40 protein-coding genes, 1 tRNA gene and 2 pseudogenes are annotated in these 47814 nt (G+C 77.4%); 28 read left to right on the top strand and 15 right to left on the bottom strand.

Annotated features, from left to right (window positions below):
• The 4 genes from MN205_RS13430 to MN205_RS21270 all read left to right on the top strand — a co-directional run.
• Positions 1–444 (top strand): type II secretion system F family protein (locus MN205_RS13430; RefSeq protein ID WP_242128091.1); only part of this gene is annotated, 444 nt, incomplete at its 5' end.
• Between the two features lie 185 nt (positions 445–629).
• Positions 630–974, top strand: a complete 345-nt coding sequence (locus MN205_RS21955; RefSeq protein ID WP_242128089.1) for a DUF4244 domain-containing protein — start codon at positions 630–632, stop codon at positions 972–974.
• Between the two features lie 35 nt (positions 975–1009).
• The gene (locus tag MN205_RS21275) at positions 1010–1387 is read left to right on the top strand and encodes a TadE family type IV pilus minor pilin (RefSeq protein WP_242128087.1); all 378 of its coding nucleotides are present in this window, start codon (positions 1010–1012) and stop codon (positions 1385–1387) included.
• On the top strand, positions 1384–1845 hold the full coding sequence (locus MN205_RS21270; RefSeq protein ID WP_242128084.1) for an Rv3654c family TadE-like protein: 462 nt from the start codon (positions 1384–1386) through the stop codon (positions 1843–1845). The genes MN205_RS21275 and MN205_RS21270 overlap by 4 nt, the downstream gene beginning before the upstream one ends.
• A 24-nt stretch (positions 1846–1869) precedes the next feature.
• Here MN205_RS21270 and MN205_RS13410 read toward each other — a convergent pair whose 3' ends face one another.
• Positions 1870–4260, bottom strand: coding sequence for a DEAD/DEAH box helicase (locus MN205_RS13410; protein WP_242128082.1), 2391 nt, complete (start codon positions 4258–4260; stop codon positions 1870–1872).
• A gap of 142 nt (positions 4261–4402) precedes the next feature.
• On the opposite strand from MN205_RS13410, the gene MN205_RS13405 reads away from it, so the two are divergent.
• The 9 genes from MN205_RS13405 to MN205_RS13365 all read left to right on the top strand — a co-directional run bounded on the left by MN205_RS13405 (position 4403) and on the right by MN205_RS13365 (position 17440).
• The gene (locus MN205_RS13405) at positions 4403–4771 is read left to right on the top strand and encodes an STAS domain-containing protein (protein ID WP_242128081.1); all 369 of its coding nucleotides are present in this window, start codon (positions 4403–4405) and stop codon (positions 4769–4771) included.
• 7 nt (positions 4772–4778) lie between these two features.
• A complete protein-coding gene (locus tag MN205_RS13400) occupies positions 4779–5201 on the top strand; it encodes an ATP-binding protein (RefSeq protein ID WP_242128079.1) in 423 nt (140 codons plus the stop codon).
• Positions 5202–5294: 93 nt separating this feature from the next.
• Positions 5295–7631 carry a sodium-translocating pyrophosphatase gene (locus tag MN205_RS13395; RefSeq protein ID WP_242128077.1) on the top strand — a complete coding sequence of 779 codons (2337 nt, stop codon included), beginning with the start codon at positions 5295–5297 and terminating at the stop codon, positions 7629–7631.
• A 19-nt stretch (positions 7632–7650) separates the two neighbouring features.
• Positions 7651–9162 carry a methyltransferase gene (locus MN205_RS13390; protein WP_242128075.1) on the top strand — a complete coding sequence of 504 codons (1512 nt, stop codon included), beginning with the start codon at positions 7651–7653 and terminating at the stop codon, positions 9160–9162.
• Positions 9163–9348: 186 nt separating this feature from the next.
• Positions 9349–12213 carry a type I DNA topoisomerase gene (gene topA / locus MN205_RS13385; RefSeq protein ID WP_242128073.1) on the top strand — a complete coding sequence of 955 codons (2865 nt, stop codon included), beginning with the start codon at positions 9349–9351 and terminating at the stop codon, positions 12211–12213.
• A 90-nt stretch (positions 12214–12303) separates the two neighbouring features.
• Positions 12304–14559 (top strand): dTMP kinase, encoded by a 2256-nt coding sequence (gene tmk, locus MN205_RS13380; RefSeq protein ID WP_242128072.1) that lies wholly within the window; start codon positions 12304–12306, stop codon positions 14557–14559.
• Positions 14556–15734 carry a DNA polymerase III subunit delta' gene (locus MN205_RS13375; RefSeq protein ID WP_242128070.1) on the top strand — a complete coding sequence of 393 codons (1179 nt, stop codon included), beginning with the start codon at positions 14556–14558 and terminating at the stop codon, positions 15732–15734. Before tmk ends, MN205_RS13375 begins: the two co-directional genes overlap by 4 nt.
• Positions 15735–15769: 35 nt before the next feature.
• Entirely contained in the window at positions 15770–17302 is a 1533-nt protein-coding gene (locus tag MN205_RS13370; protein ID WP_242128378.1) for an alpha/beta hydrolase, read from the top strand.
• Between the two features lie 64 nt (positions 17303–17366).
• Positions 17367–17440 (top strand) — tRNA-Thr (locus MN205_RS13365).
• 51 nt (positions 17441–17491) lie between these two features.
• Here the strand turns inward: MN205_RS13365 and MN205_RS13360 are convergent.
• The 9 genes from MN205_RS13360 to MN205_RS13320 all read right to left on the bottom strand — a co-directional run bounded on the left by MN205_RS13360 (position 17492) and on the right by MN205_RS13320 (position 27416).
• Entirely contained in the window at positions 17492–18145 is a 654-nt protein-coding gene (locus MN205_RS13360) for a TIGR03086 family metal-binding protein (RefSeq protein ID WP_242128068.1), read from the bottom strand.
• Positions 18146–18234: 89 nt separating this feature from the next.
• Positions 18235–19284 (bottom strand): sugar kinase, encoded by a 1050-nt coding sequence (locus tag MN205_RS13355; protein WP_374115940.1) that lies wholly within the window; start codon positions 19282–19284, stop codon positions 18235–18237.
• An 80-nt stretch (positions 19285–19364) separates the two neighbouring features.
• Positions 19365–20021, bottom strand: a complete 657-nt coding sequence (gene eda, locus MN205_RS13350) for a bifunctional 4-hydroxy-2-oxoglutarate aldolase/2-dehydro-3-deoxy-phosphogluconate aldolase (RefSeq protein ID WP_242128065.1) — start codon at positions 20019–20021, stop codon at positions 19365–19367.
• Between the two features lie 23 nt (positions 20022–20044).
• Positions 20045–21046 (bottom strand): C-terminal binding protein, encoded by a 1002-nt coding sequence (locus MN205_RS13345; RefSeq protein ID WP_242128063.1) that lies wholly within the window; start codon positions 21044–21046, stop codon positions 20045–20047.
• A gap of 91 nt (positions 21047–21137) precedes the next feature.
• On the bottom strand, positions 21138–21575 hold the full coding sequence (locus tag MN205_RS13340; protein WP_242128061.1) for a PGPGW domain-containing protein: 438 nt from the start codon (positions 21573–21575) through the stop codon (positions 21138–21140).
• Positions 21576–21652: 77 nt separating this feature from the next.
• A complete protein-coding gene (locus MN205_RS21265) occupies positions 21653–24358 on the bottom strand; it encodes an EAL domain-containing protein (protein ID WP_308220281.1) in 2706 nt (901 codons plus the stop codon).
• Between the two features lie 213 nt (positions 24359–24571).
• The gene (locus MN205_RS13330; protein ID WP_242128059.1) at positions 24572–25918 is read right to left on the bottom strand and encodes a DUF2254 domain-containing protein; all 1347 of its coding nucleotides are present in this window, start codon (positions 25916–25918) and stop codon (positions 24572–24574) included.
• Positions 25919–26008: 90 nt separating this feature from the next.
• On the bottom strand, positions 26009–27022 hold the full coding sequence (locus MN205_RS13325) for a zinc-binding dehydrogenase (RefSeq protein ID WP_242128057.1): 1014 nt from the start codon (positions 27020–27022) through the stop codon (positions 26009–26011).
• Between the two features lie 40 nt (positions 27023–27062).
• Positions 27063–27416: a hypothetical protein gene (locus tag MN205_RS13320; RefSeq protein ID WP_242128056.1), complete on the bottom strand. Its 354-nt coding sequence runs from the start codon at positions 27414–27416 to the stop codon at positions 27063–27065.
• A 308-nt stretch (positions 27417–27724) separates the two neighbouring features.
• Between MN205_RS13320 and MN205_RS13315 the strand changes: the two genes are divergently transcribed.
• The 3 genes and pseudogenes from MN205_RS13315 to MN205_RS13305 all read left to right on the top strand — a co-directional run bounded on the left by MN205_RS13315 (position 27725) and on the right by MN205_RS13305 (position 30900).
• Positions 27725–29056: a bifunctional o-acetylhomoserine/o-acetylserine sulfhydrylase gene (locus tag MN205_RS13315; RefSeq protein WP_242128054.1), complete on the top strand. Its 1332-nt coding sequence runs from the start codon at positions 27725–27727 to the stop codon at positions 29054–29056.
• Positions 29057–29180: 124 nt separating this feature from the next.
• A pseudogene (locus tag MN205_RS13310) lies at positions 29181–30360 on the top strand (homoserine O-acetyltransferase).
• Between the two features lie 72 nt (positions 30361–30432).
• The gene (locus MN205_RS13305) at positions 30433–30900 is read left to right on the top strand and encodes a hypothetical protein (RefSeq protein WP_242128050.1); all 468 of its coding nucleotides are present in this window, start codon (positions 30433–30435) and stop codon (positions 30898–30900) included.
• Between the two features lie 131 nt (positions 30901–31031).
• On the opposite strand, the gene MN205_RS13300 is transcribed toward MN205_RS13305, so the two are convergent.
• Positions 31032–32792 (bottom strand): bifunctional diguanylate cyclase/phosphodiesterase, encoded by a 1761-nt coding sequence (locus MN205_RS13300; protein WP_242128048.1) that lies wholly within the window; start codon positions 32790–32792, stop codon positions 31032–31034.
• Positions 32793–32875: 83 nt separating this feature from the next.
• Between MN205_RS13300 and MN205_RS13295 the strand changes: the two genes are divergently transcribed.
• The gene (locus tag MN205_RS13295) at positions 32876–33748 is read left to right on the top strand and encodes an SMP-30/gluconolactonase/LRE family protein (RefSeq protein ID WP_242128046.1); all 873 of its coding nucleotides are present in this window, start codon (positions 32876–32878) and stop codon (positions 33746–33748) included.
• Between the two features lie 53 nt (positions 33749–33801).
• On the opposite strand, the gene MN205_RS13290 is transcribed toward MN205_RS13295, so the two are convergent.
• Positions 33802–34239 (bottom strand): MerR family transcriptional regulator, encoded by a 438-nt coding sequence (locus MN205_RS13290; RefSeq protein ID WP_374115939.1) that lies wholly within the window; start codon positions 34237–34239, stop codon positions 33802–33804.
• Positions 34240–34483: 244 nt separating this feature from the next.
• On the opposite strand from MN205_RS13290, the gene MN205_RS21950 reads away from it, so the two are divergent.
• Positions 34484–35680: a C40 family peptidase gene (locus tag MN205_RS21950; RefSeq protein ID WP_308220280.1), complete on the top strand. Its 1197-nt coding sequence runs from the start codon at positions 34484–34486 to the stop codon at positions 35678–35680.
• A 36-nt stretch (positions 35681–35716) separates the two neighbouring features.
• Here the strand turns inward: MN205_RS21950 and MN205_RS13280 are convergent, their stop codons facing one another.
• Positions 35717–36226: an inorganic diphosphatase gene (locus tag MN205_RS13280; protein WP_242128371.1), complete on the bottom strand. Its 510-nt coding sequence runs from the start codon at positions 36224–36226 to the stop codon at positions 35717–35719.
• Positions 36227–36409: 183 nt separating this feature from the next.
• On the opposite strand from MN205_RS13280, the gene dacB reads away from it, so the two are divergent.
• The 10 genes from dacB (at position 36410) to MN205_RS13230 (ending at position 46000) form a co-directional block, all read left to right on the top strand.
• Positions 36410–37843 (top strand): D-alanyl-D-alanine carboxypeptidase/D-alanyl-D-alanine-endopeptidase, encoded by a 1434-nt coding sequence (dacB, locus tag MN205_RS13275; protein WP_242128042.1) that lies wholly within the window; start codon positions 36410–36412, stop codon positions 37841–37843.
• Positions 37844–37918: 75 nt separating this feature from the next.
• Positions 37919–39082 (top strand): zinc-dependent metalloprotease, encoded by a 1164-nt coding sequence (locus tag MN205_RS13270; RefSeq protein ID WP_242128040.1) that lies wholly within the window; start codon positions 37919–37921, stop codon positions 39080–39082.
• Positions 39083–39095: 13 nt separating this feature from the next.
• Positions 39096–40100 (top strand): tRNA lysidine(34) synthetase TilS, encoded by a 1005-nt coding sequence (gene tilS / locus MN205_RS13265; protein WP_242128038.1) that lies wholly within the window; start codon positions 39096–39098, stop codon positions 40098–40100.
• Positions 40101–40170: 70 nt separating this feature from the next.
• Positions 40171–40722, top strand: coding sequence for a hypoxanthine phosphoribosyltransferase (hpt, locus tag MN205_RS13260; protein ID WP_242128036.1), 552 nt, complete (start codon positions 40171–40173; stop codon positions 40720–40722).
• A 414-nt stretch (positions 40723–41136) separates the two neighbouring features.
• A complete protein-coding gene (gene ftsH, locus MN205_RS13255; RefSeq protein WP_242128034.1) occupies positions 41137–43104 on the top strand; it encodes an ATP-dependent zinc metalloprotease FtsH in 1968 nt (655 codons plus the stop codon).
• Entirely contained in the window at positions 43101–43715 is a 615-nt protein-coding gene (gene folE / locus MN205_RS13250; protein ID WP_242128032.1) for a GTP cyclohydrolase I FolE, read from the top strand. Before ftsH ends, folE begins: the two co-directional genes overlap by 4 nt.
• 5 nt (positions 43716–43720) lie before the next feature.
• The gene (gene folP, locus MN205_RS13245; RefSeq protein WP_374115938.1) at positions 43721–44608 is read left to right on the top strand and encodes a dihydropteroate synthase; all 888 of its coding nucleotides are present in this window, start codon (positions 43721–43723) and stop codon (positions 44606–44608) included.
• Entirely contained in the window at positions 44605–45018 is a 414-nt protein-coding gene (gene folB, locus MN205_RS13240; RefSeq protein ID WP_242128027.1) for a dihydroneopterin aldolase, read from the top strand. The genes folP and folB overlap by 4 nt, the downstream gene beginning before the upstream one ends.
• Positions 45015–45524 (top strand): 2-amino-4-hydroxy-6-hydroxymethyldihydropteridine diphosphokinase, encoded by a 510-nt coding sequence (folK, locus tag MN205_RS13235; RefSeq protein WP_242128026.1) that lies wholly within the window; start codon positions 45015–45017, stop codon positions 45522–45524. Before folB ends, folK begins: the two co-directional genes overlap by 4 nt.
• Positions 45521–46000 (top strand): DUF3180 domain-containing protein, encoded by a 480-nt coding sequence (locus MN205_RS13230; RefSeq protein WP_242128024.1) that lies wholly within the window; start codon positions 45521–45523, stop codon positions 45998–46000. Before folK ends, MN205_RS13230 begins: the two co-directional genes overlap by 4 nt.
• On the opposite strand, the gene MN205_RS21945 is transcribed toward MN205_RS13230, so the two are convergent.
• On the bottom strand, positions 45937–47454 hold the full coding sequence (locus tag MN205_RS21945; RefSeq protein WP_308220279.1) for a GGDEF domain-containing protein: 1518 nt from the start codon (positions 47452–47454) through the stop codon (positions 45937–45939). The genes MN205_RS13230 and MN205_RS21945 overlap by 64 nt on opposite strands.
• 69 nt (positions 47455–47523) lie before the next feature.
• Positions 47524–47814 (bottom strand): annotated as a pseudogene (locus tag MN205_RS13220) (methyl-accepting chemotaxis protein); the annotation flags it as partial.

Raw genomic sequence — 47814 nt, 5'->3', positions numbered from 1 at the left:
CCGCCGAGCCCGCCCGCCCCCGACCTCCCCCTGCTGCTGGAGCTGACCGCGGCCGCCGTCACCGCCGGGCTGCCACCCGGCCGCGCGCTGCACCGGGCCGTGGAGGCCCTCCCCGGGCCCGTCCCGGCGGACCTGGCGCGGGTGTGCGCCCAACTGGCCGCGGGCACCGACCCGGAGCACGCCTGGGAGGGCGCCGGCCAGCGGTGGGAACCCCTGGCCGAGCCGCTGCTGCTGTCGGCGCGCACCGGCGCCTCCGCCGCCTCCCTGCTGGTCTCGGCGGCCGCGCAGCAGCGGGCCGAGCGGCGTCGCGCCGCGGCGGAGGCCGCCGCCCGGCTGGGTTCCCGGCTCGTGCTGCCCCTGGGGCTGTGCACGCTGCCGTCGTTCCTGCTCCTGGGCGTGGTCCCCGTCGTCCTGACCCTGGCGCGCGACGTCCTGACGGGGTGACGCCCCGCCGGGACGCGGCCCGCGCGGCGCCGTCCGCGCGCTCCACAACCCCGCGCCCGCCGGCCTCCTCCACAACCGCCCCGGCGGCCCGGTCGCCACCGGGAGCCGGGCCCGCAGGGTGGTCCCGGGCCGGCGGGGAGCCGGTCCGCAGCGGCCGGCCGGAGCGCCGGCGGGAGGAGGACGTGGTGGACGAGCGGGTGGACGAGCGGGTGGACGAGCGGGCGCGGCCAGCGACCCCGGGCGGCGGGACGAGCGCGCGGGCGCCGGGGGAGGTGCCACCCGCCGGGCGCGACCCCGAGCGCGACCCCGGCCGCGACCCCGAGCGCGACCCCGGCCGCGACCCCGGCCGCGACCCCGGCCGCGACCCCGGCCGCGACCCCGGCTGCGACGCGGGGATGGCCACGGCCGAGTACGCGATGGCGACGCTCGCGGCGTGCGGGTTCGCCGGGCTGCTCGTCGCCGTCCTGCGCAGCGACGAGGTGCGCGGGCTGCTGCTCGGGGTCGTGCGCCAGGCCTTGGCGCTCGGGTGAGGGCCGGGCGGCGCCCGGGGCGGGAGGAGGGGGCCGTGGTCGCCGAGCTCGCCGTCGCCCTGCCGGCCGTCGTCCTCGTCCTCGCCCTCGTCCTGGGGGCGGCGCGGGCCGTCCTGGCCCAGGTGTCCTGCGTGGACGCCGCCCGGGCCGGGGCGCGCGCGGCCGCCCGCGGCGAGGACGCGGCCGTCGTGCGGGCCACCGCGGCGGCCGCGGCCCCGGCGCGGGCCGCGGTCTCGGTGCTCGCGCGGGGCGACGGGACGGTCGCGGTCGAGGTGCGCTCGGTGCAGCACCTCGCCGGGCCGCTCGGCGGCGAGGTGCTGGTGCGCTCGACGGCCACCGCCGCCGTCGAGGGCGCCGCCGTCGAGGGCGCCGCCGAAGGCTCCGCCGTCGAGCGCGCCGCGGCCGTCCCGTGACCCCGCCCCGGGCCGCGGGCGAGGGGGAGCGCACCGGTGGGCGGGGCGGTGGAGGGGGCGCGGACCGGGACACGGGCAGCGGCGGGGTGCTGCTGCTCGGCGTCGTCGCCGTGGTCCTGGCCCTCGCGGTGGCCGTCGTCGGCCTGGGCGCGGCCGTGGCGGCCCGGCACCGCGCGCAGTCGGCCGCCGATCTGGCGGCGCTCGCGGGTGCGGACGTCGTCCTCGGCCGCGCACCGGGGGAGGCGTGCGAGCGGGCGGCGCGGGTGCTGCGCGCGCACGGCGCCACCGGCGGGTGCGCCGTGGCCGCCGACGGCTCGGTGCGCGTCGACGCCCGCGTGCCGGTCGGCGGCCCGGTGGCCGGCCTGCTGGGCGGTGCCCCGGCGCGGGCGGCGGCCCGCGCCGGCAGCGCCGCCGTCCACGCCGGCACGCCCCGCGCGGCGGTGGACGGGCCGTCGTGAGCCGCGGGCCGGTGGGCCGACCGGTCAGCCGGGTGCGGTGGTCCCCGTGGCGGCCGGCCGCCCGGCGGCCAGCGCGGCCACCACGACGTCCAGCAGGGCGAGCGCACCCGCCTTGTCCAGCGGCTCGTTGCCGTTGCCGCACTTGGGCGACTGCACGCACGCGGGGCAGCCGGCCGCGCAGCGGCAGGCCCGCACGGCGTCGCGGGTGGCGGTCAGCCAGCGCGCCAGCAGCAGGTGGCCGCGGTCGCTGAACCCGGCGCCGCCGGGCACCGCGTCGTGCACGAACACGGTGGGGCGGCCGGTGTCCGGGTGCAGCGCCGTGGACAGCCCGCCCAGGTCCCAGCGGTCGCACGTCGCCAGCAGCGGCAGCAACCCGATCGCGGCGTGCTCGGCGGCGTGCAGGGCACCCGGGAGCCGCTGCGCGGCGCCGACGGCGTCCACGGCGGTGTCCGCGTCCAGCGACCACCACACCGCGCGGGTGCGCAGCCGCCGCTCGGGCAGGTCCAGCGGCTCCTCCCCGAGCACCTGGCCGGTGCCGGCGCGGCGGCGCAGGAACCCCGTGACCCGGCTGGTGACCTCCACGACCCCGCGGGCCGTCCCCAGCGGCCCGTGCACGGCGTCCTCCTCCACCGCCAGCACCCGCACGTCGCCGCGGCTGCGGGCGTGCGTGGTGTGGTCGGGGGCGGCCGCGTGCACGAGCGCGACCTGCCCGTCCAGGTCCAGCTCGTCGACGACGTACGTGCGGCCCTGGTGCACGTGCACGGCCCCGCGGTGCACCGAGGAGTCCGCCGCCGACGCCTCGACCGTGCCCAGCACGCGCCCCGTGGCGGTCTCCACGACGCGCACGGTGCCGCCGGCGCCGCGCAGGTCCGTCAGCTCGCTCGCGCGGTGCGGGCGAGCCGGGAACCAGCCCCGCGCGCGCCGGCGCAGCAGCCCGCGCGCCACCAGCAGGTCCAGCACCCCGCCGGCCGCCGGGCCGAACAGCTCCAGGTCCGCCTCGGTCAGCGGCAGCTCCTGCGCCGCGGCCACCAGGTGCGGGGCCAGCACGTACGCGTTGGAGGGGTCCAGCACGGTCGCCTCCACGTCCACGCCGAACAGGGCCTCCGGGTGGTGGACGAGGTAGGTGTCCAGCGGGTCGTCCCGGGCCACGAACACGCCCAGGGCCGGCCGGTCGCGCCGCCCCGCGCGGCCGAGCTGCTGCCGGAACGAGGCGCGGGTGCCGGGCCAGCCGGCGATGAGCACCGCGTCCAGGCCCGCCACGTCCACGCCCAGCTCCAGGGCGCGGGTGCTCGCCAGGCCCAGCACGCGCCCCGAGCGCAGCCCCTCCTCCAGCTCGCGGCGCTCCTCCGGCAGGTAGCCGCCGCGGTACGCCAGCACCGACGCCGCCAGGGGCGGGGCGTCCTGGAGCAGACGGCGGCGCGCCCCCGCGGCCACGGACTCCGCGCCGGCGCGGCTGCGCACGAACGCCAGGGTCCGCACGCCCCGCGCGACCAGACCCGCCAGCAGGTCGGCGGTCTCCGCGGTGGCGGCGCGCCGCTCGTCGTCGGCGCCCTCCTCGGCGCCCTCGCGCACCGGCGGCTCCCACAGCGCCACCGACACCCGCGGGCGCGCCGAGGTGTCCTCCGCGACGGCCTCCACCTCCACGCCCGTCAGGCGCCGCGCCGTCGTGGCAGGTTCGGCGACGGTCGCCGAGGCCAGCACGAACACCGGCTCGGCCCCGTAGCGGGCGGCCAGCCGCCGCAGCCGGCGCAGCACCGCCGCGGAGTGCGCGCCGAACACCCCCCGGTAGGTGTGGCACTCGTCGACCACGACGAAGCGCAGCCGGCGCAGGAACGGCGCCCAGTGCTCGTGGCCGGGCAGCACCGAGGCGTGCAGGGTGTCCACGTTCGTCAGCACCAGGGAGGCGTTGCGGCGCACCCAGCGGCGCACCTCCGGCGGGGTGTCGCCGTCGTAGGTGGCGCTGACGGGGCGGTCCAGCCCCAGGGCGCGCAGGCGCGCCTCCTGGTCCGCGGCCAGCGCCTTCGTCGGCGACAGGTACAGGGCGGTGGCACCGCGCGGCGAGCCGTCGCCGGCCGGCCGGCGCAGCTCCGTCAGCAGCGGCAGCTGGAAGGCGAGCGACTTGCCCGAGGCGGTGCCCGCCGCGAGCACCGTGGAGCGGCCCGCGCGCACCGCCTCCGCCGTGCGCACCTGGTGCCGCCAGGGCCGCCCGCCGGTGCCGCGCTCCAGCGCCGCGACGACCTCCGGGTCCGCCCACGCCGGCCAGTCCGCCCGCTCGCCCGCCCGTGCCGGCAGCACCTCCACGTGCCGCAGCCGGCCCGTGCGCTCGCCGTCCGCCAGCAGCTCCGCCCACGCCGGGAGCTCCTGCCCACCCGGTGCCCCTCGCGGGCCCTCCCGACGCGCCGCCGCCCCCCGCACCGCACCAGTGTCGCCCCGCCGGTCCGGCCCGGCCGCCGCGGGTCGCCCCCGCTGAACGCGCTCATCACGCACCGCGATGGTTCAATGCTTCAGGGCGTGTCGCCCGGCACGTTCGACGCCAGCAGCAGCGAGGAGGGGTCCTGTGGACCTGTCGGTGACCAGCCGTGAGGAGAGCGGCCGGACCGTCGTCGAGGTGTCCGGTGAGATCGACGTCTACACCGCACCGACCTTGCGCGAGCGCCTCAACGAACTCGTCGGCGCCGGCCACCACCACCTGGTGGTGGACATGGAGGGCGTGGAGTTCCTGGACTCCACCGGCCTCGGCGTCCTGGTCGGCGGCCTGAAGCGGGTCCGCTCGCACGACGGCTCCCTGCACCTGGTCTGCCAGCGCGAGAAGATCCTGAAGGTCTTCCGCATCACGGGCCTGACGAAGGTCTTCCCGATCCACGACACCGTCGCCGAGGCCATCGCCGCGTCGGCCGCGGCCGACGAGGCCAACGCGACGTCCTGAGGCGCCCGTGCCCACCGTCGACCTGCGCTTCACCCCCCTGCCCGAGCACGTCCGCACCGCCCGGTTGGTGGCGGTGTCGGTGGCTCGGCGGGCGGGGTTCGGCGAGGACCAGCTGGACGAGATCCGCATCGCCATCGGTGAGGCGTGCGCCCGCGCGGTCAGCGCCACCGAGGCCGCCGCGGGCCGCGCCGGCCTCGTCGACATGCGCTTGAGCGACGACGAGGACCGCCTCGACGTGACGGTCCTGCGCTGCGACGAGGACGGCGCGCCGCTGGCGGAGACGCCGCCGACGGCGACCACCGAGGACCCGCTGTCGCTGGCGCTCATGACGGGCGCCGCGGGCAGCAGCGCCCCCGTCACGGCACCGGGCGGGGTGCGCCTGATCTGGGTGCGCGAGGCGGCCACCGCCGGGGCGGACCAGCAGGTCTGAGCCCCGGCGGGCGGTGCCTCGGGCGATTCCGTGGCACTGCCGGTGGTCCCGGTCCTACGCTGCGTGCAGATCACCGCACGTCGAGGAGGACGCATGGGCACGTCCGAGGGTCTCTCCACCACCGCGCAGGGCGTCGTCGCCGCCGTCGCCGTCGTCTCCCTGGCCGCGCTCGCCACCGCCTGGGTGTTCCGGCGGCAGGTGCTCGCCGCCGGCGAGGGCACCGAGCGGATGCGTTCCATCGCCGCCGCCGTGCAGACCGGCGCCGGCGCCTACCTGCGCCGGCAGTTCCGCACCCTGGCGTGGTTCGCCGTCGCCGTGGTCCTGCTCCTGCTGGCGCTGCCCGCGGACGGCTGGGACCTGCGGGCGGCCCGCAGCGTCGCCTTCCTCGCGGGCGCGGTGTTCTCCGCGGCGATCGGCTACCTCGGCATGTCGCTGGCGGTGCGCGCGAACGTGCGCGTGGCGGCCGCGGCCCGCGAGGGCGCCGGCGGGCGCGAGGCCGGCATGCGCCTGGCCTTCCGCACCGGCGGCGTCGTCGGGATGACGACCGTGGGCCTGGGCCTGCTGGGCGCCTCGGTGGCGGTGCTGGTGTACGAGGACGACGCCCCCACGGTGCTGGAGGGCTTCGGGTTCGGCGCGGCGCTGCTGGCGATGTTCATGCGCGTGGGCGGCGGCATCTTCACCAAGGCCGCCGACGTCGGTGCCGACCTGGTCGGGAAGATCGAGCAGGGCATCCCCGAGGACGACCCGCGCAACCCCGCCACCATCGCCGACAACGTCGGCGACAACGTCGGCGACTGCGCGGGCATGGCGGCGGACCTGTTCGAGTCGTACGCGGTGACGATCGTCGCCGCGGTCATCCTGGGCAGCACCGCGATCGGCGAGGAGGGCCTGGTCCTGCCGCTGCTGGTGCCGGCCATCGGCGCGATCACCGCGGCCCTGGGCGTGCTGCTGGTGCGGGCCAAGCCGGGGGTCAGCGGCCTGACGAGCATCCAGAACGGCTTCTACCTCTCGGCCGCGGTGGCGCTGGTGGGCACGGCGATCGCCTCCTTCGCGTACCTGCCGGCCACGTTCGCCGGTTTCGCCGGCGCGGACGCGTCGGTGGCGGTGCTGGACGGCGACCCGCGGCTGGTGGCGCTCAGCGCCGTGTTCCTGGGGATCCTGCTGGCCGTCCTCATCCTGTGGATCACCGGCTACTACACGGGCACCGAGTCCCGCCCCACCCGCGACGTGGCGGGGGCGTCGCTGACCGGCGCCGCCACGGTGGTGCTCAGCGGCATCGGCCTGGGGCTGCAGTCGGCCGTCCACACGACCCTCGTCATCGCCGGCGCGGTGTACTTCGCGTTCCTGCTGGCCGGCGGGATCCTGCCGCTGGCGATGTTCCTCATCGCCCTGGCCGGGTGCGGGCTGCTGACGACCGTGGGGGTCATCGTGGCGATGGACACCTTCGGTCCGGTCAGCGACAACGCCCAGGGCATCGCGGAGATGAGCGGCGACGTCGACGAGGCCGGTGCCGCGGTCCTCACCGAGCTGGACGCGGTGGGCAACACCACCAAGGCCGTCACCAAGGGCATCGCGATCGCCACGGCCGTGCTGGCGGCGACCGCCCTGTTCGGCTCCTACCAGGAGGCGGTCAGCTCGCGCCTGGCGGAGGTGGTGACCGGCATCGACACGCCCTCGCAGTACCTGCAGCGCACCCTCGGCGACTTCTCGGTCTCCACGCCGACGACGCTGGTGGGGGTGCTGCTGGGCGCCGCGGTGGTGTTCCTGTTCTCCGGCCTGGCGGTGGACGCGGTGGGCCGCTCCGCCGGGGCGGTGGTGCTGGAGGTGCGCCGGCAGTTCGCCGAGCACCCCGGGATCATGGAGGGCACCGAGGAGCCCGACCACGGCCGGGTGGTGGACCTGTGCACCCGCGACGCGCTGCGGGAGCTGGCCACGCCGGGCCTGCTGGCGGCGTTCGCGCCCATCGCGGTCGGCTTCGGCCTGGGCGTGGCGCCGCTGGCCGGTTTCCTGGGCGGGGCGATCGCCGCGGGTGTGCTGATGGCGGTGTTCCTGTCGAACTCCGGCGGGTCGTGGGACAACGCGAAGAAGCTCGTCGAGGACGGTCACCACGGCGGCAAGGGTTCCGAGGCGCACGCCGCCACGGTCATCGGCGACACCGTGGGCGACCCCTTCAAGGACACCGCGGGCCCGGCGATCAACCCGCTCATCAAGGTGATGAACCTGGTGGCGCTGCTGGTGGCGCCTGCCGTGGTCTCCCTCAGCCTGGGGGAGGGGGCCGACCCGTGGCTGCGCTACGGCATCGCCGCGGCGGCCACCGTGATCATCGTGGTGGCGGTGCTGGTCAGCCGGAACCGCCGCGTCGACGCCGCCGCCCCCACCGGCGACGTGGGTGTGCGCGACGAGCAGGGCCTGGACCTGGAGAAGTCCTGACCGCTGGCACGATCGGGGCGTGAACCCCCTCGAACTGCTGTCCGGCCTGCGCGAGGACCTCGCCGGTGCCGGCTACACCGTCGACGGCGTGGGCGAGCTCGTCGGGGACGTCGCCTCGGCCGCCCTGGACCGCGAGCAGCCGCTGCCGGCGCTGCGCGCCACGGAGGGCTCGCGCGAGCCGGCGGCGGTGCTGCTGCGCTGCTGCACCCTGGGGCGCACCGTGACCCGCGCGGAGCTGGACGCGGCGCTGCCGCGCACCGGCACCGCCGGCGCGGTGGCCCTGGGGCTGGTGGCCGCGGCCGGTGAGCAGCCCGGCGACGAGGTGCGCCCGCTGGTGGACCTGCGCCCGTACGAGGTGGACGACGCGGCGGGCGCGGCGTCGTGGTGGCTGGTCAGCGACCTGGGTGAGCTGGCCACGGGCGAGGCGCTGCGCTCGGACCACGTCCTGGGCGTGGGCGGCGCGTCGCTGACGCTGGCGTCGGCGACGGTGCGCACGCCCGTGGACCGGGTGCTGGACGTCGGCACCGGCTGCGGGATCCAGGCGCTGCACGCCTCCCGGCACGCCCGCCGGGTGGTGGCCACCGACACCTCCGAGCGGGCGCTGGACCTGGCGGCCGTCAACGCCGCCCTGAACGGGGTGCGCCTGGACCTGCGGCAGGGGTCCCTGCTGGATCCGGTCGCCGAGGAGGAGCGCTTCGACCTGGTGGTGTCGAACCCGCCGTTCGTCATCACCCCGCGCCGGCCGGGCGTGCCGCAGTACGAGTACCGCGACGGCGGCATGCCGGGGGACTCGCTGGTGGCGCGGCTGGTGCGCGAGGTCGGTCCCGTCCTGGCGCCGGGCGGGGTGGCGCAGCTGCTGGGCAACTGGGAGCTGCGCGACGGCGAGCACTGGTCGCAGCGGCTGGAGGGGTGGCTGGCCGGCACCGGCCTGGACGCGTGGGTGGTGCAGCGGGAGGTGGCCGACCCGGCGCTGTACGCCGAGACGTGGATCCGCGACGGCGGGCAGAAGCCCGGGCCGGTCTTCGACGAGCTGTACGCGGCGTGGCTGGACGACTTCGCCGCCCGCGGCGTCACCGGCGTCGGCTTCGGCGTGGTGACGCTGCGCCGGCCGGCCCGCGAGGGGGTGCCGCTGCGCCGCTTCGAGGAGGTGCTGTCCACCCTGAGCGACCCGCTGGGCGGGGTGCTGGCCGCCGGCCTGGTCGCGCACGACCGCCTGGCGGAGCTGGACGACGAGGCGCTGGCCGGCACGGCGCTGCGCGTGGCGCCCGACGTCACCGACGAGCGGTACCACGCCCCCGGGGACCCGGACCCGCGCGTGGTGCTGCTGCGCCAGGGCGGCGGGCTGCGCCGGGCGGTGCAGGCCGACGGGGACCTGGCGGGCCTGGTCGGCGCGTGCGACGGGGAGCTGACGGTGGGGCAGATCACCGCGGGCCTGGCGGTGCTGCTGGAGGAGGACGCCGCCGCGCTGCGCGCCCGCCTGCTGCCGCGGGTGCGCCGCCTCGTGCAGGACGGCCTGCTCCTGCTGCCCTGACCCGCCGGGCGCCGGGGTGTCCACAGGGGCGGCGCCGCGCCGGTTGCACACCGCTGCGCCGCCCGTGACACATTGAAGGTGCCCCGCGTGCGACAGTGCGGGGCGGGCGCGCACCGGCCGGGAGCCGAGCGGACGCGCCACGGCGGTCACCGACCGCGACGTGATCGACGTGGAGAGGCAGGACCAGTGGCGGGGAAGTCGAAGGCGGCGGGGACCGGTGACGGGCTGCGCCGTCTGGTGATCGTGGAGTCGGCCAGCAAGATCGACAAGATCTCGACGTACCTCGGCCCCGGCTACCAGGTGGAGGCCAGCTACGGCCACATCCGGGACCTGCCCCAGCCCTCCCAGCTGCCCGAGGACGTCAAGAAGGGCTCCTTCGGCAAGTTCGCCGTCGACGTCGACCACGGCTTCGAGCCGTACTACGTCGTCGACGACGACAAGAAGAAGAAGGTCAACGAGCTCAAGCGCGCCCTGAAGGAGGCCGACGAGCTCATCCTCGCCACCGACCGCGACCGCGAGGGCGAGGCCATCGCCTGGCACCTGGTGCAGGCCCTGGAGCCGCGCGTGCCGTACCGGCGGATGGTCTTCGGCGAGATCACCCGCGAGGCGATCCAGCAGGCCTCGCAGGACCTGCGCGACATCGACGACCGGCTCGTCGACGCGCAGGAGACCCGCCGCATCCTGGACCGCATCTACGGCTACGAGCTGTCCCCGGTGCTGTGGCGCAAGATCCGCCCGAAGCTGTCGGCGGGCCGCGTGCAGTCCGTCGCCACGCGCCTGTGCGTCGAGCGCGAGCGCGAGCGCATGGCCTTCCGCGCCGCCGGGTACGCCGACGTCACCGGCCGGTTCACCCCCGGGGGTGAGGAGAGCGCGTTCGGTGCGCGCCTGGTCGCCCTCGACGGCCGCCGCGTCGCCGCCGGCCGCGACTTCGACGACTCCGGGCAGCTCAAGCCCGCCGCGGTGCGCGACGGCGTGGCCCACCTCGACGTCGCCGCCGCCGAGTCCCTGGCGCGCGCGCTGGACGACGCCGCGTTCGCGGTGCGCAGCGTCGAGGAGAAGCCGTACAGCCGCCGCCCCGCGGCGCCGTTCATCACCTCCTCGCTGCAGCAGGAGGCCTCCCGCAAGCTGCGCCTGAACGCGCGGCAGGCGATGCGCGTGGCGCAGGGCCTGTACGAGCGCGGCTACATCACCTACATGCGTACCGACTCCATCCAGCTGTCGGCGCAGGCGCTGAACGCGGCGCGCAGCCAGGCGCGGGAGCTGTACGGGCCGGAGTACGTCCCCGACTCCCCGCGCGTGTACGCCTCGAAGACGAAGAACGCGCAGGAGGCGCACGAGGCGATCCGCCCCGCCGGGGAGGTCTTCCGCACCCCCGCGCAGGTCTCCGGTGAGCTGCGCGGCGACGACTTCCGCCTGTACGACCTCATCTGGAAGCGCACCGTCGCCTCGCAGATGCACGACGCGCGCGGCACCACCGCCACGGTGCGCCTGGGCGCCACCTCCGCGGACGGGCGCGACGCCGAGTTCTCCGCCTCCGGCACGATCATCACGTTCCGCGGGTTCCTCGCCGCCTACGAGGAGGGCCGCGACGAGACCCGCGAGACCGAGGCCGACGCCACCGACCGCCGGCTGCCGCCGGTGCAGGCGGGCCAGCCGCTGACGGGCGGCGACCTCGCCGCCGACGGGCACGTGACGTCGCCGCCGCCGCGCTACACCGAGGCCAGCTTGGTGAAGACGCTGGAGGAGAAGGAGATCGGGCGCCCCTCCACGTTCGCCTCGATCATCTCCACGATCGTCGACCGCGGGTACGTGCGCTACAAGGGTTCCGCGCTGGTGCCCACCTGGCTGGCGTTCGCGGTCACGCGGTTGCTGGAGGAGCACTTCCCCCAGCTGGTGGACTACGACTTCACCGCCTCCATGGAGAACGACCTCGACGCGATCAGCCGCGGCGAGGCCGAGCGGGTGGACTGGCTCACGCGCTTCTACTTCGGCGCCGACGGCCCCGGCGACCCGGGCGTCGACGCACCCGGCGGTGACGGCGCCCCCGGCGGGGCCGACGGCGCCGCCGCACCCGCCCGGGAGGGCATCAAGGGCCTGGCCGACGACCTCGGCAAGATCGACGCCCGCGAGATCTCCACCGTTCCCATCGGTGAGGGCGTCGTGCTGCGGGTGGGGCGCTACGGCCCCTACCTGGAGGGCCCGGACCTCGAGACCGGCGAGCTGCTCAAGGCGTCCGTGCCCGAGGAGATCGCCCCCGACGAGATGACCGTGGAGAGGGCGCGCGAGCTGCTCACCTCCCAGGCCGACGGCGACCGGGTGCTGGGCCAGGACCCGGCGACCGGGCGCACCGTCGTGGCGCGCACCGGCCGGTACGGGCCCTACGTCACCGAGCTGATCGAGGACGACGCGCCCGCGCCGGCCGCGGCGGAGGGCGCCGAGGGTGCTCCGAAGAAGCGCGCCGCGAAGAAGACCGCCAAGGCCAAGCCGCGCACCAGCTCGCTGTTCAAGGACATGTCCGTGGAGACGGTCACCCTCGAGCAGGCCCTGGAGCTGCTGTCCCTGCCGCGCGTGGTGGGCACCGACCCGGAGAGCGGGGACGAGATCACCGCGCAGAACGGCCGGTACGGGCCGTACCTGAAGAAGGGCACCGACTCCCGGTCGCTGGCGTCCGAGGACCAGCTGCTGACGATCACGCTGGAGGAGGCGCTGGCGATCTACGCCCAGCCCAAGACGCGGCGCGGGCAGACGGTCAAGCCGCCGCTGAAGGAGCTGGGCGTGGACCCGGAGTCCGGGCAGCCGATGGTCGTCAAGGACGGCCGCTTCGGCCCGTACGTGACCGACGGGACGACGAACGCCACCCTGCGCAAGGACGACGACCCGGAGACGATCACGCCCGAGCGCGGCGCCGAGCTGCTGGCGGAGAAGCGCGCCAAGGGCCCGGCTCCGAAGAAGAAGGCGGCCGCGAAGAAGACGGCGGCCAAGAAGACGGCCACCAAGCGGACCGCCGCGAAGAAGACCGCGGCGAAGACGTCGGCGGCCACCGCCGAGTGACGCCGCGCGCCGCGCGCACCCCGCCCGGCCGGCCGGGACACCCCCGGCCGGTGGGCGGGGGGCGTCCGGCCCGGCCTCTACCCTGACCGCGTGAGCGATACCGCGGCGGCCCCCGACCACGACGTGCGGGCGCTGCTGCGCGGCAACGCCGACTTCCGCCGCATGTGGCTGTCGCTGATGCTCTCCAGCTTCGGCGACTGGCTGGGCATGCTCGCCAAGCTGGGCACGGCCGCGGGCCTGTCGCAGCTGGCGGGCAGCACCGCCACCCAGACCAGCGTGGCCGTGTCCACGGTGCTGGTGCTGCAGCTGGCGCCGGCGGCGCTGCTGGGCCCGCTGGCCGGGGCGCTGGCCGACCGCCTGGACCGGCGCCTGACGATGGTCGTGGGCGACGTGCTGCGCTTCGCGCTGTTCGCCTCCATCCCGATCGTGAACGACCTGACGTGGCTGTACGTGGCGACGCTGCTCATCGAGCTGGTCACGCTCTTCTGGGGCCCGGCGAAGGACGCCACCGTGCCCAACCTGGTGCCGCCGCGGCAGCTCGAGGCCGCCAACCAGGTCAGCCTCGTCGCCACCTACGGCAGCGCCCCCGTCGCCGGGGTGGCGTTCATCGTGCTGACCCTGCTGACGGGCGTGCTGGACAACGTGCTGCCGTTCCTGGCCGGCACCCAGTCGTCGCTGGCGATGTACGTCAACGCCCTGACCTTCCTGGTGGCCGCGGCCGTCATCTGGCGCCTGGACATCCCGCCGCGCGAGCGGGCCCCGCGCACCCGCGGCCTGGCGCCGACGCTGTGGCGCGACGTCGTGGAGGGCTGGCGGTTCGTGGCCGGCTCGCCGCTGCTGCGCGGCCTGGTCGGCGGGATGCTCGTCGCGTTCGCCGCCGGCGGGTTCGTGATCAGCCTGGCCCGCGCCTTCGTCATCGGCCTGGCGGCCGGCGACCCCGGCTTCGGGGTGGTCGTCATGGCGGTCTTCGCCGGTGTCGCCCTGGGGGTGTGGCAGGGGCCGCGCTGGCTGTCCGGCCTCTCGCGCCGGCGCACCTTCGGGGTGGCGCTGACGGCGGCCGGGGTGTCGCTGGTGCTGGTGGCCCTCAGCGGCAACATCGTGCTGGCCGCCCTGTTCGTGGCGGCCCTCGGGCTCTTCACCGGGCTGGCGTACGTGTCGGCCTACACGCTGCTGGGCCTGGAGGTCGACGACGACGTGCGCGGGCGCACGTTCGCCTTCGTCGGTGCCAGCACCCGCGTCGTCATCGTGCTGGTGATGCTCGTTGCGCCCTGGGTGGCTCAGCTGCTGGGGGACCGCACGATCGTCGCGACGCCCTCCTGGTCCAAGGCCGTCACCGGTTCGGCGCTGGCCCTGGCGGCGGCGGGGACGATCACCGCCGCCGCCGGTGTGGTCGCCTACCGGCTGGTGGACGACCGCCGCGGGGTGAGCCTGCGCGCCGACGTCGTGCAGGCGTGGCGCCGTCGCGGTGAGGGCCCCGACGGGAGCGCGCTGCCGGTGGCCTCCCGCGCCGGCCGGGTCGGGACGGGCCTGTTCGTGGCGCTGGAGGGCGGCGACGGCTCCGGCAAGTCCACCCAGTCGCGGCTGCTGGCGCAGTGGCTGCGCGAGCGGGGCCACGAGGTCGTCACCACCCGCGAGCCCGGCGGCACCTCGACCGGCGCCGCGCTGCGCGAGGTGCTGCTGACCCCGCGCGGGGACGGCGCCGCGCTGGACCCGCGCGCGGAGGCGCTGCTGTTCGCCGCCGACCGCGCCCAGCACGTCGCCGAGGTGGTGCTGCCGGCGCTGCGCCGCGGTGCCGTCGTCATCACCGACCGCTACGTGGACTCCTCGCTGGCGTACCAGGGCGCCGGGCGGCAGCTGCCGCAGCGGGAGGTGGAGCAGTTGTCCGCGTGGGCCACCGGCGAGCTGCTGCCGGACCTGACCGTCGTGCTGGACGTCGACCCGGTCACGGCGGCGCACCGTCGCGGTCGCGACCCGCAGCGCGCCGGTGAGGACCGGGTGGAGGCGGAGTCGCAGGCGTTCCACGCGCGGGTGCGCGAGCAGTTCCTGCGGCTGGCGGCGCGCGACCCGCGCCGCTACCTGGTGCTCGACGGTGTCGCCGCCGCCGAGGTGGTGCAGGAGCGGGTGCGCGAGGCGCTGGCCGGGCGCCTGCCCGCGGCGGCCGGCGGGGACGGCGGGGACGGCGTGGACGCTGGCGCCGTGCCGCGCGAGGGCCGCCGCGGCCGGCACGCGCTGCGCCGCGGCGCGACGCGCGCCGGTGGGCCGGCGGGCGAGTCGTCCGGTGAGCCCTCGGGGTCGTCGGGCGAGCCTGCGGACGAGGCGGCGGGTGAGCAGGTGCCGGCCTCGTGAGCGTGTGGGACGAGGTCGTCGGCCAGGGGCCGGCGGTGCGGGTGCTGGCCCGCGCCGCGGCCGCGGCGCGCGGCGGCCCGGGCGCCGCCGGCATGACGCACGCGTGGCTGCTGACCGGCCCGCCCGGGTCGGGCCGCTCGGTGGCGGCGCGGGCCTTCGCCGCGGCCCTGGCCTGCGAGGACCCCGCCGAGGTCGGGTGCGGGCGCTGCGCCGGCTGCCGCACCGCCACCGCCGGCTCGCACGCCGACGTCACCGTCTTCGCCACCGAGCACATGCAGATCCGCCGCGAGGACGTCGAGCCGCTCATCCAGACCGCGCAGCGCCGCCCGTCGGTGGCGCGCTGGCGGGTGGTCGTGGTCGAGGACGCCGACCGCCTGAACCCCACCTCCGGCAACACGCTGCTGAAGACGATCGAGGAGCCGCCGCCGGCGACGGTGTGGCTGCTGTGCGCGCCCGCCGTCGACGACGTGCTGCCCACCATCCGCTCCCGCACCCGGCACGTGCCGTTGCGGGTGCCGCCCGCCGACGCGGTCGCCGAGCTGCTGGTGCGCCGCGACGGCGTCGACCCCGCCATGGCGGCGTTCGCGGCGCGCGCCGCGCAGAGCCACGTCGGCCTGGCCCGGCGCCTGGCCCGCGACGAGGGCGCCCGCGCCCGCCGGCGGGAGGTGCTGCGCCTGCCGCAGCGCATCGCCGGCGTCGGCGACGCGGTCCTGGCCGCCGGGGACCTGGTCGACATCGCCGCGGAGGAGGCCGGCGCCTCGGCCGCGCAGCGCGACGCCGCCGAACGCGCGGAGCTGCTGCGGGCGCTGGGCGCGGAGAGCGCCTCCGCGCTGCCGCCGGCGGTGCGGGCGCAGGTGCGCCAGCTGGAGGACGACCAGAAGCGCCGCGCCCGCCGCCACCAGACCGACGTGCTGGACCGGGCGCTGGTGGACCTGCTGGGCCTGCTGCGCGACGTCCTCGTCGTGCAGCTCGGCGCGCCGGTGGAGCCGGTGAACCCCGACCTGGCCGCGGAGGTGCGGTCGATGGCGGCCGCGTCCACGCCCGAGGAGACGCTGCGGCGCACCGACGCGGTGGCGCTGGCCCGCCGGCGCCTGGGCCAGAACGTCGCACCGCTGCTGGCGGTGGAGGCCCTGGCGCTGGACCTGCGCCCGCGCGGCGCGGGCGCGGTGGGGTGAGCCCACGGCCGCGGTGGTGGCACGCTGTGACGACCATGCGACGTCCCGCCCCCGTCCTCGTGACCGCCGCGACCGCGCTGCTGCTGGGCGGGTGCTCCCTGCTGCCCGGTGGGGAGCCGGGCGCCGAGCCGGTCGGCACCGCCTCACCGGTGGCCTCCGAAGCCGCCGCGGACCCGGCGCTGGCGGCCTTCTACGACCAGCGCCTGGAGTGGGCGGACTGCGGCGGAGGCTTCGAGTGCACCCGCCTGACGGTGCCGGTGGACTACGCCGACCCCACCGGGGCGACCGCGTCGCTGGCGCTGGTGCGCTCGCGCACGAGCGCCACCGGTGAGGACCGGCTCGGCTCCCTCGTGCTGAACCCGGGCGGTCCCGGGGCCTCCGGCGTGGAGTACGCGCGCGCGGCTGGCAGCGTCCTCACCGACGAGGTGCGCGAGCACTTCGACGTCGTCGGCTTCGACCCGCGCGGCGTCGGCGGCTCCGACCCGCTGCGGTGCCTGCCGGACGAGGAGGTCGACGAGTTCCTGGCGGCCGACCCCACCCCCGACGACGCCGCGGAGGTGCGCCGCCTGCAGGAGCTGACGGCCGAGCTGGGTGAGGGGTGCGTCACCTCCGGCCCGCTGGCCGCCCACGTCGACACCCGCACCGCCGCGAAGGACCTGGACGTGCTGCGCGCCGCGCTGGGCGACGACAAGCTCACCTACCTGGGCAAGTCGTACGGCACGTACCTCGGCGCCCTGTACGCCGAGCAGTTCCCGCAGCGGGTGGGGCGCCTCGTGCTGGACGGGGCGATCGACCCGTCGCTGACGGGGGAGGAGGTCAACGCCGGGCAGGCCGCCGGGTTCGAGGTGGCGCTGCGCTCCTACGTCGAGGACTGCCTCGCGGGGGACGACTGCCCGCTGTCGGGGGGCACGGAGGCGGCGCTGGGGCAGGTGCGCGCGCTGCTGGCGGACCTGGACGCCGAACCGCTGCCGACGTCGTCGGGCCGCGAGCTGACGCAGGGCCTGGCGTACTACGCGCTGGCGTACCCGCTGTACGCGCCGTCGCTGTGGCCGCGGCTGACGGAGGCGCTGACGGCGGCCTCCGCCGGGGACGGCACGGCGATGCTGGCGCTGGCCGACGCGTACGCCGCCCGCAGCGCCGACGGCCGCTACGCGAACAACTCCAGCACCGTCATCCACGCCGTGAACTGCCTGGACCGCACCGACGAGCAGACGCCGGAGCAGGTGCGCGCCTCGGTGCCGGAGTTCGAGGCGGCCTCGCCGACGTTCGGCGCGTTCCTGGCGTGGGGCGGGCTGGCGTGCGCGGAGTGGCCGGTGCCCGCGGTGGGCCCGGCCGAGGCGGTGGACGCCGCCGGTGCCGGCCCGATCCTCGTGGTGGGCACCACCCGTGACCCGGCGACCCCGTACGAGTGGGCGCAGGGCCTGGCCGGGCAGCTGGACTCGGGCCGGCTGCTGACGTACGACGGTGACGGGCACACCGCCTACCGCACCGGCAGTGCCTGCGTGGACGAGGCCGTGGACGCGTACCTGCTGGCGGGGGAGCTGCCCGAGGAGGGCGCGCGCTGCTGACCGGTGCGGTCGAGCGCACCCGTGACGTCCTGTAAGCTCTTGGACCGTGCCCAGCCGGGCACGTGCCGCCTTAGCTCAGTCGGCCAGAGCGACGCACTCGTAATGCGTAGGTCCGGGGTTCGATTCCCCGAGGCGGCTCACACGGAGCCCCGCAGGTCACCGACCTGCGGGGCTCTTCGCATCCCGGGCTCACGCGGCCGGGGGCCGCCACGCCGGGTCGCGCCCGGCCAGCCCCAGCACGAGGTCGAACTCCGGGGCGCCCGCGGGCACCGGCACCGGCGGCCCGAACAGCCCGGCGCGGGCGGCCGGGTCCGCCGGGACCGACTCCACGAAGGCCCGCACCGCCGCCAGGTCCACCGGGTCCACCCCGTAGGGCTGCCCGGTCGCCACCGCGAGGTCCCAGCCGTGCAGGACGAGCTCGTCGAGAGCGACGAGCCCCGCCTCGCCGGCTCCCAGGTCCACCCCGCCGGCGCGCGTGGCCCCGCGCCACGCCGACGGCGCCGCCCACGCGTCGGCGAGGACGCGCAGGCGGTCGGGGACCTGCGCGCGCCAGCCCTCCGGCAGCCCGGTGGGCCCGCCCCCGGGCGGGGTGTCCGTCAGCGGGCCGAGGTCCTTGCGGGCCGCGGCCGTGAAGGCCGGGGCCAGGCCGCCCACGTGCTCCAGCAGGTCGGCCACGGTCAGGCCGGCGCACGGCGTCGGCGCGTCCAGCAGCTCCTCGGGCACGGCGGCCACCACGCGCGCGGTGCGCTCGGCGGCCGGGTGCAGGTCGACGGGGTGCAGGTCGACGGGGTGCGGGTCGACGGGGTGCGGGTCGACGGGGGTGGTGCTCGCGTCCTCGGTCACGGTGCTCTCCTCCCGGTGGCGGCTCACGGGGGTGACTCGCGCGAGCGCCCGGACTCACCGCACCGGCCGGCGACCCGCCCGCCCGGTGCTCAGCGGTCCACGCCGGAGCGCCCGCCGGCGGCCAGCGCCAGCACCTCCGCCTCGGTGGCCATCGTCGCGTCGCCGGGCGTCGTCATCGCCAGGGCGCCGTGCGCGGCGCCGTACTCCAGCGCCGTGGCGAGGTCCTCCCCGCGCAGCAGGCCGTGCACGAGGCCGGAGGCGAAGGAGTCGCCGCCGCCGATGCGGTCGAGCACCTCGACGTCCTCGCGGAACACCGAGCGCAGCAGCCCCGTCGCGGGCGACCACGCCACTCCGCCCCAGTCGTTGCGGGTGGCGCTGCGCACGGTGCGGCGCGTGGTGGCCACGACCGCCAGCCGCGGGAACTCGCCGGCCAGCCGCTCGAACTTGCCGGTCAGCTCCGCGGGTCCCAGCTCGTGCGGGCCGTCGCCGGCGGAGGCGGCCTCGAACCCCAGCACGGCGGCCAGGTGCCCCTCGTGGCCGAGGAGGACGTCGACCTCGCGGACGATCTCGCGGTTCGCCGCCCACGCGGCCTCCAGCTCGGCGGGGCGCTCGCGCAGGGCGCGCCACAGGCTCGGCCGGTAGTTCAGGTCGTAGCTGACGACGGTGCCGTGCCGGCGGGCGGCGCGCACGAACTCCAGGGCGGTGGCGCGCGCGGACTCGCTGAGCGCGGCGAAGACGCCCCCGGTGTGCAGCCAGCGCACCCCCAGCTCGCCGAAGAGGTGCTCGGCGTCCACGTCACCGGGGCGCAGCTGCGAGGCGGCGGTGTGCCCGCGGTCGGAGACGCCGACGGCGCCGCGCAGCCCGAACCCGCGCTCGGTGAAGTTCAGCCCGTTGCGCGCCTCGCGGCCGACGCCGTCGAAGGGCACCCAGCGCACCAGGGAGGTGTCCACCCCGCCGGTGAGGACGAGGTCCTCGACCAGCCGGCCCACCTCGTTGTCCACCAGCGCGGTCGCGATCGCCGTGCGGTGCCCGAAGGTGCGGCGCAGCCCGCGCACCACGTTGTACTCCCCGCCGCCCTCCCACACGCGGAAGGAGCGCGCGGTGCGGATGCGGCCCTCGCCCGGGTCCAGGCGCAGCATCACCTCGCCGAGCGCGACCGCGTCGAAGCGGCACTCGCCCGCCGCGCGCAGCCGCAGCCCCGCGCTCGCCGGCCCGGCGCTCACGCGGCGGCCACCCGGGCGACGGCGTCCGCGGTCAGCCGGGTGACGGCGGCGAAGTCGCCGGCGGCGATCCGGTCGCGCGGCACCATCCAGGAACCGCCCACGGCCGCCACCGCGGGCAGCGCGAGGTAGCGGGCGAGGTCGTCCGGCCCGATCCCGCCGGTGGGCACGAAGCGCACCCCGGGGAACGGGGCGCCGAGCGCGGCGATCGCCGCCGGCCCGCCGGAGGTGGCGGCGGGGAAGAACTTCAGCACCTCCAGACCGAGCTCGAGCGCGGCCTGGACCTCGGTGGCCGTCACCGCCCCGGGCAGGACGGCGACGCCGTGCTCGCGGCAGCGCTCGACGACGGCGCGGCTGAGGCCGGGGGAGACGACGAAGCGGGCGCCCGCCGCGACGGCCTCGTCGACCTGCCGGGCCGTCAGCACCGTGCCGGCGCCGACGAGGACCCCGCCGCGGTCGGTCATCGCGCGCACGGCGTCGGCCGCGGCGGGGGTGCGGAAGGTGACCTCGGCGACGGGCAGCCCGCCGGCGGCGAGGGCGTCGGCGAGCGGGGCGGCGTGCGCGGCGTCGTCGAGGACGACGACGGGCACCAGGCGGGCGGTGGTGGCGGCGGCGATCGGGTCGCCGGCGCCGGCCGCGGCGGGGGTGGTGTCCACGGGGGGTTCCTCCTGGGGCGGGGTCAGCGGGCGGGCCGGTCGCCGTCGACGGGGAAGGCGCTGTTGCGCCCGGGGGCGCCGAGGACCTGCGGGTTCAGCACGTCCCGGGGGCGGCGGCCGGCGAGGACGTCGACGACGTTGGCGGCGGTGCGCCGCTTCAGCTCCGCGTAGGACTCCTCGGTGTACCAGGCGAGGTGCGGGGTGAGCACGACCTGGTCCATCCCCAGCAGCGGGTGCCCGGCCGGCAGCGGCTCGGGGTCGGTGACGTCCAGGCCGGCGCCGGCGAGGCGGCCCCGCTGCAGCGCCTCGACGAGCGCGTCGGTGTCGACGAGCCCGCCGCGGCTGGTGTTGACCAGGACGGCGTCCGGGCGCACCCGTGCCAGCCGTTCGCGGCCGATGAGCCCGCGGGTGCCGTCGGTCAGCGGCGCGTGCAGCGAGACGACGTGCGAGCGCTCCAGCAGCTCGTCCAGGCCGACGAGGGGGACGTCGTCGGGGCCGGCGCAGCCGGGGTCGTGCCCGATCACCTCGAACCCCAGGGCCGCGGCCTTGCGGGCGGTGGCGGTGCCGATGCGGCCGGTGCCGACGACGCCGAACGTCCGCCCGCGCAGGGCGTGGACGGGACGCACCGCGGCCAGGTCCGGCCGCCCGGCCCGCACCGAGCGGTCCATCCGGACGAGCCCGCGCGACGCGGCGAGGGCGAGCGCGAGGGCGTGGTCGCTGACGGCGTCGACCCCGTAGTCGGGGACGTTGCACACGGCGATGCCGCGGGCCGTGGCCGCCTCGACGTCGACGGAGTCCACGCCCACGCCGTAGCGGCCGACGGCGCGCAGCCCGGGCAGCGCGTCCATGACGTCGGCGGTGATCCGCGCGTACTGCACGAGGACCCCCTCCGCGCCGGCGGCGTTCTCGACGACCTCGGCCTGCGAACGGGACCGCGCGAGCACCAGGTCGATGCCGGCGGCGGTGGCGACGGCCTCCTCGGGCTCGAACGAGTCGTGGTCGCACTCGGTGATGACGATCTTCATCGGGGTTCCTCCGGGGAGCGGTGTCGAGCGGGGTCGGTGGCGCCGGGGCGGGGGACTGCCGAGCGGGCTCGGCGCGGCGGGCCGCGGCCCCTCAGCGCCCCCGGCGGGTGCGCGCCCGGTACCCGGCCCGCGCGCGGCGCCCCCGCCCGGTGTGCGCCCAGGCGACCACCGCGCCCAGGAACACGCCGCTGAGCACCAGGAACGCCCCGGACCATGCCCCCAGCAGCGGCAGGCCCACCCCCACCAGGCCGAGCACCCCCAGCACGACGAGCACCACCGCGCACACCACCGACAGCACCGCCCGCGAACGGCGCTCGCCGACCTCGTCCACGCCCCGCCACGCCTCCCGCTGCGCGCGGCGCAGCGGCCGGCGCGCCCACGCGTACTGGGTCGCCAGCACCGCCAGGCCCGCCGCGACGAGGACGAACCCGGGGCCGGGCAGGACCAGCAGCACCACCCCGGCCAGCGTCAGCGCCCCGCCGCCGACGGTGACGGCGGTCTTCTTCACGGCCTGCGCCGATCGCGCCACGGCACCTCCCGGTGCGTCCACTGCCCTCGCGTCCGCCCCGATGCTCGGCCAGGCGGGACGGGTCCGCACCCGGGCGTTCAGCCGCGCGGGACCGGCAGCGGCACGGCGGCCCCCGCGAGGGCGGCCCCGGCCGGCTCCACCGGTGCCGGCAGCCGCGGTGTCGCCAGGTGCTCCGGCGGCACCGCCCGGCCGAACAGGTGGCCCTGGGCCGCGTCGCACCGCGTCGCCACCAGCTGCGCCAGCTGGTGCGGTTCCTCCACGCCCTCGGCGACCACACCGAGGCCGAAGGAGTGCGCGGCGCTGACCACCAGGCGCACCAGCGCCGCGTGCCCGGCGTCGATGGACGCCACCAGGCTGCGGTCGATCTTCAGCACGTCCACCGGCAGGCGGGAGAGCTGCCCGATCGACGTGTAGCCGGTGCCGAAGTCGTCGATGGCGACGCGCACCCCCGCCCCGCGCAGCGCCCGCAGGTGCTCCAGGGCCAGCGGCTCGTCCACCAGCACCGTCTCGGTGATCTCCACGGTGAGCCGGGCCGGGTCCAGGCGGGCGGCGGCCAGCGCCTCCACCACGTCGTCCAGCAGCCGCGGCGAGGCCAGGTGCCGCCCGGAGACGTTCACCGCCACGGCCAGCCCGGCGCGCTCGCCGCCCTCGGCGTCCCAGCGCAGCAGCTGCGCGGCCGCCTCGCGCAGCGCCCAGCGCCCCAGGTCGCACACCAGGTCGCTGCGCTCGGCCACCGGCACGAACGCGTCCGGGCGCACCAGGCCGTGCCCGGGGCGGCGCCAGCGCACCAGCGCCTCCGCGCTGCGGGTGCGGCCGGACGCCAGGTCCAGGACCGGCTGGTAGTGCAGCACCAGCTCCCCGCGCTCCAGGCCGGTGCGCAGGGCCTCCTCCGTGGCGCTGCGCGCGCTCAGCTCCGCGCGCACCCGCTCGTCGAAGACCTCCACGACGCCGCGGCCGGCGGCCTTGGCCCGGTACGCCGCCGCGTCCGCGTCGTGCAGGAGCTGCTCCGGGCCGGTGCCCGGCCCGCTCAGCGCCACGCCCACGCTGGCGCCCACCGCCACCTCCCGCCCGCGCAGCCGCACCGGTTCGCTCACCACCTGCACCAGCCGTTGCGCCGGCTCGCGCAGGCCCTCCAGGCCCGTCGCGGCGTCCGGGGCCACCACCACCGGCACCAGGACGAGGAACTCGTCACCGCCGAGGCGGCACACCACGTCCCCGGTGCGCACGGCTCCGCCCATGCGGGCCGCGACCACGCGCAGCAGCTCGTCGCCGGCGGCGTGCCCGAGGGAGTCGTTGACGTGCTTGAAGCGGTCCAGGTCGACGAACATCAGGCCCGTGCGGTGTCCCTCGCGCTCCGCGTCGCGCAGCGCCCGCTCCAGCAGCACCTGCGCCCGCGCCCGGTTCGGCAGCTGCGTCAGCGCGTCGTGGGACGCCTGGTGCACGAGGTCGGCGCGCAGCCGCTCGCGCTCCTGGATGGCCGTGATCAGCTGGGAGACCGAGGCGTGCACCACCTCGCCCAGCGGCCCCTCCAGGGGCCGCCGGGCCACCTCCGAGTCGAGGTCGCCGTCGGCGACGGCCTGCGCCTGGTCGCGAAGGCGGCGCAGCCCCTCCACGGCGGCCGCCAGGCCGCGCGCGACGGTGCGCACCTCCTCGGGGCCGGACTCCTGCACGTCCACCAGCTCACCGGCGCCCACGGTCCGGGCCTGCGCCGCCAGCCGGTCCAGGGGGCGGGTCAGGGACAGCCGCACCACGAGCGTGCCGACCAGGCTGACCGCGAGCAGCCCGGCCGCCAGGGCCACCAGCGCCCTCAGCTCCGAGCGGACGCGCCGCGACCGGGCCGTCGCCGCGTCCACGGTCAGGGCCGCCGCCGTGTCGAAGGTGGCGCGCAGCCCCGCCTCCCGGCGCGCGTTGGCCTCCAGCAGCGCCGGCAGGCGGTCCGGCGGCGGCTCCTGGCCGGCCGTGGCGGCCGCGGCGGCGGTGGCGTCCACGGCGCGGGCCCGGCCCGCGACCGCCGCCGTCCACGCCGTCACCACGTCCGGGGAGGAGTTCGCCACGACCTCCGCGGCGGCGTGCCGGTAGCCGCCCCACACCTCCACGAAGCGGCCGCGCGCCGTGCCGGTGCCGGCGCCGTCGGTGAGCGCGGCGGTCAGCAGCAGGGGCAGCTCGGCGCTGGCCAGCGTCGTGGCGTGCGAGACGCGCAGCAGGTCGCCGACGGCCGCCGTGCCCGCCCCGTCCAGGCCCTGGGCGCGGGCGCGGCGCACGTGCGCGGCGACGTCGACGCCCAGCCGGTCGGACAGCGCGCCGTAGTCGGTGAACAGCGCCTCGGCCGTGCCGTCGTCCGCCGCGCGCCCCCGCAGCAGCCGCAGCGTCTCGGCGGTCCGCCGCGCCTGCGGTGCCGCGAGGGTGCCGCGGGCCGCGGCCAGCGCCCGGTCCACCTCGGCGCGCGCCCGCGCGAGCTGGCGCTCCACGTCGGCGACCTCCAGGTCCACCAGCTCCCGCGGGCCGGCCCCGCCGCCGCGCGCGCGCAGCACCAGCGCCGGCACGGACTCCTGCACCACCGCGACCCGCGCGGCGTCCAGCGCGACCGCCGCGCGGACCTGGGCGACGGCCTCGTCCACCGAGCGCAGCTGCGCGGTGCGGTCGCGCACCAGCCCCGCCACCAGCAGGGTCATCCCGAGCAGGGGGACGAGGACGAGGGCGAGCAGGCGGTGCTGCAGCGTGCCGCCGCGCCACCGACGGCTCGCCGCGGGTGCCGCGGGTGTCGCGGGTGTCACGGGTGTCACGGGGCGCACCTCGGCGCGGGGACCGCGTTCGTTGAGCGGCGCGGTGCCGGGACGACCCGGACGCCGCGCGCAGCCACCCGCTCGGCCCAGCGCGACGGCCCGGCCGGGGGGCTCAGGGGCACCCGTCCAGGGAAGGCCACGGTGGTCCAGCGGTCAAGCGGTTCGGTGCGACCCGTCCCGCCCCCCGCTCACCGGGACGCCCGGTGCGGTCCCTCAGCGGCCGGCCGCCAGCTCCCGCGCCAGCTCTGCCGCCCGCTCGTGCACCTGACGGCGGTCCTCGACGGTCCACGGCTGGTCCTCGACCACCTCCAGCACCTGCTGCACCTGGGCCAGCAGCGGCTCCACGCGCCCGGCCGGGACGCGCTCGCCCAGGAAGGCGAGCACCTCCAGCAGGCGCAGGGTCACCGAGACGTGCGAGGCGCCGGCGCGGCGCAGCTGGCTGAAGGCGGCGTCGACGTGGCCGGCCCAGTCGGGGCGCTCCAGCAGCAGGAGCAGCCGGCCGTCGCGGGTGGTGCGCACCGGTGGCTCCAGGTCGCGGTCGGCGAGGGTGCCCAGCGCGTCCCCCAGGTGCAGCAGGACGTGCTCCGCGGTGGTGGGGTCGTTCGTCGACGGCGACAGCGCGCGCAGCCCCACGTCCACCAGCTGCTGCACCACGAACAGCGGGTCGTGCGGGGGGGTGCGCTCGTCGGCGAGCAGCACGGAGCAGCGCACGTCCTCCACGACCCCCGGCTCCGGGGGCGGGGCGACCGCGGCGATCACCGACCCGCGGGCCACGAAGCTGCCCACGCCGGCGCGCACGTGCACCAGCAGCGGGTCGTCGGCGTCGGCGTGCTCGCCGGTGCTCAGCAGCCGGTCGGCGTCGAAGCCGCGCACGAACCCGCCGCGCCGGGCGCGCACGAGGGTGTGCGGGCGCTCGGCCACCTCCCGCCGCAGCGCGGCGGCCCGATCCGGGTGGTCGTCCGGCGCGGCGGCCCGCTGCCCGACCTCGCTGGGGTGGTCGCCCTCCAGCTGTGCCAGGAGGTCGTCGCGCAGCCGGGAGATCACCACCGACACCTGCAGCGCGAGGGACACCTGGTGGATGAAGAAGACGAGCAGGCCCATGCAGGTCAGCGCCAGCAGGACCCCGGTGGTCACGGCCAGACCCGGCACGAACACCGGGCCCTGCTCGCCGCTGCGCACCGTGCGCAGCACCAGCAGCGAGTAGACGAAGGTGCCGGTGTAGGCGCCGATGACCAGCTGGTTGGTGAGGCTGGAGGTGAAGCCGCGCAGGATGCGGGGGGAGAACTGCGAGGACGCCTGCTGCAGCGCGATCATCGTCAGCGAGAAGGCGATCGACACGACCGTCAGCAGGGAGCCGGCGATCGCCGACAGCAGCGTGCGGGCGGCGTCGGCCGAGCCGCTGAAGAGCCACGAGCCGGCGGCGCCGGTGGTGTCGCCGTAGGTGCTGTCGATCCACACCAGCACCTCGGCGAGCGCCGCCTCGAACAGGACGATCAGCCCCGGCAGGAACCACAGCCGCGACCGGGCGTCCTCCCACTTGTTCACCACCCACGTGCGCACGGCGCGATCCTGTCGGCTCGCGGCCGCCGGCGCTCGCCGGCGGCCGCGTCAGGTGTGCCGCGTCAGGTGTGCCGCGTCAGGTGTGCCGAGTCAGGGGTGCAGCAGCACCTTCAGCGCCCCGGAGGAGCGGTCCCCGAGGACGTCCAGCGCCTTCGCGGCGTCCTCGACGGCGAACTCGTGCGTGATGAGCGGGGTCGGGTCCAGCACGCCGGCGGCGAAGGCGCGCACCGCATACGCCCAGGCGCGGGTGGGGGCGCCGAAGACGGTGAGCACGTGCACGTTGCGCGAGACCAGCTCCAGGGAGGAGAGGTCGTCGGCGTCGGCGGCGGGGATGCCGGTGAGCACGACGCGGCCGCCGCGGCGGGCCAGGCGCACGGAGGTGCGGGCGACGCCGGGGGCGCCGGCGGCCTCGATCACGGCGTCGAAGGTGCCCTCCAGCGCCTCGGCGCCCTCGGTGGTGGCGTAGTGCGCGGCGCCGCAGCGGCGCGAGAGCTCCTCGCGGCTGTCGTTGCGGTGCACGACGGTGACCTCGCAGCCGGCGCCGCGCAGGAGCTGCACGGCCAGCAGGCCGAGGGTGCCGGCGCCGACGACGGCCACCTTCGAACCGGCGGAGACGTCGGCGAGCAGCACGGCCTCGGCCACGCAGGCGGCCGGCTCGATGCCGGCGGCGGCGCGCAGGTCGGCGCCCTCCGGGAGCAGGTGCAGGTAGCGGGCGGGGATCGTCAGGTACTCGGCCCAGCCGCCGGGCAGGGTGAAGCCGGTCTCCTCGTACTCCTGCTCCCAGCCCTCGGTGTCTCCGGCGACGGAGGCGGGGGTGCCCTCGGCGGTGCGGATGCCCTGCCCGACGACGCCGCGGCCGACGAGGCCGTCGGGCACGCCGGCGCCGACGGCCTCGACGGTGCCGGACCACTCGTGGCCGGGCACGACGGGGTAGCGCACGAACTCGGCGGGGCGGGTGCCGGCGAACACCTCGCGGTCGGAGCCGCAGATGCCGCAGTGGGCGACCTTCACCAGGGCCTCACCGGGGCCGGGGGGCGCCACCTCGACGTCGACGACCTCGAGCTGACCGGGGGAGACGATGCGCACGGCGCGGGAGACAGCCATGGGCAGAACCTAGTGCCCGTTCCCGCGGGGCCGTGCGGCGCTACCGGCCGGTGCCCTCGGCGCGCTCGATGACCTCGCCGAGGGCGGCGACGAGGCGGCGGGCCTCGGTCAGCGACATCTGCGTGGTGTCGCCGATGAAGACGCGGGGGCCGAAGCGGCGCAGGACGGTCTGGCCGCTCTCGGCGTAGGCGAGGTCGGTGCACTCCAGGCGCACGGGGCAGGGGCGCTCGGCGCCCTCGTCGCCCTCCAGGGGCACCACCTGCGACTCGTAGGCGTGCAGCCACCCGCCCTCGACCTCCAGGCCGCGCGAGGCCCAGGGGGGCGCGTCCCAGCGCACGACCTGGATCGAGTCGTCCGTGACGGCTGCGTCGGTGCTCGTCGGCCTGGCGTCCATGGTGCTCCTGCTGCTCCGGGGGTCCACAGGCGTGGTGATGCTGTGTGATCACAGGGTTGCCCGTCGTGGTCGAGGCCAGCGTGCCAGAGGACGAGCCGCGTCGCATGGTGCCGAGGCAATTACTTTCTGTCACCAATCGGGGGGCGGGAGTTGCCCGGGTGCCCGTCCCGGCGGCACCATCGGGCCATGTCCCCGGTCCTGGTCGTGCTCGACCCGTTCTGGCCGGGCCGGCGCCCGTACCTCTTCGACGGCTGGTGTCCGCGTCCCCGCTGACGCCCCCACCACCCCCGACGGACGAGGACCCCACCGTGAGCACCGACGAGAACCCCGGCACGCCCCCCGCCAGCCCCGCCGCCACCGCCGCGTGGAGCTTCGACACCCTGCAGGTCCACGCCGGCCAGCAGCCCGACCCCACCACGGGTGCCCGCGCGCTGCCGATCTACCAGACCACCAGCTACGCCTTCCGCGACACCGACCACGCCGCCGCCCTCTTCGGCCTCACCGAGCTCGGCAACATCTACACGCGGATCATGAACCCGACCCAGGCGGTCGTCGAGGAGCGCATCGCCGCCCTCGAGGGGGGCCTGGGCGCCCTGCTGGTGGCCAGCGGCCAGTCCGCGACGACCCTCGCCGTGCTGAACGTCGCTCAGGCCGGCGACCACGTCGTGGCCAGCCCCCGCCTGTACGGGGGCACGTACAACCTCTTCCGGCACACCCTGCCCAAGCTGGGCGTCACCACGACGTTCGTCGAGGACCCCGACGACCCCGCGTCCTGGAGCGCCGCCGTGCGCCCGGCGACGAAGCTGTTCTACGCCGAGACGATCTCCAACCCCGCCGGGGACGTCCTCGACATCGCCGCCGTCGCCGACGCCGCCCACGCGGCGGGCGTGCCGCTCGTGGTGGACAACACCGTCGCCACCCCCTGGCTCGTGCGCCCGATCGAGCACGGCGCCGACGTCGTCGTGCACTCGGCCACCAAGTTCCTCGGCGGGCACGGCACCTCCATCGCCGGCGTCGTCGTCGACTCCGGCCGCTTCGACTGGGCCGCCTCCGGGCGCTTCCCCGGCCTGAGCACCCCCGACCCCAGCTACCACGGCGTCGTCTTCACCGACGCCGTCGGCCCGGCCGCCTACGTCACCAAGGCCCGCGTGCAGCTGCTGCGCGACCTCGGCCCCGCCGCCGCGCCGTTCAACGCGTTCCTCGTCGCGCAGGGCCTGGAGACCCTCTCGCTGCGCATGGAGCGGCACGTGCGCAACGCCCGCGCCGTCGCCGAGTTCCTCGACGCCCACCCGCAGGTCGAGAAGGTCAACTACGCCTCCCTGCCGTCCTCGCCCTGGCACGCCACCGCGCAGAGGTACACCCCGCGCGGGTCCGGCTCCGTGCTCGCCTTCGAGATCGCCGGCGGCCTCGAGGCCGGCAAGCGGTTCGTCGACGCCCTCGTCCTGCACAGCCACGTCGCCAACATCGGCGACGTGCGCTCCCTGGTGGTCCACCCCGCCTCCACCACCCACAGCCAGCTCACCGTCGAGGAGCAGTTCAGCTCCGGCGTGACCCCCGGCCTGGTGCGCCTGTCCGTGGGCATCGAGGCGATCGAGGACGTCCTCGCCGACCTCGCCCTCGGGTTCGCCGCGGCCGCCTGAGCGCGGCGCAGCGGGGACACTGGACGCGATGGGGAGCGGGGGAGACGTGACGGTCGACGTGGTGGAGCAGGCGGTGAGCGGCCCGGCGGGCGGCGCGGTGGACGCGGGCGAGGCGGCGCGGGCGGTGGCGGCGGCCCTGCCCGCCGCCCGCACGGCCGCACCGCCGGCCACGGGCGCCTGGCGCGAGGGCGACCCCGTCGGCCGGCGCCGGTTCGCCGACGTCGGCGACCTGCCGCTGCAGCTCGGCGGTGCGCTGCCGCAGGTGCGCCTGGCCTACGAGACGTGGGGCGAGCTCNNNGCTCGCCCCCGACGGTTCCAACGCGGTGCTCGTCGAGCACGCCCTGACCGGTGACTCCCACGTCCTCGGCGACGCCGGCGAGGGCCACCCCACCCCCGGGTGGTGGCCCGAGCTCGTCGGCCCCGGCAAGGCCCTGGACACCGACCGCTTCTTCGTCGTGGCCGCCAACGTCCTCGGCGGCTGCCAGGGCAGCACCGGCCCCGCCTCCCGCCGGCCCGGCTCCGCGCAGCCGTGGGGCTCGGCGTTCCCGCGCATCACCGTCGCCGACCAGGTCGCCGCCGAGGCCCGGCTCGCCGACGCCCTCGGCATCGCCCGCTTCACCGCCGTCCTCGGCGGGTCGATGGGCGGCATGCGTTCCCTGGAGTGGGCCGTCGCGCAGCCGGACCGCGTCGGCGCCGCGCTCGTCCTGGCCACCTGCGCGGCCTCCACCGCCGACCAGATCGGCGCCCAGAGCGCCCAGATCACCGCCGTCGTCTCCGACCCCGGCTGGCGCGGCGGCGACTACCACGACCTGCCCGACGGGCAGGGCCCGCACACCGGCCTGGGCCTGGCGCGCCGCCTCGCGCACCTCAGCTACCGCAGCCCCGCCGAGCTCGACGCCCGCTTCGGCCGCCTCGCGCAGCCCGGCGAGGACCCCCTGGCGCCCGAGCGCCCCGGCCGCTTCGCCGTGCAGTCCTACCTGGACCACCACGCCACCAAGCTGGTGCGCCGCTTCGACGCCGGAAGCTACGTCGCGCTCACCGACGCCCTGAACACCTGGGACGTGGGCCTGGGGCGCGGCGGCACCGACGCCGCGCTCGCCGCGGCCCGCACCCCGATGGTGGTGGCGGCCGTGGACTCCGACCGGCTGTACCCGGTCGCCGACTCCGAGCGCACCGCCGCCTCCCCGGCCACCGTCGGCGGGCTGCGGCTGATCACCTCCACCGCCGGCCACGACGGCTTCCTGGTGGAGGCGGAGCAGATCGCCCCGCTGGTGCGCGAGGTCCTCGCCCTCGGCTCGCGCTGACGCGACCACCGGGGGTGCGCGCACGGCTCCGCCGTCGCACCCTTGGGGCCTCACCGAGCGGAGGGGGACGACGTGCACGTCGTGCGAGGGCTGCTGGGCGGGGCCGCGGCCGGTGCGGCCGGGGTGACCGCGCTGAACGCCGCCACCTACCTGGACATGGCGGTGCGCGGGCGCCCGTCGTCGTCCACGCCGCAGGACACCGTCGAGGCGCTGGCCGAGAGGGTTCACGTCGACGTCCCCGGCGAGGGCGCCAGCAGGGAGAACCGGCTGCAGGGGCTGGGGCCGCTGCAGGGCATCGCCACCGGGGTCGGCGTCGGGGCGCTGTGGGGGCTGGGCCGGGCGCTGGGCGTCCGCTCTCCCTTCGTCGTCTCCGCCGTCGGCGCGGGCGGCGCCGCCATGGCCCTGGCCGACGGCTCGATGGCCGCGCTGGGGGTCTCGGACCCGAGGGAGTGGCCCGTCTCCTCGTGGGCGGCCGACGCCGTGCCGCACCTGGCCTACGGCGCCGTCGTCGTCGGGGTGCTGCGCGCCATCGTGCGCTGACCCGGGGACGTGGACAGGCTCCCGCCGCCTGCGCTACGGCGGGTCGGGACGCCCGGAGCTGGCGTACCTGCCGACGGCGGCGCTGTGAGGTGCTGCTGCGGGGCGGCGCCGCGGGGGGCGGGTTGCGGAGGTCAGGCCGCGCCGGTGCGCTGCGGCGCGCGCTCGCCCAGCCGCCGCGCCAGCTCCTCCGGCGGCACCGGCCGGCCGAACAACCAGCCCTGCGCCAGCGGGCAGCCCAGCTCGGTGAGCAGCCGGGCCTGCTCCGGCGTCTCGACGCCCTCGGCGATCACCCGCAGCCCCAGCGTCGCGCTCAGCGACAGCAGGGCCTCCAGCATCCCCGCCCGGCGCGGCGAGGTGGTGATGTCGGCGGTGAACCCGGAGTCCAGCTTCAGGTAGTCCGCGGGCAGCGTGTCCAGGCGGCTGAACGCCGAGTAGCCGGTCCCGAAGTCGTCGATCGCGACCGCGATGCCGTGGGCGCGCAGCTCGCGCAGGGCGGCCAGCGCGGCCCCCGAGGAGGCGTCCACGACGCTCTCGGTGACCTCCAGGACGAGCGAGGAGGCGGGGAACCCGGTGTCCGCCAGCACCTCCAGCACCCGCTGCGGGTACACCGGGCACGTCAGCTCCCGGCCGGAGACGTTCACCGTCAGCAGCAGCTCCCGGCCCTGCGCGCGGCGCAGCGCCAGCGCCCCGCGGCACGCGTCCGCGAGCACCGCCGGCCCCAGCTCGTGCACCAGCCCGGTGCTCTCGGCGGCGTGCACGAACTCCAGCGGCGGCACCGGCCCGCGCACCGGGTGCGTCCAGCGGGCCAGGGCCTCCACGCCGACGACCTCCCCGCGGGCGGGGTCGACGATCGGCTGGAACCAGGCCCGCACGTCCCCGTCGGCCAGCGCCTCGGCGAGGTCGCGCGCCAGCAGCGTCGAGGCGTCGTCGAGCAGGCGGGCCTGCCCGCGGCCGGCGGCCTTCGCCGTGTACAGGGCGCTGTCGGCGCGGCGCATCAGGTCCGCGCCGCTCTCCCCGGGGAACAGCTCGGCGACGCCGCACGAGAGGTCCGCGCGGCTGGTTGCGGTGCGCACCCGCTCCACCGCTCCCAGGGCCGCGGGCCCGGCCAGGCCCGGCAGCAGCACCGCGAACTCGTCGCCGCCGTAGCGGGCGAGCACCGCGCCCGGCGGCAGCACCGCGCGGCACTCCTCGGCCAGGGCGCGCAGCAGGTCGTCCCCGGCGGCGTGCCCGGCGCGGTCGTTGACGCGCTTGAAGTGGTCCACGTCCAGCAGGGCCGCGGACAGCGGGGTGCCCGTGCGGGCCGCCTCGGCCAGCGCACCGTCGAGGGCGGCGTCGAAGCCGCGACGGTTGGCCAGGCCGGTGAGGCTGTCCAGCTCGGCGCTGGAGGCGCGGTGCACGAGGGCCCCCACGACGACGGAGATGACGGTCAGGACGGCGCCCATCGACACCGCCACCCCCGGCGTCAGGCCGGGGCGGTCGCACAGGGCCCACGACCCGGCGCAGCCCAGCAGCACCAGGTGCACCACGGACTGCCGCCACGTGCAGAAGAAGAGCACGAAGACGGCGACGAACAGGTAGACCGACGAGATCGCCAGCGCCGTGGCGATCGTGGGGCACTTCGGGACGGCCAGCGTGATGAGCGCCGTGCCGGCCCCGGCGACGCCGTGGAAGGCGGCGCGCGGCAGCACGTGCCCGCGCAGGACGAGCGCGACCCCGGCCAGCAGGGCGGTCACCGCCAGCCCGCCGAGCTGCAGGCGCGTGCCGGCGTCCGGGAACGGCGAGCCCAGGACGACGGCGAGCGTGGCGGTCCCGCCGGCGAGGTAGAAGGCGCCCGCGGCCGAGCCCATCACGCGCGGCACGGCCACGGCGGGGGCGGTGCGGGAGGCGGGCACGGTGGTTCGTCGGCGCCGCGCGGCGCGCGCTGGAGCGGGGGCCACCCGGGCGGGCGAACGCGTCGCGCCCTAGGGTGCGGGGCGTGGCTGCAGCGGAACGCATCACCGACCGTGTCGTCTACCACGGCGAGGGGCCGTGCTGGTCCGCCTCCTGGGGCGGGCTGCGCTTCGTCGACATGCTGGCCGGCGACGTGCTGACCCTGGCCCCCTCCGGGGAGCTGACGCGCCGCCACCACGGCGACGTCGCGGCGATCGTGCGCCCGCGCACCGGCGGCGGCGCCGTCGTGGCGGTCGAGCGCGGGTTCGTGCTGGAGGACGCCGACGGCTCCCTGACGCCGCTGCCGGAGCTGTGGGGCGCCGACGCCGGGCTGCGGATGAACGAGGGCGGCTGCGACCCCGACGGGCGCTTCTACGCCGGGTCGATGGCGTACGAGCAGTCCGGCGGCGCGGGCGAGGGCCGCGGCTCGGTGTTCCGCCTCGACCCCGACGGGTCGGTGCGCACGGTGCTGACGGGGGTGACCATCTCCAACGGCCTGGGCTTCAGCCCCGACGGGACGCTGGCCTACTACAACGACACCCCCACCGGCCGCACCGACGTCTTCGACTACGACCGCGACGCCGGGCTGACGAACCGCCGCCCGTTCGCGCAGGTCAACGACGAGTCCGGCCGCTTCAACCCCGACGGGCTGTGCGTGGACGCCGAGGGAGGGGTGTGGACGGCCCTGTTCGGCGGCTCGTCGGTGCGCCGCTACGCCCCGGACGGCACGCTGGACGCCGTGGTGGAGGTCGGTGCGCGGCAGGTGACGGCGTGCACGTTCGGCGGCGCCGACCTCGACGAGCTCTTCATCACCACGTCGCGCGAGAACCTCGCGGACGACGACGACCCGGCCGCGGGCAGCCTCTTCCGGTACGTGCCGGGGGTGCGGGGCCTGCCGGTGCTGCCCTTCGCGGGCTGACCGGCTGACCGGCTGACCGGCTGACCGGCTGATCGGCTGACCGGTGGACCCGGTCAGCCCGCCGCGGCGTCCTCGCGCAGCACCGGCGCCTCGGGGGCGGGGGAGCTGCCGTCGCTGCGCCCGGCGGCCTCGTCGCGCAGCCGCTGCGCGAACTCCTCGGCCATCGTGAGCTTGTCGCGCAGCTTCTCCACGCGGGCGTCGGCGGCGGCGCGGAAGGTGTCGAGCTGGTCGAACAGCTCCTCGCGGGGGGTCTCGGAGGGCACCCGGCCGTCGAGTGCGTCGAGGATGCCGAGCAGCTCGCGCATCTCGTCGAGGGAGAAGTCCAGCGGCTTCATGCGCTTGAGGACCAGGAGCCGGTACACGTCCAGCTCGGTGTACAGGCGGAAGCCGCCCGGGGTGCGCGCCGACGGGGTGACCAGGCCCATCTCGTCGTAGTACCGGATGGTGCGGAAGCTGTAGCCGACGCGCTCGGCCACCTCGCCGATCTGCATGAGCTCGCTCAACGGCAGCTCCTCCCCGTCCTCCGTCGCCACCTCGCGCGGGCGGGGCCCGCGGTCCAGCGGTCGATCGTACGCTCCGGGCCCCGCGACCCGGCTCCGTCGGCGAGCCGCGCACCCGTGCGGGTGCGTCCCCGTGGAGCCGCTCGGGTGTTCCCCCCGGGGCGGTTCCTCGTTAGCGTGCGTGCTGTGACACCACTGGCAGCGGACGGTGACGCAGCGGCGGGAGGCGCCGGTCGTGGCTGAACGCACCAGCCGCCGGGCGCTCCTGCTGGCCGCCGCGGGCGCCCTGCCCCTGCTGGCCGCCGCGCCCGCCGCCGCCGCTCCCGTCCCCAGCGGGGAGGACGTGGACGCCGCCCGCCGGGCCGCCGACGCCGCCGCCGGCCGCGTCGCCGCCCTGCAGGCCGAGCTGACCGCCCAGCAGGCCGAGCTCGAGGCCGCCCACGTGCGGGTGTCCGTGGCCGTCGAGGACCACGCCGAGGCCACCGCCCTCCTGCGGCAGCGGGCCGCCGCGGCCGCGAGCGCCTCGGACGCCGCCGCGGCCGCCGGCACCTCGCTGGCCGAGGCGCGCCTGGCGCTGGGGCGCTTCGCCTCCCGCAGCTACCGCAGCAGCGCCGGGGACCTGGGCCCGCTGGCCTCCCTGCTGGCGGCGCGCTCGCCGCAGGACCTCGCGGAGCGCACCGCCACCCTGTCCCGCGTCACCGGCTCCCGGGACGAGGCCGTCGCCACCGCCGCCGAGGCCCACCGGCGCGCCGAGGACGCCCGCGCCGCCGCCGACGACGCCGCCGCCGCCCAGCAGCGGGCCACCGACGCCGCCGCCGCTGCCCGCGCGGCCGCCGAGGCCGCTGCCAGCGGGGCGGAGGCCCTCGTCGCCGCCACCCGCGCCCGCAGCGAGGAGCTCATCGCCGAGCTGGCCCGGCTGCGGAGCACGTCCGTGGAGCTGGAGCGCGAGCGCCAGGCCGGCCTGGCGGCCGAGGAGGAGGCGCGGCGCGAGGCCGCCGTGCGCAGCGAGGTCGGGGCCGCCGCCCCGTCCGGCGCGGCACCCGCGCCGGCCCCCGGGCCCACCCCCGGGGCGGACACCGCCGTCGCCTGGGCCCTCGCGCAGCTCGGCGCCCCCTACCGGTGGGGCGGCGAGGGCCCCGACGCCTTCGACTGCTCCGGGCTGACGCTGCGCGCCTGGGAGGCCGCCGGGGTGCGGTTGCCGCACTCCTCGCGCCTGCAGTGCTCCGGTCGGGCGAAGGTGCCGCTGGCCGAGCTGCGCGCGGGGGACCTCGTCTTCTACGCCACCGACACCTCGGACCCGTCCACGGTCCACCACGTCGGCCTGGTGGTCTCGCCCGGTCGCATGGTGGAGGCCCCGCACACCGGGGCCGTCGTGCGCACCGCCTCGATCTACCGCTCCGGGCTGCTGCCGCACGGCACCCGCCCGGGCTGACCGCCCCCGGGCGGCGCGCCGCCCGGGGGGAGGGGGTCAGTGGCCGCCGGCGCCGGCCTCGTACGAGGTGCCCTTGGCGCGCTCGTACGACGCCTGGATCTCCTTCTCGGCCTCCGCGCGGCCGGCCCAGTTGGCGCCCTCCACGGACTTGCCCGGCTCGAGGTCCTTGTAGGTCTCGAAGAAGTGCTGGATCTCCAGGCGGTCGAAGTCGCTGACGTCCGAGAGGTCCTGCACCTTCTCCCAGCGCGGGTCGCCCGCGACGACCGCGAGGACCTTGTCGTCGCCACCGGCCTCGTCGCGCATGTGGAACATGCCGATCGCGCGGCAGGTGATGAGGCAACCGGGGAACGTCGGCTCGTCGAGCAGCACGAGGACGTCCAGCGGGTCGCCGTCCTCGCCCAGCGTGCCCTCGATGAACCCGTAGTCGTGCGGGTAGCGCGTGGAGGTGAACAGCATGCGGTCCAGGCGGATCCGCCCGGTCTCATGGTCGACCTCGTACTTGTTGCGCTGACCCTTGGGGATCTCGATGGTCGCGTCGAACTCGATCGGCGTGCTGGTCTCGCTGGTCACGCTGCTCCTCTCGCCGGGGTCGCGCGACCCCGTCCTCGTCGGCCGGCGCCACGTCCGGCGCCCGGCGGTCCGCGCTAGTGTCGCGCAGTCCCCGTGCCGCTGCGGACGGGTGGTGCCCGGCGGTGGACCGGGCGTGTCGGGACGACGGGTGGGGGCCTGGTGCGCAGAGCCGTGGTGGGGGTGGCCGGTGCGGCCACCGCCGTCCTCCTCGCCGGCGGCTACGCCGGGCTGGACGTCGCCGGCGCCGTGCCCGGCCCGCTGACCACCACGCCGCCGCCGACCGCGCCGGTGCTGCCGACCGCCCCGGCCGCCGCCGTCCCCGCCGCCGGCGCCGCGCCCGTGCTGGCCCCGCCGGCCGCCGGCGCCCCCGTCCCGGACCCGGCGGTGCTGCAGCAGCGGGTGGCCGCCGCGCTGGCCGACCCCGCGCTGGGGCCCGCCCCCTCCGCGCTCGTCGCCGACGCCCTCACCGGCGAGGTGCTGCTGTCGCGCGCCGCGGACGTGCCCCGCACCCCCGCGTCCACCACCAAGCTGCTGACCGCCGCCGCCGCCCTGCACGTGCTGGGACCCGCCTCCCGCGCCGCGACCACCGTGGTCGAGGGCACCTCGCCCGACGAGGTGGTGCTCGTCGCCGGTGGCGACGTGCTGCTGAGCGCCGGTGCCGGCGACCCCGGCGTCGTCGCCGGGCGCGCCGGCCTGGCCGACCTCGCCGACGCCACCGCGAGCGCCCTGCGCGAGGCGGGCCGCACCACCGTCGCGGTGCGGCTGGACGACGGCCTGTTCACCGGCCCGCCCGCCTCGCCGGTCTGGGGCGCCGGGGACGTCGCCGCCGGGTACGTCGCCCCGATCGCGCCCCTCGCCGTGGACGAGGGCCGCCTCGTCCCCGGGCGGGACGCGCCGCGCGCGGCCGACCCGGCGCTGGAGGCGGCGCGCACCTTCGCGCGGCTGCTCGCCGAGCGCGGCGTCGCGCTCGCCCCCGCCGACGTCGACGGCGGTGTGGCGCGCGCCGCGGCCGACCCCGCCGCGCCCGTGCTGGCCCGGGTGGAGTCCGCCACCACCGCCCAGCTGGTCGAGCTGGTGCTCACGGCCAGCGACAACACCCTCGCCGAGGTGCTGGGCCGCCGGGTGGCGCTGGCCGGCGGCCGCCCCGGCACCTTCGAGGACGCGGCGGCCGCCGTCACGCAGGCCGTCGCCGACCTCGGCGTGGACGTCACCGGCGTGCAGCTGCAGGGCGTCAGCGGGCTGGGGCACGGCAACCGGCTGCCCGCGCGGGTGCTCACCGACCTGCTGGTGCTGGCCGCCGCCGACACGCACCCGGAGCTGTCCGCGCTGGTCAGCGGCCTGCCCGTCGCGGCCGTGACCGGCACCCTCGCCGAGCGCTACGGCGGGGCGGCCGCCGCCGGGGCGGGCGTGGTGCGCGCCAAGACCGGCACCCTCACCGGGGTCAGCTCCCTGGCGGGGTACGTGCGCGACGCCGACGGGCGCCCCCTGGCCTTCGCGGTGCTCGCCGACGCGGTGCCCGCGGGCGCCGGGTGGGGTGCGCGCGCCGCCGAGGACGCGTTCGCCACCGCGCTCGCCGGCTGCGGCTGCTCCTGACTCCTCCCGCACCCCCGTGCGGCGCAGCCCCACCGCGCCGGGTGCACCGCCGGGTGCGGCGCGTAGCGTGCCGCCATGGACGCACCGGGGGGCCCTCACGCCGACAGCGCGCAGCGCAGCCGCAGCACCGGGCGCTCCGAGGAGCGCACCGTGGGGGCGTTCGTGGACTTCGACCTGGGCGCGCGGCTGGCCGCCCGCCTGGTGCCGCCGGGGCCGGCCGCCGGGCGCGAGGAGGTCGCCGACGTCGTCGGTGCGCTGCGCGAGGCCGCCGCCGAGGCCGCCGGGCCCGTCTCCGCCACCGCGCGCCTGCACCGCGACCCCGCCCTGGCCCCCGAGCCCCCGGCCCTCGTGGTGGACCGGGCCTCGTGGGCGCGCGCCAACGTGGAGGCGTTCCGCGCCCTGCTGGAGCCGGTCGTGGTGCCGCTGCCCCCGGCGGGCCGCACCGCGCGCCCCGGCGGGCGCGCCGACCGCGCCGCCACCGCCGTCGGCCGGCGCACCACGGGCGGGGAGGTGGGCACCCTGCTGGCGTTCCTGTCCTCGCGGGTGCTGGGGCAGTTCGACGTCTTCTCCGGCGTCGACTCCGGCGGTCCCGGGCGGCTGCTGCTGGTGGCCCCGAACGTGCTGCAGACCGAGCGCGACCTGCGGGTGGTGCCCGCCGACTTCCGCCGCTGGGTGTGCCTGCACGAGGAGGCGCACCGGCTGCAGTTCGGCGCGAACCCGTGGCTGCGCCGCTGGGTGACCGACCAGGCGCGCGAGCTGTCCGCGGACCTGCTGGCCCAGCCCCGCGACCTCGCCGAGCGGTTCGGCGGCGTGGTGCGCGGCCTGCCGGACCTGCTGCGCGGCGAGCAGGGCTCGGGCGCGGGCGTCGCGGACCTGCTGCAGACGCCGGGGCAGCGGGAGCGGGTGCGGCGCCTGGTGGCGGTCATGTCGCTGCTGGAGGGGCACGCCGACGTCGTCATGGACGACGTCGGCCCGCAGGTGGTGCCCACCGTGGCGACGATCCGCGCGCGCTTCACCGAGCGCCGGCGCGGGCGCGGGTCGCTGGACCAGGTCGTCCGCCGCCTGCTGGGCCTGGACGCGAAGACCCGCCAGTACGCCGACGGCGCCCGCTTCGTGCGCGGGGTGCTGCGCGAGGTCGGCTGGGACGGCCTGAACGTCGTGTGGTCCGGCCCCGGCAGCCTGCCGTCCCCGGAGGAGGTCGCCGACCCGGGGGCGTGGGTGCGCCGGGTGCACGGCTGAGGCGCGCGCACCGGTGACCGGGCCGCCGCGGGAGGTGGCCGCGGTGCGGGTGGCGGTGCGCGCGGACCTGCGCGCGCTGGGCGCCGCGCCGGGGGCGCTGGTGCTGGTGGCGTGCAGCGGCGGCGCGGACTCGCTGGCGCTGGCGGCGGCGGTGGCCTTCGAGGCCCCGCGCGCCGGGCTGCGCGCCGGGGCGGTGACCGTCGACCACGGCCTGCACCCGGCCTCCGCGTCCGTGGCGCAGCGGGTGCGCGAGACGTGCGCCGGGGAGCTCGGCCTGGACCCGGTGCTCCTCACCCGGGTGGCCGTCGGCCGCTCGGGTGGTCCCGAGGCCGCCGCCCGCACCGCCCGGTACGCCGCCCTGGAGCGCCTGGCGGCGGACGCGGGGGCCGTCGCGGTGCTGCTGGGGCACACCCTGGACGACCAGGCCGAGACGGTCCTGCTGGGGCTGGCGCGCGGCTCGGGCGCCCGCAGCCTGGCGGGGATGCCGGCGGTGCGCGGGGTGCTCCGCCGGCCGCTGCTGGGGGTGGGGCGGGCCGTGGTGCGCGCCGCCTGCGCGGCGCACGGGCTGGCGCCGTGGGAGGACCCGTCCAACGCCGACCGGCGCCTGGCGCGCGCCCGCGCCCGCCACGACGCGCTGCCTGCGCTGGAGGCGGCGCTGGGGCCGGGGGTGGCGGCCGCGCTGGCCCGCTCCGCGGCGGCGCTGCGCGAGGACGCCGACGCCCTCGACGAGCTGGCCGCGCAGGGGGACCCGTTCCGCGCCGACGCCGCCGGCAGCTCCGCGGCGGTCGCCGAGCTGCTGGCGGCGCCGGCGGCGCTGCGGCGGCGCTGGCTGCGTTCCGGGGCGCTGGCGGCCGGGTGCCCCGCCGGGGCGCTGGCGGTGCGGCACGTCGACGCCGTCGACGCGCTGCTGCTGCGCTGGCGCGGGCAGGGCCCCGTGCACCTGCCGGGGGGTGCGAGGGCGCACCGGGCGTGTGGCAGGCTCGTGCTCACGCCCGCGGGTGGGGACCCCACCGGCTGAGCCCCCGCAGCGGACCCCCGCAGCGAGCCCCCGCAGCGAGCCCCGACGAACCGACCGCACGGAGGACCCCGTGGACGCCGCCGCCGCAGGCACCGACCTCGACCACGTCCTGCTCAGCCGGGAGCAGGTGGCCGCCCGCGTGGCCGAGCTCGCCGCTCAGCTGGACGAGGAGTACCGGGACAAGGACGTGCTGCTCGTCGGCGTCCTCAAGGGTGCCGTCATGGTCATGGCGGACCTGGCGCGGGCCATGAGCATCCCGCTGTCGATGGACTTCATGGCCGTCAGCTCCTACGGCTCGGGCACGAAGTCCTCCGGCGTCGTGCGCATCCTGAAGGACCTCGACACCGACATCTCCGGCCGCCACGTCCTCGTGGTGGAGGACATCATCGACTCGGGCCTGACCCTGTCGTGGCTGCTGGCGAACCTCGGCTCGCGCGAGCCGGCGTCGGTGCGGGTGTGCACGCTGCTGCGCAAGCCGGACGCGGCGAAGGTGCAGGTGGACGTCGCCTACGTGGGCTTCGACATCCCCAACGAGTTCGTCGTCGGCTACGGCCTGGACTTCGCGGACAAGTACCGCAACCTCGACTGCGTCGCCACGCTCGCCCCCCACGTCTACAGCTGAGGCGCGCGCCGGTCCCCACCGTCCTCGCGGGGAGCGTCGGGGCCGGCGCGACGGGGGAGCGCGCGGGGTCCGGGTGGGCGTGGCGGTCGCGGTCGGCCGCCTCTGCCCACGGAGCTCCGGTGTCGACCGGACGTCACCGACGGGGGCTCACCGATCGGGGTGTCGACGGGGTGCGGGCGCCGCCCCGTGCACGCGTCACGCGGGCGTCCTCGTCGGCGAGGGTGTGCGCCGCGCCTCCCCCCTTCCGCTCACGGCGAACCCGCGGGAGACGACCGGAACAGCAGCCCGCCGCCACCCGTTGGTCCCCCTGAGAACCGGGCGGTCGGTGGCCGGAGCGGCGCGTCGGCGCCGCGGTGTACCGTCGAGCGTCCGGCAGGACCGAGCAGGAGGGACAGGGGGCGTCCCCTTCCACAGATGTCGAACCTCAAGCGTGTAGTCCGCGGCCCGTGGCTCTGGATCGTGGTGGCCGTCGCGGTCGTGGCGATCGGCGCGTCCTTCTTCGCCTCCAGCGGCACCACCGAGGTGTCCACCACCCGCGCCCTGGAGCTCATCGACGGCGACCAGGTCGAGAGCGCCACCCTCACCGACGGCAACCAGCGCATCGAGCTGCGCTTGAAGGAGGGCGTGGACGTCGACGGCGCGACCACCGTGCGGTCGTACTACATCTCCCAGCGCGGTGACGAGGTGCTGGCGGCGCTGGAGGACTCGGACGTCGAGAGCGTCACCGACGAGGTGCCGACCACGAGCATCCTGTCCTCCCTGCTGTTCACGGTCGGCCCGATCCTGCTGCTCCTGCTGCTGTTCTGGTGGCTGATGAGCCAGATGCAGGGTGGCGGCAGCCGGGTCATGCAGTTCGGCAAGTCCAAGGCCAAGATGATGACCAAGGACACCCCGAAGACGACCTTCGCGGACGTCGCCGGCGCCGACGAGGCCGTCGAGGAGCTGTACGAGATCAAGGAGTTCCTCTCCGAGCCCGGCAAGTTCCAGGCCGTGGGCGCGAAGATCCCCAAGGGCGTGCTGCTGTACGGCCCGCCCGGCACCGGCAAGACCCTGCTGGCCCGCGCCGTCGCGGGCGAGGCGGGCGTGCCGTTCTACTCGATCTCCGGCTCGGACTTCGTGGAGATGTTCGTCGGCGTCGGCGCCTCCCGCGTGCGCGACCTGTTCGAGCAGGCCAAGCAGAACGCCCCGGCGATCATCTTCGTCGACGAGATCGACGCCGTCGGCCGCCACCGCGGTGCCGGCATGGGCGGCGGTCACGACGAGCGCGAGCAGACCCTGAACCAGCTGCTCGTCGAGATGGACGGCTTCGACGTCAAGACGAACGTCATCCTCATCGCCGCCACGAACCGCCCCGACATCCTCGACCCGGCCCTGCTGCGCCCCGGCCGCTTCGACCGCCAGATCGCGGTGGAGGCCCCCGACATGGAGGGCCGCCACGAGATCCTGAAGGTGCACGGCAAGGGCAAGCCGCTGTCGCCGGACATCGACCTGCTGGCCGTGGCGCGCCGCACCCCGGGCTTCTCGGGCGCCGACCTGGCCAACGTCCTCAACGAGGCAGCGCTGCTGACGGCCCGCGCCGACGCGCAGGTCATCGACAACGCCGCCCTCGACGAGGCCATCGACCGCGTCATGGCCGGTCCGCAGAAGCGCACCCGCCGGATGAGCGAGAAGGAGCTGCGGGTCACCGCGTACCACGAGGGTGGTCACGCGCTGGTGGCCGCGGCGCTGCCGAACACCGACCCGGTGACGAAGGTGACGATCCTGCCGCGCGGGCGGGCCCTCGGCTACACGATGGTGCTGCCGACGGAGGACAAGTACTCCACCTCCCGCAACGAGATCCTCGACCAGCTCGCGTACGCCCTGGGCGGTCGCGTCGCCGAGGAGCTCGTCTTCCACGACCCGACGACGGGCGCCTCGAACGACATCGAGAAGGCCACCGGGATGGCCCGCAAGATGGTCACCCAGTTCGGCATGAGCGAGCGCATCGGCGCGATCAAGCTCGGCAGCAGCGGCGGCGAGGTGTTCCTCGGCCGCGACATGGGCCACGAGCGCGACTACTCCGAGGGCGTCGCCGGCATCGTCGACGAGGAGGTCCGCCGCCTCATCGAGGCCGCCCACGACGAGGCGTGGGAGATCCTCGTGGAGCACCGCCAGGTCCTGGACGACCTCGTCGTCGCCCTGCTGGACAAGGAGACCCTCAACCAGGCCGAGCTGGCCGAGATCTTCGCGCCCGTCGTCAAGCGCCCGCAGCGCCCGGTGTGGCTGTCCAGCGAGCGCCGCCACGTGTCCGACCTCCCCCCGGTGGCCGGCCCGCGCGAGCGCGCCGCCCTCAACGGCCACGGCGCCCAGGTCCCGCTGAACCGGACCCACGAGGAGCCGTGACCGGCGGCACCACCACCCCCGCCGGCCCTCCGGCGCGCGCGGGCGTCGACGCCGCGCGCGCCGAGGCCGCGGTCCGGGAGTTCCTCCTCGCCATCGGCGAGGACCCGGACCGCGAGGGCCTGCGCGACACCCCGGCGCGCGTGGCGCGGGCCGCGGGGGAGCTGTTCGCCGGCCTGTCGCAGGAACCGGCCGACGTGCTGGTCACCGACTTCGGCCTGGAGCACGACGAGCTGGTCCTGGTGAAGGACATCGAGCTGCAGTCCACCTGCGAGCACCACCTGCTGCCCTTCCACGGCGTCGCGCACGTCGGCTACATCCCCGGCGAGCACGGCCGGGTGACGGGCCTGTCGAAGCTGGCCCGCCTGGTGGACGTGTACGCCCGCCGCCCGCAGCTGCAGGAGCGGCTGACCACGCAGATCGCCGACGCCCTCGTGGACGGGCTGCACCCGCGCGGCGTCATCGTCGTCGTGGAGTGCGAGCACTCCTGCATGACGTACCGGGGCGTGCGCAAGCCGGGCGCGAAGACGGTCACCTCCGCGGTGCGCGGCGGCCTGCGCCACCCCGCGACGCGCGCGGAGGCGATGAGCCTCATCGTGGCGGGGCACCGGTGAGCGCGGTGCCGACGGGGCCGGGTGCGCTGGACGCGCTGCTGGCGCCCGGCCGCTGCCGCGTCGTGGGCGTCGTCAACGTCACCGCCGACTCCTTCTCCGACGGCGGGCGCTTCCTCGCCGTGGACGACGCCGTCGCCCGCGGCCTGGCGCTGGCCGCCGCCGGGGCCGACGTCGTGGACGTGGGCGGGGAGTCCACCCGACCCGGCGCGGGGCGCGTCGAGGCGGGTGAGGAGCTGCGCCGCGTCGTGCCGGTGGTGCGCGAGCTGGCCGCCCGCGGCGTGCCGGTCAGCGTCGACACCATGCGCGCCGACGTCGCCCGCGCCGCCGTCGAGGCCGGCGCGGTCCTCGTCAACGACGTCTCCGGCGGCCTGGCCGACCCGGCGACGGCCGCGACCGTCGCGGAGCTGGGCGCCGGGTACGTGCTCTCGCACTGGCGCGGGCACTCCGACGTCATGACCTCCCTGGCCGTCTACGGCGACGTCGTCGCCGAGGTGGAGGCCGAGCTGGCGCGGCGCCTGGACGCGGTCGCCGCCGCCGGTGTGGACCCGGCCCGCGTCGTGCTGGACCCGGGCCTGGGCTTCGCGAAGGTCGCCGAGCACGACTGGGCGCTGCTGGCGGCGCTGCCGCGGCTGGCCCGGCTGGGCCGCCCGCTGCTGGTGGGCGCCTCCCGCAAGCGGTTCCTGGGCGCGCTGCTCGCCGGCGACGGCCCCGTCCCGCCGCCCGCCGCCCGCGACGACGCCACCGCCGCGGTGTCCGCGCTGGCCGCGGCCGCGGGCGCGTGGGGCGTGCGGGTGCACGAGGCGGCGGCCTCCGCGGCGGCCGTGCGGGTCGCGCGGGCGTGGGCCCTCGCCGGCGCGCCCGAGGGCGCCGTCGCCGGCGCGGGGGTGCCGTGAGCTCGCTGGACGCCGCCGGGCCCGTGCGGGCGGCGGACGGCCGGGTGCTGGACCGCGTCGTGCTGCGCGGCCTGCGCGCCGTGGGCCGGCACGGCGTCTTCGAGGCCGAGCGCCGCGACGGGCAGGCGTTCGCGCTGGACGTCGCGCTGCACCTGGACGTCGCCGAGGCCGCCGCGGGTGACGACCTGACCGCCACCGTCGACTACGGCGCGCTCGCCGAGGAGCTGGTGACCGTGCTGACCGGTGAGCCCGTCGCGCTGCTGGAGACGCTGGCCGAGCGGGTCGCGGCGGTCTGCCTGGCGCGCTCGCCGCGGGTCGCGGCCGTGGACGTCGTCGTGCACAAGCCGCAGGCGCCGCTGAGCGTGCCGTTCGACGACGTCGAGGTGGCCGTGCGGCGGGTGCGGGCGTGAGCGCCGCCGGGGACGGGAGCGGCCCGCTGCCCGTGGTGCTGTCGCTGGGCGCGAACCTGGGGGACCGGGCCGCGGCGCTGGCCGCGGCGGTGGCGGCCCTGCGCGCCGCGGACGGCCTCCACGTGGACGCCGTCTCCGAACCGCTGGCGAGCGAGCCCGTCGGCCCGGTGCGCGATCAGCCCGACTTCCTCAACCTCGTCGTGCTCGGCCGCACCGCGCTGGCGCCGCGGGAGCTGCTGGCCCTGTGCCACGACGTGGAGCGCCGCGGCGGGCTCGACCGCTCGGTGAAGGTCCCCGGCGGCCCGCGACCCATCGACGTGGACGTCGTCGCGCACGGCGACCTCGTGCTGGAGGAGCCGGACCTGGTGCTGCCGCACCCGCGCGCGCACGAGCGCACCTTCGTGCTCGGGCCCTGGGCGCAGGTGGACCCGGACGCGGTCCTGCCGGGCCCGCACGGCGGCCCGGTGCGCGAACTGCTGGCCCGCCTGGCGGGGGAGGGCTCGTGAGGCCCACCCGCCCCGGGGTGCTGCTGGCCGTCGGCTTCCTCGCCGCGGTGCTGACGTGGTCGGGGCTGCGGGCCTGGACGGCCACCGGCGCCGCCGAGCCGCAGCTGCTGTGGCGCACGGTCCTGACGCTGACGCTGCTGGCGGTGGCGGTGTTCGGGGTGGGCTGGCCGGTGCGCCAGTGGGTGCGCGGCGACCGCACCCGCCGCATCGACGCGCTGCGCGCGGCGCGCACCGCGGTGCTGGCGAAGGCGGCCTCGGTGGCCGGTGCCCTGTTCACGGGCGTGTCGGCGGGGTTCGCCGTGCACTACCTGCCCACGCTGGAGATCGCGGCGCGCCGCGAGCAGTTCCTCGTCGCGCTCGCCGACCTGCTGGTCTCCGCCCTGCTGCTGGTCGCCGGTCTGGTCGTGGAGCGCTACTGCCGGGTGCCCCCGGAGGGCGGCGGCCCCGGCGGCGACGGGGGCGGCTCGCCCGCCTGACCGCCCGCCTGGCGCGGCAGCCGCGCCGGTTCGGCGTGCACGTGCACGCGGTGCTTGCCGGCGCGCTTGGCCGCGTACATGGCCGCGTACATGGCCGCGTCGGCGGCGGCCAGGAGCCGCTCGGCGCGCTCGGCGGGGCTGCCACCGGGCCCGGCGACGGCGGCGCCGACGCTCACGCCGACGGCGAAGGTGCCCGCGGCCACGTCGACCGGGTCGCGCAGCGCCGCGACCAGGCGTTCCCCGATGCCGCGCAGCGAGTCCCGCCCGCCGGCCACCGGGCACAGGACGGCGAACTCGTCACCGCCCAGGCGCGCCAGGGTGTCGCCCGGACGCAGGCAGGCGCCGAAGCGGACGGCGACCTCACGCAGCACGTCGTCGCCGGCGCCGTGCCCGGCGGTGTCGTTGACGTCCTTGAAGCCGTCGAGGTCGCAGTACAGGACCCCCGCGGTGCCGGTGGCGACCGCCTCCTCCAGCCGCTCGCGCAGCAGCAGCCGGTTGGGCAGCCCCGTCAGCGCGTCGTGGTGGGCCTGGTGCTCCAGCGCGGACGCCGCCCGGCGGTGCACGGCGCGCACCTCGGCGTCGAGGCGGTCGCGCTCCTCGCGGTGCAGCACCAGGGGTGCGACGACGACGACGAGCACGATCGCCAGCAGTTGCGAGAAGAGGACGGCGCGCGGGCCGGGCAGTGTCTGGAAGACGCCCGCTCCCGGGAACAGGACCATGGCCACGTCGCCCAGCACCGTCGTCCACAGGGCCGCGGTGGAGGACAGCCGCAGGCCGACCCACACGGACACCGGCGCCAGCAGGAACGCCAGCGGCAGGCTGAACGGTTGCGTGAACAGCCAGCCGAAGAACGTGCCGGCAGCGGCGGCGACCAGCAGCACCTCGGCGCGGCCGGCTTCGGAGCCCACCGCGGTGCGCTGCCGGTCGCCGGCGCGCAGCCACAGCACCGACACCAGCAGGGTGCTCGCGGTGTGGCGCACCGACCAGCCCAGCAGGGCGGTGACGGGCTCGGCGCCCAGGGCGAGCGTGGCGGCGGGGACCCCCACGGCTGCGCCGGCCAGGGCACCGGTGGTCGCGGCGAGCAGCAGGACCCACACGTCCCGGGGGCTGCGCAGCCGGAAACCCCGCGGCTGCAGGCGGTGGTGCACCCCGCAGGCCGTGAGGGCCTGCACGGCAGCCGACGCGGCCATCAGCAGTGCCGCCGCCGCCTCCTGACCGCTCCCCAGTTGCGCCGCCGCGCCCGAGGCGAGCAGGAGGCCCGCGTCCCGCCGGCGGGCGCGCGGGTCGCGCCAGGACCGCGCCAGCCAGACGAACCCGACGCCCGCCGCGGGCCACAGCACGGCCACCGCGGCCCCCTGGGGGACCGAGGCCCGCCCGAGCAGCACGGCGAGGACGTTCAGCAGGGCGAACCCGGCCGGGACGACCGCGCCGTGCAGCCGGGCGGGAGGGGTCACCCCCGGGTCATCGGGTCCGCGGGCGCCGTGGTTGAGCTCCGGCGCCCGCGGCGGTGGTGCGGCGGTGCTTCAGCAGCGGAAGGTGCCCACCAGCTGCTGCAGGTCGTCGGCGGCGCCGCGGACCTCCTCGGCCGCCGAGGCGGTGCGGGTGGCGCTGCTGGTCGTGCGGGTGGCGGCGTCCGCGAGACCGGAGACGTTCGCGGCGATCTCCTGGCTGCCGGTGGAGACCTCGGTGACGTTGCGCACCATCTCGGACGTGGTGGCGGACTGCTCCTCCACCGCGGCGGCGATGGTGGACTGCAGGGCGTCGATGCGGGCGATGACCTCGGTGATCTGCCCGATCGCCCCGGCCGCGGCGGA

It is taken from the genome of Kineococcus sp. TRM81007 (genome assembly GCF_022669155.1).
Taxonomy (GTDB): domain Bacteria; phylum Actinomycetota; class Actinomycetes; order Actinomycetales; family Kineococcaceae; genus Kineococcus.
This window is presented reverse-complemented; position numbering and strand designations above follow the sequence as displayed.

Excerpts from the sequence above, each read along its gene's own strand:
- MN205_RS13395 (WP_242128077.1), top strand. The coding sequence starts at position 5,295 with ATGGGCACGTCCGAGGGTCTCTCCACCACCGCGCAGGGCGTCGTCGCC.
- MN205_RS13370 (WP_242128378.1), top strand. The coding sequence starts at position 15,770 with ATGCGACGTCCCGCCCCCGTCCTCGTGACCGCCGCGACCGCGCTGCTG.
- MN205_RS13355 (WP_374115940.1), bottom strand. The coding sequence starts at position 19,284 with ATGCTGCGCCTGGACCCGGGCGAGGGCCGCATCCGCACCGCGCGCTCC.
- MN205_RS13345 (WP_242128063.1), bottom strand. The coding sequence starts at position 21,046 with ATGAAGATCGTCATCACCGAGTGCGACCACGACTCGTTCGAGCCCGAG.
- MN205_RS13325 (WP_242128057.1), bottom strand. The coding sequence starts at position 27,022 with ATGGCTGTCTCCCGCGCCGTGCGCATCGTCTCCCCCGGTCAGCTCGAG.
- MN205_RS13320 (WP_242128056.1), bottom strand. The coding sequence starts at position 27,416 with ATGGACGCCAGGCCGACGAGCACCGACGCAGCCGTCACGGACGACTCG.
- MN205_RS13290 (WP_374115939.1), bottom strand. The coding sequence starts at position 34,239 with ATGCAGATCGGCGAGGTGGCCGAGCGCGTCGGCTACAGCTTCCGCACC.
- MN205_RS13270 (WP_242128040.1), top strand. The coding sequence starts at position 37,919 with ATGGACGCACCGGGGGGCCCTCACGCCGACAGCGCGCAGCGCAGCCGC.
- ftsH (WP_242128034.1), top strand. The coding sequence starts at position 41,137 with ATGTCGAACCTCAAGCGTGTAGTCCGCGGCCCGTGGCTCTGGATCGTG.